Here is a 44,236-nt window from a genome sequence, read left to right as displayed (position 1 = left end):
GGTCGGGGTTTTCCCACCCACCTGGTGTTGCCGGAGGGGGCAGGGGGAGAGGCATCCTCTCTCCTCGCGGCGAAGGAAAAAACGGGCGACCCCAACCCCCCCACCCCCCCCCCCCCCCCCGCCGCTGTTGTCACAGGTACCCGATAGCCTGCACAAACAGGTGATCGAAGGGGAGGGGCGTCGTGCGCGTACTGGGCGTGGACCCGGGGCTGACCCGGTGCGGTGTCGGCGTGGTCGAGGGCGTGGCAGGCCGTCCCCTGCGGATGCTCGGAGTCGGAGTCGTGCGTACGCCGGCGGACGCCGAGCTGGGGGACCGGCTGGTCGCCGTCGAGCGCGGCATAGAGGCGTGGCTCGACGAGCACCGGCCCGAATGCGTCGCCGTGGAGCGGGTGTTCAGCCAGCACAACGTCCGTACGGTCATGGGCACCGCCCAGGCCAGCGCGGTCGCGATGCTCTGCGCCGCGCGGCGCGGGCTGCCCGTCGCGCTGCACACCCCCAGTGAGGTCAAAGCGGCCGTCACCGGTAATGGCCGGGCCGAGAAGGACCAGGTCGGAGCCATGGTGACCCGGCTCCTGCGGCTCGACGCCCCGCCTAAACCGGCCGACGCCGCCGACGCCCTCGCGCTCGCCATCTGCCACATCTGGCGCGCCCCCGCGGTGAACCGCCTCCAGCAGGCGCACGCCGCGGCCCGCGCGCCCCGCATCCCCGTACGGAAGGTCACGCGATGATCGCGTTCGTCAGCGGCCCGGTCGCCGCACTCGCTCCCAGTACGGCGGTCATCGAGGTCGGCGGCATCGGCATGGCCGTGCAGTGCGCGCCGAACACGCTGTCCGCACTCCGCGTCGGCCAGGACGCGAAGCTCGCGACCTCGCTGGTCGTACGGGAGGACTCGCTGACCCTCTACGGCTTCGCCGACGACGACGAGCGGCAGGTCTTCGAGCTGCTCCAGACCGCCAGCGGCGTCGGCCCGCGGCTCGCCCAGGCCATGCTCGCCGTGCACTCGCCCGACGCGCTGCGCCTGGCGGTCTCCACGGGGGACGAGAAGGCGCTCACCGCCGTGCCCGGCATCGGCAAGAAGGGCGCCCAGAAGCTGCTCCTCGAACTCAAGGGCCGCCTCGGGGAGCCGCTGGGCGCCGGCGGCCACGTCGGCGCCCAGCGCGTCGCGTCCGGGCCCGCGCCCTGGGGCGAGCAGCTCCAGGCCGCGCTCATCGGCCTCGGTTACGCGTCGCGCGAGGCCGAGGAGGCGGTCGCGGCGGTCGCCCCGCAGGCCGAGGCGGCGCTCGCCGGCGGCAGCCAGCCGCCTGTGCCGCAGCTGCTGCGCGCCGCGCTCCAGACCCTCAACCGCGCCCGCTGACTCCGATTCGAGAGATCCGTACATGAACTGGGACGAGACCGGACCCGACACCGACCAGCGGCTGGTCGGCTCCGGCCCCGACGGCGAGGACCAGGCCGTCGAGGCCGCGCTGCGCCCCAAGGACCTCGACGAGTTCGTGGGCCAGGAGAAGGTCCGCGAGCAGCTCGACCTGGTCCTGCGGGCGGCCCGCGCGCGCGGCGCCACCGCCGACCACGTGCTGCTGTCCGGCGCCCCCGGCCTGGGCAAGACGACGCTGTCGATGATCATCGCGGCCGAGATGAACGCCCCGATCCGCATCACCTCGGGCCCCGCCATCCAGCACGCCGGGGACCTCGCCGCGATCCTCTCCTCCCTCCAGGAGGGCGAGGTCCTCTTCCTCGACGAGATTCACCGCATGTCGCGTCCGGCCGAAGAGATGCTCTACATGGCCATGGAGGACTTCCGCGTCGACGTGATCGTCGGCAAGGGCCCCGGAGCCACCGCCATCCCGCTGGAGCTTCCCCCCTTCACACTGGTCGGCGCCACCACCCGGGCCGGTCTGCTGCCGCCCCCGCTGCGCGACCGCTTCGGCTTCACCGGGCACATGGAGTTCTACGAGCCGGCCGAGCTGGAACGGGTCGTCCACCGCTCCGCGCGGCTCCTCGACCTCCAGATCGACACGGACGGCGCAGCCGAGATCGCCGGGCGCTCCCGCGGCACCCCGCGCATCGCCAACCGGCTGCTGCGCCGCGTCCGCGACTACGCCCAGGTCAAGGCCGACGGCGTGATCGACCGCGACATCGCCGCGGCGGCCCTCAAGGTGTACGAGGTCGACGCCCGCGGCCTCGACCGCCTCGACCGGGCCGTGCTCGGCGCGCTCCTCAAGCTGTTCGGCGGCGGCCCGGTGGGCCTGTCCACGCTGGCCGTGGCCGTGGGGGAGGAGCGGGAGACGGTGGAGGAGGTGGCCGAGCCCTTCCTCGTGCGGGAGGGACTGCTGGCCCGTACGCCGAGGGGCCGGGTGGCCACGCCCGCCGCGTGGGCCCACCTCGGGCTCGTACCGCCGCAACAGGGTACCGGAGGAAACGGACAACAGGGTCTCTTCGGGACGTGACGGACCTGACGGCGCGGAGGGTCGCCCTGTCAGGAACCCCGGTGCCATGCTGGGCGTTGTTCCATTGATGCGGACTCGCTTAGACTCCGCCGATGCCGCCCTTCCAGGGCCGGCGTGCCCACCCCCGTAGATCAGGCCGCTCCCCGGCGCGGTCGTGCGAAGGAATTTCCGTCCCGTGAATATCGTGACCCTCCTCCCCTTCATCGTGCTCATCGGGGCCATGTTCCTGATGACCCGGTCCGCCAAGAAGAAGCAGCAGGCGGCTGCCCAGATGCGCGACGAGATGCAGCCCGGCACCGGCGTCCGGACGATCGGGGGCATGTACGCGACCGTCAAGGAAGTTCACAACGACACGATTCTCCTCGAGGTCGCGCCGGGCGTGCACGCCGTCTACGCGAAGAACGCCGTCGGCGCCGTCCTCGAGGACGAGGAGTACAACCGCATCGTCCACGGTGAGGGCGACCTCAAGATCGACGCTCCGGTCGTCCCGGACGACGCCTCTTCGCTGACCGAGTCCACGGACTCCGACGACGTGGCGCGCATCGACCTCGGCAAGAAGGACGACGCCGGCGAGGCGGACAAGGCGGCCGACGTGGCCGCCGACGAGCCGAAGGACAAGAAGACCGACGGCGAGAGCGACGCGAAGTAGTCACGCACGGGGACCGCGGCGCGCCCACCGGCGCGGCCCGGTCCCCGGACCGTGTCGACTTCCGCGGGGCTGGGCCCCACATACTTCGTGGCCGCCTTGGCGCTCACCCGGCGCGGGGGCGGTTGGACAGGGAGAAACGAGAAGGTGGCAGCACCGAAGAAGGGCCGCAGGCCCGCGGGGGCTCCGGGCAGGCCAGGTCGAGCCCTGGCTCTGATCCTGATCGCCATGGTCGCGCTCACCAGCGGCATGTTCGCGACCGGTGAGCTCACACCGCGTCTGGGCATCGACCTGGCCGGCGGCACGAGCATCACGCTCAAGGCCAAGCCCGAGCCGGGCAAGCCGAACTCGATCAACAAGACCAACATGGACACGGCGGTCGGCATCATCGACCGCCGTGTCAATGGTCTTGGTGTGTCCGAGGCCGAGGTTCAGACCCAGGGCAACGACAACATCATTGTCAACATCCCCCGGGGCACGGACTCGAAGACGGCCCGGGAGCAGGTCGGCACGACCGCTCAGCTGTACTTCCGCCCGGTGGTGACGTACACGGCCGGTACCCCGACGCCCGACGCCTCCCCCTCCCCGAAGCCCTCCGCGAGCGGCAAGGACGGCGAGGACGGCAAGACCACGCCGTCCGCGACGCCCTCCGCCTCCGCCACCACGCAGGGCCGCGCCGTGACGGACGGGCTGAAGAAGGCCCCGACGCCGACGCCCACGGACGGCGCGTCGAAGAGCCCCGAGAAGAGCGGCAAGCCGTCGGCCACCCCGTCGCCGGACCCCGCCACCGCGGCGCTGGAGAAGAAGTTCACGGCTCTGGACTGCGAGAAGAAGACCGAGATCGTCCGGGCCAACCTCGGGGTCAAGCCCGAGGACCCGATGATCGCCTGCGGCAAGAACAACGCGGGCGAGTGGGAGAAGTACATCCTGGGTCCGGCCGAGGTCAACGGCAAGGACGTCGACGACGCCAGCGCCACGATCGACACCCAGCGCGGTGGCGGCTGGAAAGTCAACATGGAGTTCACGGACGCGGGCTCCAAGAAGTTCCAGAAGATCACCGGCAAGCTGTCGCAGCAGCAGCCCCCGCAGAACCAGTTCGCCATCGTGCTCGACGGCGAGGTCGTCTCGGCCCCCTCGGTCAACACGACCCTGAGCGCCAACGCGGAGATCTCCGGCAGCTTCACCCAGGAGTCGGCCCAGAATCTCGCCAACATCCTGTCGTACGGCGCGCTGCCCCTCACCTTCAGCGAGGAGACCGTCACCACCGTGACGGCCGCGCTCGGCGGCGAGCAGCTCAAGGCCGGCCTGATCGCCGGTGCGATCGGTCTCGCGCTGGTCGTCGTCTACCTGCTGGCGTACTACCGCGGTCTGGCGTTCGTCGCGATCGTGAGCCTCATCGTCTCCGCGATCCTGACGTACACGATCATGACGCTGCTCGGCCCGGGCATCGGATTCGCCCTGAACCTCCCCGCGGTGTGCGGTGCGATCGTCGCCATCGGCATCACCGCGGACTCGTTCATCGTGTACTTCGAACGCATCCGTGACGAGATCCGCGAGGGCCGTACGCTCAAGCCCGCCGTCGAGCGTGCCTGGCCGCGTGCGCGGCGCACCATCCTGGTCTCCGACTTCGTGTCGTTCCTCGCCGCCGCGGTGCTGTTCATCGTGACCGTCGGCAAGGTCCAGGGCTTCGCGTTCACGCTCGGCCTCACCACCCTGCTCGACGTGGTCGTGGTGTTCCTCTTCACCAAGCCCCTGATGACGCTGCTGGCGCGCACCAAGTTCTTCGGCCAGGGCCACCCGTGGTCCGGCCTGGACCCGAAGCGGCTCGGCGTGCAGCCTCCCCTGCGCCGTACCCGTCGCGTCTCCGCCCCCATCGACCCGAAGGAGGCCTGAGATGTCCCGACTCGGAAATCTCGGCGCCCGCCTCTACAACGGTGAGGTCGGCTACGACTTCGTCGGCAAGCGGATGATCTGGTACGGCCTCTCCATCCTGATCACCATCACGGCCATCGTGGGCCTGGCGGTGCGCGGGCTGGTCATGGGTATCGAGTTCGAGGGCGGCGCCGTCTTCACCACGGCGAAGACCGGCGTCTCCGTCGCCCAGGTCCAGGAGGACGCCGAGAAGGCGTCCGGCCACGACGCGATCGTGCAGGAGCTCGGCAACGGCGGCATGCGGATCCAGATCAGCGGTCTGGACACCTCCACCGCCAACCCGGTCAAGGACGAGCTCGCCAAGGACCTCGGCGTCGCGCCGGACGACATCACCTCCGAGCTGGTCGGTCCCAGCTGGGGCGAGCAGATCGCCAACAAGGCGTGGACCGGTCTTGCGATCTTCATGGTCCTGGTGGTCGTCTACCTCGCCATCGCCTTCGAGTGGCGCATGGCGCTGGCGGCCCTCATCGCCCTGATCCACGACCTCACCATCACCGTCGGTGTGTACGCGCTGGTCGGATTCGAGGTCACCCCGGGCACCGTGATCGGTCTGCTGACGATCCTCGGGTACTCCCTCTACGACACCGTCGTCGTCTTCGACGGTCTCAAGGAGGGGTCGAAGGACATCACCAAGCAGACGCGCTGGACGTACAGCGAGATCGCCAACCGCAGCCTCAACGGCACCCTGGTGCGTTCCATCAACACCACCGTCGTCGCGCTGCTGCCGGTGGCGGGCCTGCTGTTCATCGGCGGCGGTGTGCTGGGCGCGGGCATGCTCAACGACATCTCGCTCTCGCTCTTCGTCGGCCTCGCGGCCGGTGCGTACTCCTCGATCTTCATCGCCACTCCGCTCGTCGCCGACCTGAAGGAACGCGACCCGCAGATGAAGGCCCTGAAGAAGCGCGTCCTGGCCAAGCGGGCAGCCGCGACGGCCAAGGGCGAGTGGCCGGAGTCCGACGCCGCCGGCGAGCCGCAGGACGACGCCGCGCCGGCCGGCGCGGTCGTCGGCCAGCCCCGTGACCGCAGCGGCGGCCGGGGCCGGCCCTCGGGCAAGCGGCGATGACCACGACCACGCAGGACCTCCTGCTCAGCCGTATCCGGGACGTCGCGGACTACCCGAAGCCCGGAGTGATGTTCAAGGACATCACCCCGCTGCTCGCGGACCCGGCGGCGTTCACGGCGCTGACCGACGCCCTCGCCGAGCTGTGCGTCCGCTGCGGCGCCACGAAGATCGTCGGCCTGGAGGCCCGCGGCTTCATCCTGGCCGCGCCGGTCGCCGTCCGCGCCGGACTCGGCTTCATCCCCGTGCGCAAGGCGGGAAAGCTCCCCGGAGCGACGCTCAGCCAGGCGTACGAGCTGGAGTACGGCACCGCCGAGATCGAGATCCACGCCGAGGACCTGGTGGACGGTGACCGCGTCATCGTCATCGACGACGTCCTCGCCACCGGCGGCACCGCCGAGGCGTCGCTGGAGCTCATCCGGCGGGCCGGAGCCCAGGTCGCCGGAGTCGCCGTCCTGATGGAGCTCGGATTCCTGGGCGGCCGCGCCCGCCTGGAACCGGCCCTGCGGGGGGCTCCGCTGGAGGCCCTGATCACGGTCTGACCCGTACGGCCGCAGGCGAAAGGCGGGTCCCGGAGGAATTCCGGGACCCGCCTTTCACGTTGGTCCAGGTATCAGGCCGGGGGCGAACCGGAGGCCAGGCATCGTTACCATGGGCTTTCCGGGCCTGACCGGGGGACCCGGACCCGCACGAGGAGCGCTCTTGCCAGACGAGGCCCAGCCACTCTCCCCCAGCTCCCGTCCGGGGGACCCCGCAGCCGCGCAGCCCGACCAGCAGGCGGCCGAGGCCGCGGCGGGCCCGGCCACGCCTCCGGCGAGCCCGCCGGCCGCGCCCGAGAAGGGCGGCCCCCCGGCGAGCGGCGGCCCCCCGGCCAAGAGCGCGAGCGGCGGCTCCGCCGCCAAGAACCCCGAGCCCACGGGCAAGCCGAAGACCGCCCCCGAGCGCGCAGGCGGCGCCGCGGGTCCGCCGCCCGTTTCCGCCGCCAAACCCGCCCAGGGCTCCGCCCCCCGCTCCTCCGGTGGCTCCTCCAACCGCGTTCGGGCCAGGCTCGCCCGGCTGGGCGTCCAGCGTTCGAGCCCGTACAACCCGGTCCTCGAACCGCTGCTGCGGGCTGTCCGGAGCAACGACCCCAAGATCGAGACGTCCACGCTGCGCCAGATCGAGCGCGCCTACCAGGTCGCCGAGCGCTGGCACCGGGGCCAGAAGCGCAAGAGCGGCGACCCGTACATCACGCACCCCCTGGCCGTGACGACGATCCTCGCCGAGCTCGGCATGGACCCGGCCACCCTGATGGCGGGGCTGCTGCACGACACCGTCGAGGACACCGAGTACGGCCTGGACACCCTGCGCCGCGACTTCGGCGACCAGGTCGCCCTGCTCGTCGACGGCGTCACCAAGCTCGACAAGGTCAAGTTCGGCGAGGCCGCGCAGGCCGAGACCGTCCGCAAGATGGTCGTCGCCATGGCCAAGGACCCGCGCGTCCTGGTCATCAAGCTCGCCGACCGCCTGCACAACATGCGCACCATGCGCTATCTCAAGCGGGAGAAGCAGGAGAAGAAGGCCCGCGAGACCCTTGAGATCTACGCGCCCCTGGCCCACCGCCTGGGCATGAACACCATCAAGTGGGAGCTGGAGGACCTCGCCTTCGCGATCCTCTACCCCAAGATGTACGACGAGATCGTGCGGCTGGTCGCCGAGCGCGCCCCCAAGCGCGACGAGTACCTCGCCATAGTGACCGACGAGGTCCAGGCCGACCTGCGCGCCGCCCGCATCAAGGCGACCGTCACCGGCCGCCCGAAGCACTACTACAGCGTCTACCAGAAGATGATCGTCCGCGGCCGTGACTTCGCGGAGATCTACGACCTGGTGGGGATTCGTGTACTTGTCGACACGGTCCGCGACTGCTACGCCGCCCTCGGCACCGTCCACGCGCGATGGAACCCGGTGCCCGGCCGGTTCAAGGACTACATCGCGATGCCGAAGTTCAACATGTACCAGTCGCTGCACACGACGGTCATCGGGCCCAGCGGCAAGCCCGTCGAACTCCAGATCCGCACGTTCGACATGCACCGCCGCGCCGAGTACGGCATCGCCGCGCACTGGAAGTACAAGCAGGAGGCCGTCGCCGGCGCCTCCAAGGTCCGCACCGACGTACCCAAGAACACCGGGCGCGGCCAGGACACCGTCAACGACATGGCGTGGCTGCGCCAGCTCCTGGACTGGCAGAAGGAGACCGAGGACCCCAGCGAGTTCCTGGAGTCCCTGCGCTTCGACCTCTCCCGCAACGAGGTCTTCGTCTTCACTCCCAAGGGCGACGTCATAGCGCTGCCGGCCGGCGCCACACCCGTCGACTTCGCGTACGCCGTCCACACCGAGGTCGGCCACCGGACCATAGGGGCGCGGGTCAACGGGCGGCTCGTACCGCTCGAATCGACCCTCGACAACGGCGACCTGGTGGAGGTCTTCACCTCCAAGGCGGCCGGCGCGGGCCCGTCCCGCGACTGGCTCGGCTTCGTCAAGTCACCGCGCGCACGGAACAAGATCCGCGCCTGGTTCTCCAAGGAGCGCCGCGACGAGGCCATAGAGCAGGGCAAGGACGCCATCGCGCGGGCCATGCGCAAGCAGAACCTGCCAATCCAGCGCATCCTCACCGGCGACTCGCTCGTCACGCTCGCGCACGAGATGCGCTACAGCGACATCTCCTCGCTGTACGCGGCGATCGGCGAGGGCCACGTCACCGCGCAGTCCATCGTCCAGAAGCTCGTGCAGGCGCTCGGCGGCGAGGAGGCGGCCACCGAGGACATCGCGGAGAGCGCGCCGCCCTCACGCGGCCGCGGCAAGCGCCGTTCGAACGCGGACCCCGGCGTCGTGGTCAAGGGCGTCGACGACGTGTGGGTCAAGCTGGCCCGCTGCTGCACGCCCGTACCCGGCGACCCGATCATCGGCTTCGTCACGCGCGGCAGCGGCGTCTCGGTGCACCGCGCCGACTGCGTCAACGTCGACTCGCTGTCGCAGGAACCGGAGCGCATCCTCGACGTCGAGTGGGCCCCCACCCAGTCGTCCGTCTTCCTGGTCGCCATCCAGGTGGAGGCGCTGGACCGGTCCCGGCTGCTCTCGGACGTCACCCGCGTCCTGTCCGACCAGCACGTCAACATCCTGTCCGCGGCGGTCCAGACCTCCCGCGACCGGGTGGCCACCTCGCGCTTCACCTTCGAGATGGGCGACCCCAAGCACCTGGGACACGTCCTGAAGGCGGTACGCGGCGTGGAGGGCGTCTACGACGTCTACCGCGTCACCTCGGCCCGCCGGCCGTAGCGCGTCACGCGAAAGGCCCCGGTACGGATCTCCGTACCGGGGCCTTTCGCGTGGCTGCGTCAGCCGCCGAACTCCTGGAGGCCCTTGAGGGCCTGGTCCAGCAGCGCCTGCCGGCCTTCGAGCTCGCGGGCGAGCTTGTCGGCCCGGGCGTTGTTGCCCGCCGAGCGCGCCTGGTCGATCTGGCCGCGCAGCTTGTCGACGGCGTCCTGGAGCTGGCCCGTCAGACCCGCGGCGCGGGCGCGCGCCTCAGGGTTCGTACGGCGCCACTCGTTCTCCTCGGTCTCCTGGAGAGCCTTCTCCACGGCGTGCATCCGCCCCTCGACCTTCGGACGGGCGTCGCGCGGCACGTGGCCGATGGCCTCCCAGCGCTCGTTGATGGAGCGGAACGCGGCCCTGGCCGCCTTCAGGTCCTTCACCGGCACCAGCTTCTCGGCCTCGGTCGCGAGCTCCTCCTTGAGCTTGAGGTTCTCCGCCTGCTCGGCGTCGCGCTCGGCGAAGACCGCGCCGCGCGCCGCGAAGAAGACGTCCTGGGCGCCGCGGAAACGGTTCCACAGGTCGTCCTCGGCCTCGCGCTGGGCGCGGCCCGCGGCCTTCCACTCGCTCATCAGGTCGCGGTACCGCGCGGCCGTCGCGGCCCAGTCGGTGGAGCCCGAAAGGCTCTCCGCCTCCGCGACCAGCCTCTCCTTGGCCTTACGGGCCTCCTCGCGCTGGGCGTCCAGCGAGGCGAAGTGGGCCTTGCGCCGCTTGGAGAACGCCGAGCGGGCGTGCGAGAAGCGGTGCCACAGCTCGTCGTCGGACTTCCGGTCCAGCCTCGGCAGGCCCTTCCAGATGTCGACGAGCGCCCGAAGCCGCTCGCCGGCGGCCCGCCACTGCTCGCTCTGCGCCAGCTCCTCGGCCTCGACGACCAGCGCCTCCTTGGCGTGCTTCGCCTCGTCGGTCTGCTTCGCCTTCTCGGCCTTGCGCTCCTCGCGGCGCGCCTCGACCGTCGCCACCAGTGCGTCGAGGCGCTTGCTCAGCGCGTCGAGGTCACCGACCGCGTGGTGCTCGTCGATCTGCTGACGCAGGTGTCCGATCGCGGCCTGCGCGTCCTTGGCGGACAGGTCGGTGGTCTTCACCCGCCGCTCGAGGAGGCCGATCTCGACAACCAGGCCCTCGTACTTGCGCTCGAAGTAGGCCAGGGCCTCCTCGGGAGAGCCCGCCTGCCAGGAACCGACGACCTTCTCGCCGTCGGCCGTACGCACGTACACGGTGCCGGTCTCGTCGACACGGCCCCACGGGTCGCTGCTCACAGCGCCTCCTCCACATGATGCCTGCGAGGGGCTGTTCACCCCCGGGCATCCTCCACAGTTTCTTTCGCGGGGCTGCATGCGCCCTGCACACCGCCAACATAGGCGAACCGCAGGGCGGCTGTCCGCATCCCGCACTTCCGGATTTACTTGGTGACGGTCGCCTTGTCGATGACGACGGTGGCGTTGGGCGCGCCGTCGCCCTGACCGCTCGCCTCACCCGCGTCAGCGATCTTCTTGAGCACGTCCTGACCGCCCTTGATGGTTCCGAACGGTGTGTAGCTGGGAGGCAACTTGCTGTCCTGGTACACCAGGAAGAACTGGCTTCCACCGGTCCCCGGACCCGCGTTCGCCATGGCGACCGTGCCCGCCGGGTAGACGCCGCCCTTGAGCTTCGGGTCCTTCAGGTTCTCGTCCGGCAGCTTGTAGCCGGGCGTGCCGGAGCCCTGACCGGTCGGGTCGCCGCACTGGAGGACGTAGATGCCGCTCGTCGTCAGCCGGTGGCACTTCGTGTGGTCGAAGTACCCCTTGGAGGCGAGGAAGTTGAAGGAGTTCACCGTGCGCGGCGCCTTCGCCGGGTCCAGGGCCAGCGTGATGTCGCCGCAGGTGGTGTCGAGCTTCATCGTGTACGAAGCCGACTTGTCGACGGTGAGCGCCGGCTCCTTCTTGTACGACAGCTTCTTGACCGACCCCGGCGCGGGCTTGGCGCACGGGTCGGGCGCCTTCGAGGGCGTGGAGCTGGGCGTGGCGTCGGCGACGGTGTCGTCCTTGTCGCCGCCCAGCACGCCCGTCGCGTACGCCGTCGCCCCCGCCGCGACCACCACGGCGAGCGCCGAGGCGATCACCGCGTTGCGGCGGCGCGCCTTGCGCCGGGCCTCGGCGCGGCGCTGCTGCTGGCGTTCGAACTTCTCCCGGGCGAGCTGGCGCCGCCGCTGATCGCTGCTGACCACCGGTGTTCTCCTCGTACGTCTCGTCTGTCACTGCTGTCGCACTGCTGTCCGGCCGAGCCGAGCTTGCCCGTACCGTATATGGGTTCGCTGTGTGATGAGCGGCGCCGGTAGGCTCTGATCTGCTGCAATCGACAGCGGCATCTCCCGCCGGACGACATATTGAGGACGATCGTGCTTATTGCCGGGTTCCCCGCCGGGGCCTGGGGGACCAACTGTTACCTGGTCGCCCCCGCCGCCGGTGAGGAGTGCGTGATCATCGACCCGGGCCACCAGGCCGCCGCGGGCGTCGAGGAAGCACTCGCGAAGCATCGGCTGAAGCCCGTCGCCGTCGTTCTCACCCACGGCCACATCGACCACGTCGCCTCGGTCGTCCCGGTGTGCGGAGCGCACGACGTACCCGCGTGGATCCACCCCGCCGACCGGTACATGATGAGCGACCCCGAGAAGGCGCTCGGCCGCTCGATCGGCATGCCGCTGATGGGCGAGCTGACCGTGGGCGAGCCCGACGACGTCAAGGAGCTGGCGGACGGCGCCGAGCTGAAGCTGGCGGGCCTCGACTTCACCGTCTCGCACGCGCCGGGCCATACGAAGGGGTCGGTGACCTTCAGGATGCCCGAGCAGGCCGACATCCCGCCGGTCTTCTTCTCGGGCGACCTGCTGTTCGCCGGCTCCGTCGGACGCACCGACCTGCCGGGCGGCGACCAGGCCGAGATGCTCGAGTCGCTGGCCCGCGTGTGCCTGCCGCTCGACGACTCGACCGTGGTGCTGTCCGGCCACGGCCCCCAGACGACCATCGGCCGCGAGCGCGCCACCAACCCGTATCTCAACGGTCTGGCCGCCGCTCCCCGACGAGGAATGTGACGAGACTTCCTGTGAGCACCTTCAAGGCCCCCAAGGGCACGTACGACCTCATCCCGCCGGACTCCGCCACGTTCCTGGCCGTGCGCGAGGCCATCTCCGCGCCGCTGCGGAACTCCGGCTACGGCTACATCGAGACGCCCGGCTTCGAGGACGTCGCCCTCTTCTCGCGCGGCGTCGGTGAGTCCACCGACATCGTCTCCAAGGAGATGTACGCCTTCGAGACCAAGGGCGGCGACAAGCTGGCCCTGCGCCCCGAAGGCACCGCCTCCGTGCTGCGCGCGGCCCTCGAGGCCAACCTGCACAAGAGCGGCAACCTGCCGGTCAAGCTCTGGTACTCCGGTTCGTACTACCGCTACGAGCGCCCGCAGAAGGGCCGCTACCGCCACTTCTCGCAGGTCGGCGCCGAGGCGATCGGCGCCGAGGACCCGGCGCTCGACGCCGAGCTGATCATCCTCGCCGACCAGGCGTACCGCTCGCTGGGCCTGTCGCAGTTCCGCATCCTGCTGAACTCGCTGGGCGACAAGGAGTGCCGGCCCGTCTACCGGGAGGCCCTCCAGGGCTTCCTGCGCGACCTGGAACTGGACGAGGACACCCGCCGCCGCGTCGAGATCAACCCCCTGCGGGTGCTCGACGACAAGCGCGCCGAGGTGCAGAAGCAGCTCGTGGGCGCGCCCATGCTGCGCGACTACCTGTGCGACGCCTGCAAGGCGTACCACGAGCAGGTCCGCGAGCTGCTGAACGCGGCGGGCGTCGCCTACGAGGACGACGAGAAGCTGGTGCGCGGCCTCGACTACTACACCCGCACCACCTTCGAGTTCGTCCACGACGGCCTCGGCTCGCAGTCCGCGGTGGGCGGCGGCGGCCGCTACGACGGCCTGTCCGAGATGATCGGCGGCCCCGCGCTGCCCTCCGTCGGCTGGGCGCTCGGCGTGGACCGCACGGTGCTCGCGCTGGAGGCGGAGGGCGTCGAGCTCGACCTGCCCGCTACCACCAGCGTGTACGCGGTGCCGCTGGGCGAGGAGGCGCGCCGCGTCCTGTTCGCCGCGGTCACCGAACTGCGCCGGGCGGGAGTCGCGGCCGACTTCGCGTACGGCGGCAAGGGCCTCAAGGGCGCCATGAAGAACGCCAACCGCTCGGGCGCCCGCTACACGATCGTCGCCGGCGAGCGCGACCTGGCCGACGGCCAGGTGCAACTGAAGGACATGGAGACCGGGGAGCAGGTCCCGGTCGCCCTGGACGCGATCACCGGCGAACTCCGGAGCCGCCTGGCCTGAGCGCCGTCACGTGAGGAGGGGCCCGGCCGTCACCGCGACGGCCGGGCCCACGCGTGTGCGCGTCCGCTCGTACACGCGCTCGTACGGTCAACTCCGCGGCGGCGGATTAGTCCTGCCGGGCCGGCCGTGTTCCGGACAGACCCGCACGGGGCCTCCCGGCTCCGGCCGGGGCGTGAACCGTGGAGTTCGCGCCGGTCACAGCCCTGCCAGGGGGCGCGCGGCGGTGCGCCGGTCCGTATCTCCTTATGTCCAGCGAACGGTGGACCGGTGCCGTGGTGCGGCAGAATGAGCCTGTCCGGCAGCCCACTCAGCGACGGAACGGCGACATGACGACTGCAGCGGTAGACGACCGCCCCACCAACGGCACGCAGGAAGGCCCGAAGGGCACGACCGGCAGCGGCCGTCCCTTCGCCCTGATGCTGGTGATCACGGGTCTGGCCGGACTGCTGGCCTCCTGGGTCATCACGATCGACAAGATCAAGCTGCTCGAGGACCCGGGCTTCCAGCCGGGGTGCAGCCTCAACCCCGTGGTCGCGTGCGGCAACATCATGAAGAGCGAGCAGGCCGAGGCGTTCGGGTTCCCCAACCCGATGCTCGGCCTCGTCACCTACGCCATGGTCGTCTGCATCGGAGTCGGCCTGCTGGCCGGCGCGCGCTACCGCCGCTGGTTCTGGCTCGGCCTGAACGCGGGCACCCTCTTCGGCGTCGGCTTCTGCACCTGGCTCCAGTACCAGTCGCTGTACAACATCGGCTCGCTGTGCCTCTGGTGCTGCCTCGCGTGGGTCGCCACCATCGTGATGTTCTGCTACGTCACCACGCACAACGTCAAGCACCGCATTCTCCCCGCCCCGAGCGGCCTGCGCAGCGCGCTGACGGAGTTCCACTGGGTGCCGCCGTTCCTGTGGATCGGGATCATCGGCATGCTGATCCTGACCCGCTGGTGGACGTTCTGGACGAGCTGAGCCGACGGCGTTGTCAGTGGGCTGACATAGGCTTCATGCGTGGAGCCAGACCTGTTCACCGCAGCCGCCGAAGAGCGTCAGCTCAAGGACCCGTCCAGCAGCCCCCTCGCCGTACGGATGCGGCCGCGCACCCTCGACGAGGTCGTCGGCCAGCAGCATCTGCTGAAGCCGGGCGCCCCGCTGCGCCGGCTGGTCGGCGAGGGCAGCGGCGGTCCCGCCGGGCCCTCCTCGGTGATCCTCTGGGGCCCGCCCGGCACCGGCAAGACCACGCTGGCGTACGTCGTGAGCCAGGCCACCCAGAAGCGCTTCGTCGAGCTTTCCGCGATCACTGCGGGCGTCAAGGAAGTACGCGCGGTGATCGACGGCGCCCGCCGCGCCTCCGGGGGCTTCGGCAAGGAGACCGTCCTCTTCCTCGACGAGATCCACCGCTTCAGCAAGGCCCAGCAGGACTCACTGCTGCCCGCCGTGGAGAACCGCTGGGTCACGCTCATCGCCGCGACCACCGAGAACCCGTACTTCTCCGTCATCTCGCCCCTGCTCTCCCGCTCCCTGCTGCTCACGCTGGAGCCGCTGACCGACGACGACCTGCGCTCCCTGGTGCACCGGGCCCTCACCGAGGAACGCGGCCTCGGGGGAGCGGTCACGCTGGCCGACGACGCCGAGGCGCATCTGCTGCGGATCGCGGGCGGCGACGCCCGGCGCGTGCTCACCGCCCTGGAGGCGGCGGCGGGGGCGGCCATCGCCAAGGGCGAGGAGGAGATCACCCTCGAAACGGTCGAGGAGACGGTCGACCGCGCGGCGGTGAAGTACGACCGTGACGGCGACCAGCACTACGACGTGGCGAGCGCCCTCATCAAGTCCATCCGCGGTTCGGACGTGGACGCCGCACTGCACTACCTGGCGCGCATGATCGAGGCGGGGGAGGACCCCCGGTTCATCGCCCGCCGGCTCATGATCTCGGCCAGCGAGGACATCGGCCTCGCCGACCCGACCGCGCTGCCGACGGCGGTCGCCGCAGCCCAGGCCGTCGCCATGATCGGCTTCCCGGAAGCCGCCCTGACCCTCAGCCACGCCACGATCGCGCTGGCGCTGGCACCCAAGTCCAACGCCGCGACGAACGCGATCTTCGCCGCGCAGGCCGACGTACGCAAGGGCATGGCCGGTCCGGTCCCCGCGCACCTGCGCGACGGGCACTACAAGGGCGCGGCCAAGCTCGGCCATGCCCAGGGCTATGTCTATCCGCACGACGTGCCGGGCGCGATCGCCGCTCAGCAGTACGCGCCCGACGCCGTGCAGGGCCGTCATTACTACGAGCCCACGCGCTACGGAGCGGAAGCCCGTTACGCCGACGTCGTCGAGAAGGTGCGGGGCCGGCTGCGCGGTGACGGTCAGGCCGACGCCCGCTCCTGAGCCGTCGGCGGGTCAGGTCGGTGCGCGGCGGCCTCGAAGAGCTGGTGCATGGCCCGGCGCAGCCCCACGACGTCGCGCACCGGCTCGCGGAAGTCGAACCGCGCGTCGAAGACCCGGCCCGGCGCGCCACCGCTGAAGCGCACCCGCAGGCCGAACCGGTCCAGCGCCAGCGGCACGGCGACGGCCCCGGCGGCCTTGTCGCCCACCAGGCCGCACAGCCGGCTCACCTGGTCGGCGTGGGCTGCGTGCAGATGCTGGAGCAGCTCCGCCTCGTGCTCGACGAGCGGATCGGCGGCCGCCGCGGCGAACGCCTCGGGCTCGACCATGCCGGTGCCCCACAGATCGTCGACGCGCGCCTCGCCGACCTCCAGCCGCAGGAGCATGCGCCCGGGCTCCGCGACTCCGCGGACGCAGGTCAGCCAGCCCGAGACCCAGGCGCGGCCCCGGATACGGTTGGGCACGGACACCGGGGCGACGTCCGTGATCTCCAGCACCACCCGGAGCTCGTCGTCCTGGGCGTGCGTGGCGGCCCGTACGACCGGGGAATCCGCCGGGAAGACCAGCAGCACCTCGCCGTCGGGCCCCACGCTCCGCTCCTCGGGGACGAGCTGCTCGGGACGGGCCGACAGGGGACGCGGGAGAAGCACTACCGCGGAGCAGGTACTCTGTACGAGAGTTCGTGTGCGCTCGGCTGCTGACGGCATCCGCGCGATTTCAAGTCCGCTGGGACGCGGCTGACCACGATCTGATCGGACCTCCGTCGCGTCGACACTCGAGATGTCGGCCTTCTTTGTGTTGTCCGTGACGTGACTGGTGTTCCCCGGACGAGACATGCGATCTCCTTGAGTAAGGTGAGCCTAACCTAACCTACAACGGAGGTCTGGAGAACGTGCCTAACCAGTCGCGTCCCAAGGTCAAGAAGTCCCGTGCGCTCGGTATCGCGCTGACGCCGAAGGCTGTCAAGTACTTCGAGGCCCGCCCGTACCCGCCGGGCGAGCACGGCCGTGGGCGCAAGCAGAACTCGGACTACAAGGTCCGTCTGCTCGAGAAGCAGCGTCTGCGCGCGCAGTACGACATCAGCGAGAAGCAGATGGCCCGCGCCTACGACCGCGCCAAGAAGGCCGAAGGCAAGACCGGCGAGGCCCTGGTCATCGAGCTCGAGCGCCGCCTCGACGCCCTGATCCTGCGTTCGGGCATCGCCCGCACGATCTACCAGGCCCGTCAGATGGTCGTCCACGGCCACATCGAGGTCAACGGTGGCAAGGTCGACAAGCCGTCGTTCCGCGTCCGTCCCGACGACGTCGTGATGGTCCGCGAGCGCAGCCGCGAGAAGCACCCCTTCCAGGTTGCCCGCGAGGGTGGCTACGACACCGACGGTGAGACGCCGCGCTACCTCCAGGTGAACCTGAAGGCCCTGGCCTTCCGCCTGGACCGCGACCCGAACCGCAAGGAAATCCCGGTCATCTGCGACGAGCAGCTCGTCGTCGAGTACTACGCCCGCTGATCCAGCGGCCGTAGCCGGGCACGTGCCTCAGCCCGCCGTCTCCTCGTTCCGCACGGAACGAGGGGCGGCGGGCTCGCGCGTGTGCGGGGCGTTGTTCCGCGCCGCGCTCGCCGCGCGCGGCCGGGGCGGCGCGGGCGCGGGACGAGGGGGCCCCTCGATCGCCCTGGCCACCGCCGCGTCCAGGCGGAGCGAGGCCCCTTCGCACCGGAACGTCTCGTACCGGCCGTCACCGAGGCGCTCGCGCGCCTTCCGCTCGCACAACGCGTGCGGCGCGTTGTAGTACGCCGAACCGAACAGCGGCAGCCCCACGGACGGCCAGATCCGCTCGGCCGCCCCCTGGAGCACCGCCGCCTCCGCCGGATCGCCGGCGTCGAGGACGACCAGCGCCAGCAGTTCGAGGGCGAGCACCACGCCCAGCAGGTCGTTGAAGGCGTGGTCGATCGCCAGGCACTCCAGCAGCAGTTCGCGTGCCCGGTCCAGCCGTCCGTCGGTGTGCGCCGCGTACGCCAGGACGTACAGCGCGTACGCGAGGGCCCAGCGCTCCCCGTGGTCCTCGCAGACCTCGGTGACCGCCTCGCAGATCGCGACGGCCTGGGCGAGGTCGCCGCGGAAGGCCACCGCCATCGCCAGCTCGATCCGCGCCATCAGCACATTGCTGTTGAGCTCGCCCGTCTCCTCGTAGCGCACCAGGGCCTCGCGCAGCAGCTCCTCGGCACGCGCCATGTCGTCGGACACCAGCGCCAGGCAGCCCGAGCGGTGCACCGCGTAGGCCGCCGCCGACGCGTCGGCGCTCCGCTCCGCGCCCTCGCGGCACTCCTGGAGGGCGGCGAGCGCCCCGATGGCGTCGCCCTGGAGGACGGCCACGTAGCCGAGCACCCACAGTGCCTTGAGCCGGTGCGCCTCGTGCCCGCCCTGAAGCTCCAGCGCGTGGTCCAGCCAGTGCCGCCCCTCCGAGAGCCGGCCGCAGCCGACCCAGTAGAACCACAGTGTGCCCGCCAGGTACTGGCCCAGGTGCACGTCCCCCGGGTCTTCCAGCGAGAACTCCATCGCCCGGCGGAGATTGGGCAGTTCACTGTCGACGCGCGCCGCCACCTCGGCCTGCCGGGGGCTGAACCAGTCCAGCTCGCACCAGGTCGCCAGCCCCAGGTACCAGTCGCGGTGCCTGCGGCGCACGCGGGGCGCGTCACCCATGGCCGCCAGCCACTCGGCGCCGTACTCCCGGACGGTGTCGAGCATCCGGTAGCGGACGCCGGCCGCCGTGTCCTCGCGGATCACGACGGACTGCGCGATCAGGTCCGTGACCACGTCGAGTACGCCGAGCACCCGGTCGTCCAGGAGTTCCGGGCCGCCGCACACGTACTCGGCGGCCTCCAGGTCGAACTGCCCGGCGAACACGGAGAGCCGGGCCCACAGCAGCCGCTGCTCGGGCGTGCACAGCTCGTGACTCCAGCCGATCGCGGTACGCAGCGTCTGGTGGCGGGGCAGGGCTCCCCTGGCGGAGCCGGTCAGCAGGCGGAAGCGGTCGTCGAGCCGGTCCAGCACCTGCTCGACCGAGAGGGCCCTCAGGCGGCCCGCCGCCAGTTCCAGGGCGAGGGGGATTCCGTCCAGGCGGCGGCACAGCTCGTGCACGACGGCGCTGTTGGCGTCCGTCAGCCGGAATCCGGGCCGGCCGGCGGCGGCCCGGTCGGTGAAGAGCCGTACCGCTTCCGGGGCCGGCATCGGAGCCAGGGGGAAGCTCTGTTCGCCGTCGACGCACAGCGGCAGCCGTCCCGTCGCCAGCACGGTCAGTCCGGGAGCCCGGCGCAGCAGCTCCCTGACCAGCTCTGCGACGGCGTCGACGAGGTGCTCGAAGCCGTCGAGGACGAGCAGCAGCCGCCGCCCCGCGAGATGCTCCGCCAGCACCGCGCGCGGCGCCTTCCCGGAGTGGTCCGTCAGGCCCAGCGTCTCGGCGAGCGCGTGCTCCAGCAGGCCGGGGTCCGTGAGCGCGGACAGCTCCGCGAGGCGGACTCCGTCGGCGTACCGTTCCTGCGCGCCGTACGCGGCGCGCAGGGCGAACCGGGTCTTGCCGACGCCGCCGACGCCGGTCACGGTGACCAGCCGGGCCTCTTCCAGCAGGCGCTCCACTTCCGCGAGTTCCGCGGCGCGCCCGACGAAACGGTTCAACTCCGCCGGCAGGCCGCCGTGAACGGGGGAGAGGGGCGGGGGAGGGGTAGAGCGTCGCATGGAACACGGAGCGTACCGATCCGTACGCACTGCGTACAATCGGGCCGGTCGGCTCCCGCTCCCCGCGCCCTAATGCGGTACGGACCCGGAGCCCCGGCGCGATAGGCTCGCAAGACGACTTTTCTCAATGTCAGGGAGCGGTGCAACGTGTCCGGTGGAGAGGTGGCCGGCATCCTGGTGGCCGTCTTCTGGGCGATCCTGGTCTCCTTCCTCGCCGTGGTTCTGGTGAGGCTGGCCCAGACGCTCAGGGCGACGACCAAGCTTGTCGCGGACGTGACCGAACAGGCCGTCCCGCTGCTGGCGGACGCCTCCGCCACCGTACGGTCCGCGCAGACCCAGCTCGACCGGGTCGACGCCATCGCGACCGACGTCCAGGAAGTCACCTCGAACGCGTCCGCGCTCTCCACGACCGTCGCGTCCACCTTCGGCGGCCCGCTCGTCAAGGTCGCCGCCTTCGGGTACGGCGTCCGCCGGGCGATCGGCCGCGGCAAGGACGCTCCGGCGGAGCAGCCGTCGCGTCGCACTGTGATCGTCGGCCGGACCGTGCCGTCCGCCCGGCGCAGGAAGCGGAAGGGCTGAAGCCGCAATGTTCCGCCGTACGTTCTGGTTCACCGCCGGCGCCGCCGCCGGCGTGTGGGCCACCACCAAGGTCAACCGCAAACTCAAGCAGCTGACGCCCGAGAGCCTCGCGGCCCAGGCCGCCGACAAGGCGGTCGAAGCGGGCCACCGGCTCAAGGAGTTCGCACTCGACGTCAAGGCGGGCATGGCGCAGCGCGAAGCCGAACTCGGCGAAGCGCTCGGTCTCGAGGCGCCGAACGACCCCCTCGTCATCGAGCACCGACGCGTCGCCGCTCTCGACCACACCAAGCATTCGTACAACCGGAATGAGGACCACTGATGGAGTCGGCTGAAATCCGCCGCCGCTGGCTGCGCTTCTTCGAGGAGCGCGGACACAACGTCGTGCCTTCGGCGTCGCTCATCGCGGACGACCCGACCCTGTTGCTGGTCCCCGCGGGCATGGTGCCCTTCAAGCCGTACTTCCTCGGCGAGGTCAAGCCGCCCGCCCCGCGCGTCACCAGCGTGCAGAAGTGCGTGCGTACGCCGGACATCGAAGAGGTCGGCAAGACCACCCGCCACGGCACGTTCTTCCAGATGTGCGGCAACTTCTCGTTCGGCGACTACTTCAAGGAAGGCGCCATCCAGTACGCCTGGGAGCTGCTCACCAGCTCCGTGGCGGACGGCGGCTACGGCCTCGACCCCGAGCGGCTGTGGATCACGGTCTACCTCGACGACGACGAGGCCGAGCAGATCTGGCGCGACAAGATCGGCGTACCGGCCGAGCGCATCCAGCGTCTGGGCAAGAAGGACAACTTCTGGTCCATGGGCGTGCCCGGACCGTGCGGCCCGTGCTCGGAGATCAACTATGACCGTGGCCCCGAGTTCGGCGTCGAGGGCGGCCCGGCCGTCAACGACGAGCGGTACGTGGAGATCTGGAACCTGGTCTTCATGCAGTACGAGCGGGGCGCCGGCGACGGCAAGGAGGACTTCCCGATCCTCGGCGACCTGCCGTCGAAGAACATCGACACGGGCCTCGGCCTGGAGCGCCTGGCGATGATCCTCCAGGACGTGCGGAACCTGTACGAGATCGACACGTCGAAGGTCGTCATCGACAAGGCCACGGAGCTGACGGGCGTCCAGTACGGCGCCGACCACGCCTCGGACGTCTCGCTGCGCGTCGTCACCGACCACATGCGCACGTCGGTGATGCTCATCGGTGACGGCGTCACCCCCGGCAACGAGGGCCGCGGCTACGTGCTGCGCCGCATCATGCGCCGCGCCATCCGCAACATGCGTCTCCTGGGCGCCACGGGCCCCGTCGTCGCCGAGCTCGTCGAGACCGTGATCAATTCGATGGGCGCGCAGTACCCGGAGCTGCTCACCGAGCGCAAGCGCATCGAGACCGTCGCCCTCGCCGAGGAGGCCGCGTTCACCAAGGCCCTCAAGGGCGGCACGAACATCCTCGACACCGCCGTGACGGAGACCAAGGCCGCTGGCGGCACGGTCCTCTCCGGCGACAAGGCGTTCCTGCTCCACGACACCTGGGGCTTCCCGATCGACCTCACCCTGGAGATGGCCGCCGAACAGGGCCTGTCCGTGGACGAGGACGGCTTCCGCCGCCTGATGCAGAAGCAGAAGGACATGGCCAAGGCCGACGCCAAGGCCAAGAAGACAGGTCACGCCGACGTCTCCGCCTACCGCGAGGTCGCCGACACCTCCGGCGCCACCGAGTTCACCGGCTACACCCGCACCGAGGGCGAGTCGACCATCGTCGGCCTGCTCGTCGACGGGCTGCCGTCGCCGGCCGCCACCGAGGGCGACGAGGTCGAGGTCGTCCTCGACCGCACGCCGTTCTACGCCGAGGGCGGCGGCCAGCAGGCCGACACCGGCCGCATCAAGCTGGACTCCGGCGCCGTCATCCAGGTCCGCGACGTACAGCAGCCGGTCCCAGGCGTCTCCGTGCACAAGGGGTCGGTCCAGGTCGGTGAGGTGACCGTGGGCGCCTCCGCCTACGCCGCCATCGACCTGGGGCGCCGCCGCGCCATCGCCCGCGCCCACAGCGCCACGCACCTGACCCACCAGGCACTGCGTGACGCGCTCGGCCCGACGGCCGCCCAGGCCGGTTCGGAGAACGCCCCGGGCCGCTTCCGCTTCGACTTCGGCTCGCCGAACGCCGTGCCGGGCACGGTCATGACCGACGTCGAGCAGAAGATCAACGACGTGCTGGCCCGCGAACTCGACGTCCAGGCCGAGGTCATGTCGATCGACGAGGCCAAGAAGCAGGGCGCCATCGCGGAGTTCGGCGAGAAGTACGGCGAGCGGGTGCGCGTCGTGACCATCGGCGACTTCTCCAAGGAGCTGTGCGGCGGTACGCACGTCCACAACACCGCCCAGCTCGGCCTGGTGAAGCTGCTCGGCGAGTCGTCGATCGGCTCGGGCGTGCGGCGCATCGAGGCCCTGGTCGGCGTGGACGCGTACAACTTCCTCGCCCGTGAGCACACGGTCGTCGCCCAGCTCCAGGAGCTGGTCAAGGGCCGTCCGGAGGAGCTGCCGGAGAAGATCTCCGGGATGCTCGCCAAGCTCAAGGACGCCGAGAAGGAGATCGAGAAGTTCCGCGCGGAGAAGGTCCTCCAGGCCGCCGCCGGTCTCGCCTCGGGCGCCAAGGACGTGCGCGGCGTCGCGGTCGTCACCGGCCAGGTGCCGGACGGCACGTCGGCCGACGACCTGCGCAAGCTGGTCCTGGACGTACGCGGCCGGATCCCGGGTGACCGTCCGACGGTCGTCGCACTGTTCACCACCGCCAACGGCCGCCCGCTGACCGTCATCGCCACCAACGAGGCCGCCCGCGAGCGCGGTCTCAAGGCCGGCGACCTGGTCCGCACGGCGGCCAAGACCCTCGGTGGCGGCGGTGGCGGGAAGCCGGACGTCGCCCAGGGCGGCGGCCAGAACCCGGAGGCCATCGGTGACGCCGTGGCCGCCGTCGAGCGCGCGGTCGGCGAGAGCGCCTGATGAGACGCGGCCGCCGCCTCGCGATCGACGTCGGGGACGCCCGGATCGGGGTCGCCTCGTGCGACCCCGACGGGGTGCTGGCCACGCCGGTGGAGACCGTGCCGGGACGCGACGTCCCGGCCGCCCACCGGCGGCTGAGGCAGCTCGTCGAGGAGTACGAACCGATCGAGGTCGTGGTCGGCCTCCCTCGCTCCCTCAGCGGGGGCGAGGGGCCGGCGGCGGTAAAGGTCCGGGCGTTCGCCCAGGAGCTCGCTCGCGGCGTCGCACCCGTTCCGGTGCGACTGGTCGACGAGAGGATGACCACAGTGACGGCCAGTCAGGGACTGCGCGCTTCGGGCGTGAAGTCCAAGAAGGGCCGGTCTGTCATCGACCAGGCCGCGGCGATCGTCATCCTCCAGAACGCTCTGGAGGCCGAACGGGTATCGGGCAGTCCCCCGGGCGAGGGCGTCGAAGTGGTTGTCTGATCGCGATACGGTAACGTTCCGCGCGATGCGGCGGTGTTCGAACAGCTGCCGCACAAAGAAGAGGCGGACCGGATGCCGTGCCCCCACGCGCGAAGCAGCCACCGCCTCGCGGCACACTATGGGGTTTCATGACTGAGTATGGCCGGGGCGCAGGCCACGAACCGTGGCATCCCGAGGACCCGTTGTACGGGGACCAGGGATGGCAGGGGCAGCAGGCCGCACATGGCCAGCAGGGCCCGTACGGCGGTCAGCAGCAGGAGCCGCAGCAGCAACAGCCGTACTACGACGGCGGGCAGCACCAGCAGCAGCACGCCGGCTACCCGGACCAGCACCAGCAGCATCAGCAGCACTACAACGCTCAGCAGCAGTACGGCGACACCGGCGGCTGGGACAACGGCCAGCAACACCAGGACCAGCATCACCCGCATCAGGAACCGGTGCCGTACGGCATGAACCCGGCAGCCGACCCCTACGCGGGCCAGCAGCCCGCCTACGGCGCCGGTGAGGCGGACTACTACGCCGCCCCGGACGCGTACCCCCCGCCGCAGCCCCCGAACCAGCGCCGCACCCCCGAGGCGGAGCCGGCGGCCGAGTGGGACGCGGAGCAGGAGGCCCCCGAGGAGCACCCGTTCTTCACGGGCGGCGACGACGGCGACGAGCCCGACGAGCCGCGTGAGTCCCGGCGCGGCAGGGGCGGCGGCGACCGCCGGGGCGGAAAGCCCAAGAAGAAGAAGAGCCGCAACGGCACGGCCTGCCTGTTCGTCGCGGTGGTCCTGGTCGGCGGCATGGGCGGCATCGCCTACTTCGGGTACCAGTTCTACCAGGACCAGTTCGGGGCGCCCGAGGACTTCGCGGGCAGCGGTACGGGCTCCGTGGAGGTGGAGATCCCCAAGGGTGCGGGGCTCGGCGAGATCGGCAGCATCCTCGCCCGGAAGGGAGTGGTCAAGAGCTCGGGAGCCTTCGTGTCGGCGGCGACGGCGAACCCGAAGAGCCAGGGGATCCAGCCCGGCGTCTACCCGATGAAGAAGGAGATGTCGGGCAAGGCCGCCGTCGAGCTCATGATCAACCCGTCGAACGTGAATGCGCTGATCGTGGCCGAGGGCCAGCGGAACCGGTCGATCTACGAGCAGATCGACAAGAAGCTGAAGCTCGAGCGCGGCACCACGCAGGACGTGGCCGAGAAGGAGTTCAAGAATCTCGGGCTGCCCGAGTGGGCCGGCGACGACCCGGACATCAAGGACCCGCTGGAGGGCTTCCTCTACCCGTCGCGTTACGACATCGGCGGAAAGTCGACGCCGAAGTCGGTCCTCAAGGAAATGGTCGCCCGGGCCAACACCGAGTACGCCAAGCAGGACGTGGAGGGTTCCGCCCGCAAGCTGGGTCTCCAGTCGCCGATGGAACTGATCACGGTGGCGAGCCTCGTCCAGGTCGAGGGCAAGTACAAGCACGACTTCGACAAGGTGTCCCGGGTCGTCTACAACCGCCTCAAGCCCAACAACCTGGAGACGGTGGGGCGCCTGGAGTTCGACTCCACGATCAACTACATCAAGGCCGAGAGCAAGCTCGAGGTCGGAGCCGTCGACGACCTGCGGAAGATCCAGGACCCGTACAACACGTACAGCATCAAGGGCCTGCCGCCGGGTGCCATCAGCAACCCGGGTGCCGACGCCCTGCACTCGGCGATCAACCCGAAGCCCGGCCCCTGGTACTACTTCGTATCGGTCACGGCGGACAAGACCCTCTTCGCGGTGACCAACGCGGAGCACGAGAAGAACCGCCGCGAGTACGAGGCAGAGCTGGAGAAGTCCGGACAGTGAGCACCACCCGACGCGCGGCCGTACTGGGCTCGCCCATCGCCCACTCGCTCTCCCCGGTGCTCCACCGGGCCGCGTACGAGGAACTCGGCCTCACCCACTGGTCGTACGACCGCTTCGAGGTGGACGAGGCCGGGCTGCCCCGCTTCTTCGCGGAGCTCGACCCCTCCTGGGCCGGCCTGTCGCTGACCATGCCGCTCAAGCGGGCCGTCATCCCGCTGCTCGACGAGATCAGCGACACGGCGGCCTCCGTCGAGGCCGTCAACACCGTCGTCTTCACCGAGGACGGCCGGCGCCTCGGCGACAACACCGACATCCCCGGCATGATCGCCGCCCTGCACGAACGCGGCATCGAGAAGGTCGACTCCGCCGCCGTCCTTGGCGCAGGGGCGACCGCGTCGTCCGCCCTCGCCGCGCTCTCCCGTCTGTGCACGGGCCCGGTCACCGCGTACGTCCGCAGCTCCGCCCGCGCCGACGAGATGCGGCAGTGGGGCGCGCGGCTCGGAGTCGACGTACGCGTCGCGGACTGGGCGGAGGCGGGCCGGGCGTTCGACGCGCCGCTCGTCGTCGCCACCACCCCGGCCGGCACGACCGACGCGCTGGCCGAGGCCGTGCCGGAGCGCCCCGGCACGCTCTTCGACGTGCTGTACGAGCCGTGGCCCACCGCACTGGCCGCCGCCTGGTCCGCGCGCGGTGGCGCGGTCGTCGGCGGTCTGGACCTGCTCGTGCACCAGGCCGTGCTCCAGGTGCGGCAGCACACGGGCCGCCCCACCGCGCCGCTCTCCGTGATGCGGGCCGCCGGGGAGAAGGCGCTCGCCGCACCGTAGGGACACACGGCGGGCCGCCGGGCCGGGCCCATCGCCACGAGGGTTCGGCCCTGCTTCCGTACGCCCCCGTCGGCGGGCTCACGCGGGCCCCGCGGACCCGTGCCGCCTCCTCCGGGCGTCCCGCGGAGTGAGAAGCGCGTCCGCCTGATGGACCGACGGCCAGGTCGGCCCCCCGGTCGTGGGAGGATCAGGGGTGGCGGGCCAGGGCCGCGCACCCGGTCGCGCCGTCGCAGTTCCAGGCGCGAGCATGAGGAGCACCGTTGAGCAGGTTGCGCTGGCTGACCGCGGGGGAATCCCACGGCCCCGCACTCGTCGCGACGCTGGAGGGCCTTCCCTCCGGTGTCCCCGTCACCACGGAGATGGTGGCGGACGCGCTCGCCCGGCGGCGGCTCGGCTATGGGCGCGGCGCGCGGATGAAGTTCGAGAGGGATGAGGTCACGTTCCTCGGCGGCGTGCGGCACGGCCTGACCATGGGCGGCCCCGTCGCGATCATGGTGGGCAACACCGAGTGGCCCAAGTGGGAGCAGGTCATGTCGGCCGACCCCGTGGACACCGAGGAGCTGGCGAAGCTGGCGCGCAACGCGCCGCTGACCCGCCCGCGTCCCGGCCACGCCGATCTCGCCGGCATGCAGAAGTACGCGCTGGACGAGGCCCGGCCGGTCCTGGAGCGCGCGAGCGCCCGCGAGACCGCCGCCCGCGTCGCGCTGGGCACCGTCGCGCGGTCGTACCTGAAGGAGACCACCGGCGTCGAGATCGTGTCGCACGTCGTGGAGCTGGCCTCGGCCAAGGCGCCGTACGGCGTCCTGCCCGTGCCCGCCGACGAGGCGCGGCTCGACGAGGACCCGGTGCGCTGCCTGGACGCCGACGCGTCGAAGGCGATGGTCGCGGAGATCGACCAGGCCCACAAGGACGGCGACACGCTCGGCGGCGTCGTGGAGGTGCTGGCCTACGGCGTGCCCGTCGGGCTCGGCTCCTTCGTGCACTGGGACCGCCGGCTCGACGCACGGCTCGCCGCCGCCCTGATGGGCATCCAGGCGATCAAGGGCGTCGAGGTCGGCGACGGCTTCGACCTGGCCCGCGTGCCCGGCTCCAAGGCGCACGACGAGATCGTGCCCACCGCCGAGGGCGTACGCCGCACCTCCGGGCGCGCCGGCGGCACCGAGGGCGGCATGTCCACCGGCGAGCTGCTGCGCGTACGGGCCGCGATGAAGCCCATCGCCACCGTGCCGCGCGCGCTCGCCACCATCGACACCGCCACCGGCGAGGTCGCGGCCGCGCACCACCAGCGCTCCGACGTGTGCGCCGTCCCGGCGGCCGGCATCGTGGCCGAGGCCATGGTCGCGCTGGTCCTCGCGGACGCCGTCGCGGAGAAGTTCGGCGGCGACAGCGTCGGCGAGACCCGGCGCAACGTCCGCGGCTACCTCGACAACCTGGTCGTCCGGTGAGCGAGGCAGGCGGCCCCCTGGTCGTACTGGTCGGGCCCATGGGGGTCGGCAAGTCCACCGTCGGCCTGCTGCTCGCCGAGCGCCTGGACGTCGCGTACCGCGACACGGACGCCGACATCGTCGAGGCCGAGGGCCGGCCGATCTCCGAGATCTTCGTCGACGAGGGCGAGGCCCACTTCCGCGCGCTGGAGAGGGAGGCCGTACGGGCCGCCCTCGCCGAGCACCGGGGCGTCCTCGCACTCGGCGGCGGCGCGGTCCTCGACGACGGCACGCGGGCGGCCCTGGCCGGACTGCCCGTCGTCTACCTCTCCATGAACGTCACCGAGGCGATCAGGCGGGTGGGGCTGAACACGGCACGCCCGCTGCTGGCCGTCAATCCGCGCCAGCAGTGGAAGCAGCTGATGGAATCGCGCCGTCATCTGTACGCCGAGGTGGCCCACGCGGTGGTCGAGACGGACGACCGCACCCCCGAAGAGGTCGCCCAGGCGGTCCTCGACGCACTCGAATTGAAGGAAGCATGACGGAGCAGGCAGTCACCCGTATCCACGTCGGCGGCAGTGAGGGCGCGGAGCCGTACGAGGTGCTGGTCGGCCGGCAGCTGCTGGGTGAGCTGCCCGGGCTGATCGGCACCCGGGCCCAGCGCGTCGCCGTCCTGCACCCGGAGGCGCTCGCCGGCACCGGCGAGGCGATCCGCGAGGACCTGGCGGCCCAGGGCTACGAGGCCATCGCGATCCAGCTGCCCAACGCCGAGGAGTCCAAGACCGTCGAGGTGGCGGCGTACTGCTGGAAGGCGCTCGGGCAGACCAACTTCACGCGGACGGACGTCATCGTCGGCGTGGGCGGGGGAGCCACCACCGACGTGGCCGGCTTCGTGGCCGCGACCTGGCTGCGCGGGGTGCGCTGGATCGCCGTGCCGACGACCGTGCTCGGCATGGTCGACGCGGCCGTCGGCGGCAAGACGGGCATCAACACCGCCGAGGGCAAGAACCTCGTCGGCGCCTTCCACCCGCCCGCCGGTGTGCTCTGCGACCTGGCGGCGCTGGACTCGCTGCCGGTCAACGACTACATCAGCGGCCTCGCCGAGATCATCAAGGCGGGCTTCATCGCCGACCCGGTGATCCTCGACCTGATCGAGGAGGACCCGACGGCGGCCCGTACGCCCGAGGGCCCCCGCACGGCCGAGCTGATCGAGCGCGCCATCCGGGTCAAGGCCGACGTGGTGTCGAGCGACCTGAAGGAATCGGGCCTGCGCGAGATCCTCAACTACGGCCATACGCTCGCGCACGCCATCGAGAAGAACGAGCGCTACAACTGGCGTCACGGCGCCGCCGTCTCCATCGGCATGGTCTTCGCCGCCGAACTGGGCCGTCTCGCGGGCCGGCTCGACGACGAGACCGCCGACCGGCACCGCACGGTGCTGGAGTCGGTCGGGCTGCCCCTCGCCTACCGGGGCGACCAGTGGCCCAAGCTGCTGGAGACCATGAAGGTCGACAAGAAGTCGCGCGGCAACCTGCTGCGCTTCATCGTCCTGGACGGGCTCGCCAAGCCGACCGTCCTCGAAGGCCCCGACCCGGCGGTGCTGCTCGCCGCCTACGGCGAGGTGTCCAAGTGACCGCCGCCCGGCGCGTGTTCGTCCTGAACGGACCCAACCTGGGCAGGCTCGGCTCGCGCGAGCCCGACGTGTACGGCGCGACGTCGTACGCCGGGCTCGTCGCGGAGTGCGGACGGCTCGGCAAGGAGCTCGGCTTCGACGTCGAGGTGCGCGAGACCAACGACGAGGGCGAGCTGATCCGCTGGCTCCACGAGGCCGCCGACGGGGCGATTCCGGTCGTCCTCAACCCGGGAGCCTTCACGCACTACTCGTACGGAATGCGGGACGCGGCGGCCCAGCGCACCGCGCCGCTCATCGAGGTGCACATCTCGAACCCGTACACCCGTGAGGAATTCCGCCACACCTCGGTGGTCGCCGCGGTGGCCAGCGGTACGGTCGCCGGCTTCGGCATCGGCTCCTACCGGCTCGCCCTGCGCGCCCTCGCCGAGGAACTCGGCGGCTGACGGGGCACTCTGGACCCGCCCCCGCCGTTCACAGTAGAACGGCGGGGGCAGGTACCTTTCGGTAGGCCCGGGCCGTCCTGGCCCGCCAAGAGTCGCCTGTACGAGACGGAGTCGCACCGGATGCAGCACGCAGTGGGGGCTCCGCTGCCACCGCCCCAGAGGCCCGCCGCCGGGTGGGCACACGGCGCCCCGCACCCCGCCGGGCCCCATGCCGGGCCGCCTGCCGGGCCCGCCGGACCTCCCGCGCCCCACGGGCCCCCGCACCCGCCCCAGGCCCCGCAGGCCCCCGCTCCCGGCTGGAACGGGGCCGCCCAGCACGGTCCGCACGCTCCGATGCCGCCCTCACGGGAGAGCACCGGGCACATCCAGCTGCCGCCCGGCGGCCCGGTGCCCGTCCCGGCCCCGCCGCCGGCCGCCGCGCCCACCGACACCGGCGGCACGACGCTCGCGGTGCTGCTCATCGGCCCGGCGGGCGCGGGCAAGACGACCGTCGCCAAGCACTGGGCGCGGCACCGCCGGGTGCCGACCGCGCACATCAGCCTGGACGACGTACGCGAATGGGTGTGCTCGGGGTTCGCCGACCCGCAGTCCGGCTGGAACGACCAGTCCGAGGCCCAGTACCGCCTGGCCCGCCGCACGTGCGGCTTCGCCGCCCGCAACTTCCTCGCCAACGGCATCTCGTGCATCGTCGACGACGCGGTCTTCCCGGACCGTCCCGTCGTCGGGCTCGGTGGGTGGAAGCGCCACGTGGGGCCCGGGCTGCTGCCCGTGGTCATCCTCCCCGGCCTGGAGATCGTGCTGGAGCGCAACGCGCAGCGAAGCGGCAACCGGCGCCTCTCGGACGAGGAAGTCGCCCGTATCCACGGCCGGATGGCCGGGTGGTACGGGTCGGGGCTGCCGATCATCGACAACTCGCAGTACGACGTGCCGACCACGGCCCGCGTCCTGGACGAGGTGCTGGCCCGCTCCATAGCCAGCCCGCCCGCCTGGTAGCGACCCCGGACCGCTCGGCGGCGGCTGAGAACGCGCCGGACCGCGTGGCGGCTGAGAACGCGCCGCCGCGCGGCCGACGGGAGGCGCACCCCTGCTCCGTACCGGGGGGCCGCGCCGCCCGGTCGGACGCGCTGAACCGGCCGGACGGCGGCCGCGCTCGTACGCTCGAGACATGTCAGAGCTGTATGCGGTCCGCCGTGGACGGCTGCGCGACCGGTGCGCGGCTGCCGGCAGCGCCGCCGCACTGGTCTCCCGTCCCGCCAACGTCCGCTACCTCGCCGGCGGGGCGCCACCCGGCGCCGTACTGCTGCTCGGTCCGGACGAGGACGCGCTCATCTGCCCCGGTGCGTCGGTGACCGACGCAGCGCAGGGCCGCCCCGACGAACAGCTGCGGGTCACGGTGCTGCCCGCGCCCGGCGGCGACACCGTCGTCGCGGCGGCGCGCACGGCCTCGGCGGCCGGCGCCGAGTCGCTCGCCGTCGAGGAGAACCATCTGACCGTGGCCCGGCACCGGGCTCTGGGCTCCGTCGCGCCCCGGCTGCGCCTGGGCGACCTCTCCGGCGCCGTCGAGCAGCTGCGGATCGTCAAGGACGAGGAAGAGATCGCCTGCCTGCGGATCGCGGCGGAGATCACCGACCAGGCCCTCGGAGAGCTGCTCGAATCGATCCTGGTCGGTCGCACGGAGCGGCACCTGGCGCTGGAGCTGGAGCGCCGCCTGGTCGACCACGGCGCCGACGGGACCGCCTTCCCCACCTCCGTCGCCACCGGACCGAACGCGGGCCTCGGGCGGCACCGACCGTCGGACCGGCGGGTCGAGGAGGGTGATTTCCTCTCCGTCTGCCTGGGCGCGAACTACCGCGGCTACCGCTGCGAGATCGGCCGTACCTTCGTTATCGGCACGACGCCCGCCGACTGGCAGATCGAGCTGTACGACATCGTATTCGCCGCTCAGCGGGCGGGCCGGGAGGCGCTCGTGCCGGGCACGGAGTACCGGGAAGTCGACCGGGCGGCACGCCACGTACTCGCCGCCGCGGGCCATGGCGAGGTCCTGGCGCCGCGGACCGGACACGGTGTCGGGCTCGAAATCGAGGAGGACCCGCAGTTGGCACCTGCGGCCATGGGTAAACTGGACGCTTGTGTGCCGGTCACCGTCGAACCGGGGGTCCACCTCCCGGGCCGGGGCGGTGTCCGGATCGATGACACGCTCGTCGTGCGCCCCGATGCGGACGGCGGACCCGAGCTACTCACCATCACGACCAAGGAGCTGCTCGCGCTGTAGTTCAGCGCCACACTGCGACCTCCAGGTCACAGCAGCCCCACCAGCCTTCAGTCCAGGAGATTCCGCAACCGTGGCTTCCACGAACGACCTCAAGAACGGCATGGTGCTCAAGCTCGACGGGGGCCAGCTCTGGTCCGTCGTCGAGTTCCAGCACGTCAAGCCCGGCAAGGGCCCTGCCTTCGTGCGCACCAAGCTCAAGAACGTGCTCTCCGGCAAGGTCGTCGACAAGACCTTCAACGCCGGCGTGAAGGTCGAGACGGCCACCATCGACCGACGCGACATGCAGTTCTCGTACATGGACGGCGAGTACTTCGTCTTCATGGACATGGACACCTACGACCAGCTCATGGTCGACCGCAAGTCCGTCGGCGACGCCGCCAACTTCCTGATCGAGGGCTTCACCGCCTCCGTCGCCCAGCACGAGGGCGAGGTGCTGTACGTCGAGCTGCCCGCCGCGGTCGAGCTGACCGTCAAGCACACCGACCCGGGCGTCCAGGGCGACCGCTCCACCGGCGGCACCAAGCCGGCCACGCTGGAGACGGACCACGAGATCCAGGTCCCGCTCTTCATCACCACCGGTGAGAAGATCAAGGTCGACACCCGCACGAGCGATTACCTCGGCCGGGTGAACAGCTAACCGTGGCTGCCCGGAACACGGCGCGCAAGCGCGCCTTCCAGATCCTTTTCGAGGCCGACCAGCGCGGCGAGTCCGTGCAGACGGTCCTCGCGGACTGGATGCGGCACGCCAGGACCGACACCCGTCAGCCGCCGGTCAGCGAGTTCACGATGCAGCTCGTCGAGGGGTACGCGCAGTACGCGGACCGCATCGAGGAGCTCATGGCCACGTACGCGGTCGACTGGGAGATCGACAGGATGCCGGTCGTCGACCGGAACATCCTGCGGCTCGGCACGTACGAGCTGGTGTGGATGGACGAGACGCCCGACGCGGTGGTGATCGACGAGGCGGTGCAGCTCGCCAAGGAGTTCTCCACCGACGACTCACCGTCCTTCGTGAACGGCCTCCTCGGCCGTTTCAAGGACCTGAAGCCGAACCTGCGGCGCGAATAGTCCCCGCCCGGCTCCAAGGACGGCTGAAAGGGCCCGCGGTACGCCTCACGGCGCACCCCGGGCCCTTTCCCCTTGGGGGACCGGTGGAAAGAGGCGGTCTCCGGCGGGAGAACACGCGAAAACGCCGGGTCCTGCGAAGGCTCAAAAGCCTCCGCAGGACCCGGCGTTACGTTTCTGCTGGTGGTGCTCCGACCTAGATGTCGTCGTGGGCGACCGCGCGGCGCGCGTCCGCGTCCAGCACACCCCAGCTGATCAGCTGCTCGGTGAGGACCGAGGGCGACTGGTCGTAGATGACGGCGAGGGTGCGCAGGTCGTCCTGGCGGATCGACAGGACCTTGCCGTTGTAGTCGCCGCGCTGCGACTGGATCGTCGCGGCGTAGCGCTGGAGCGGGCCCGCCTTCTCGGCCGGCACGTGGGCCAGGCGCTCCAGGTCCAGGCGGAGCTTCGGCGGCGGCTCGGCGGCGCCGCCGGGCGTCGTGCCCGGCAGGAGCTCCTGCACCGGTACGCCGTAGAAGTCCGCGAGCTCGGCGAGGCGCTGCACGGTCACGGCGCGGTCGCCGCGCTCGTACGAGCCGACCACGACGGCCTTCCAGCGGCCCTGGGACTTCTCCTCGACACCGTGGAGGGAAAGGCCCTGCTGGGTGCGGATGGCGCGGAGCTTGGCCCCGAGCTGTTTTGCGTATTCGCTGGACATATGGCTCCCCGGACGCAGACTGGTAACTCACTGTGAGGTTACGCAGCGTTACTTGGGTGCGTCAAGCCGAATGGGGCCAGACCGCCTACTCGTGGGGTCTCGCAAGGGTTGCCGAATAGGCCTGGTACGGTGGTGACGCAATTCCGACGTCCTTTAAGGTCCGTCCCGTGAGGCGGAGAAGGAGGTCCGTTTCCAATGGACACGGTTGAATCCGATGCTCCGCGGCCCGTACTCGAGGGCCCTGACATCGAGCGGGTACTGACCCGCATCGCCCACGAGATCGTCGAGCGCGCCAAGGGCGCGGACGACGTGGTGCTCCTCGGCATCCCCACCCGCGGCGTGTTCCTGGCCCGCCGGCTGGCCGCCAGGCTCGAACAGATCACCGGCCGGAAGATGCCGGTCGGCTCCCTCGACATCACCATGTACCGCGACGACCTGCGCATGCGCCCCGCGCGGGCCCTCGCCCGCACCGAGATCCCCGGTGACGGCATCGAGGACCGGCTCGTCGTCCTCGTCGACGACGTACTGTTCTCCGGCCGTACGATCCGCGCCGCGCTCGACGCGCTCGGCGACATCGGCCGCCCGCGCGCCGTGCAGCTCGCGGTCCTCGTCGACCGCGGCCACCGCGAGCTGCCGATCCGGGCCGACTACGTCGGCAAGAACCTCCCCACGTCGCTGCGGGAGACGGTCAAGGTCCAGCTCTCCGAGGAGGACGGCCGCGACGCCGTGCTGCTCGGCCTCCAGCAGACCGCTCCGGCCGGCGAGCAGTAGCGCCTTCCCGTACGGACCCGGACCAGCGGGCCCGTGCGTCGGCCTGCCCTCCTGCCCGCCTCCACACACGCGCCCCTCACGAACCACGGAGCACCAGATGAAGCGTCACCTCATCTCGGCCGCCGACCTCACCCGCGACGACGCCGTGCTGATCCTCGACACCGCCGAGGAGATGGCCCGCGTCGCGGACCGGCCGATCAAGAAGCTGCCGACCCTGCGCGGCCGTACGGTCGTCAATCTCTTCTTCGAGGACTCGACCCGCACCCGCATCTCCTTCGAGGCCGCCGCCAAGCGCCTCTCCGCCGACGTCATCAACTTCTCCGCCAAGGGCTCGTCGGTCTCCAAGGGCGAGTCGCTCAAGGACACCGCGCTCACTCTTGAGGCGATGGGCGCCGACGCCGTCGTCATCCGGCACCACGCCTCCGGCGCGCCCTACCGCCTGGCGACCTCCGGCTGGATCGACGGCGCGGTCGTCAACGCGGGCGACGGCACGCACGAGCACCCCACGCAGGCGCTGCTCGACGCCTTCACGATGCGCCGCAGGCTCGTCGGCGCGGACGCGGGGATCGGGCGCGACCTCGACGGCCGCCGGATCACGATCGTGGGCGACGTACTGCACAGCCGCGTGGCGCGCTCCAACGTCCACCTGCTGCACACCCTCGGCGCCGAGGTCACCCTCGTCGCCCCGCCGACGCTGGTCCCGATCGGTGTCGAGCACTGGCCGTGCCAGGTCGCGTACAACCTCGACGAGGTGCTGCCGAAGTCCGACGCGGTGATGATGCTGCGTGTGCAGCGAGAGCGGATGAACGCCGCCTTCTTCCCGACCGAGCGCGAGTACTCGCGCCGCTACGGCCTGGACGGCGACCGGATGGCCCGGATGCCCGAGCACGCCATCGTCATGCACCCCGGCCCGATGAACCGGGGCATGGAGATCACCGCGCAGGTCGCGGACTCCGACCGCTGCACGGCTGTCGAGCAGGTCGCCAACGGCGTCTCGACCCGGATGGCCGTCCTGTACCTGCTTCTGGGCGGCAACGAATCCGCCATCAGCCCCACCCCCGCACGCACCGAGGAGAGCAAGTAAGCATGAGTGAGACGACGAAGATTCTGCTCCGCGGTGCGAAGGTACTGGGCGGCGAGCCGCAGGACGTCCTGATCGACGGCGAGACGATCGAGGCAGTCGGCACCGGCCTGAGCGCCGAGGGCGCGACCGTCGTCGAGGCCGAGGGCAAGATCCTGCTGCCCGGCCTCGTCGACCTGCACACCCACCTGCGCGAGCCCGGCCGCGAGGACTCCGAGACCGTCCTGACCGGTACGAAGGCGGCCGCGGTCGGCGGCTTCACCGCCGTCCACGCCATGGCCAACACCTTCCCGGTCGCCGACACCGCCGGCGTCGTCGAGCAGGTCTGGCGCCTCGGCAGGGAGTCCGGCTACTGCGACGTGCAGCCTGTCGGCGCCGTCACCGTCGGCCTGGAGGGCAAGAAGCTCGCCGAGCTCGGCGCCATGCACGACTCCGCCGCCGGGGTGAAGGTCTTCTCGGACGACGGCAAGTGCGTCGACGACGCCGTGATCATGCGCCGCGCGCTGGAGTACGTGAAGGCCTTCGACGGCGTCGTCGCCCAGCACGCCCAGGAGCCCCGCCTCACCGAGGGCGCACAGATGAACGAGGGCGTCGTCTCCTCGGAGCTGGGTCTCGGCGGCTGGCCGGCCGTCGCCGAGGAGTCGATCATCGCCCGCGACGTCCTCCTCGCCGCCCACGTCGGCTCGCGCGTGCACATCTGCCACCTCTCCACGGCCGGCTCGGTGGAGATCGTCCGCTGGGCCAAGTCCAAGGGCTGGAACGTCACCGCCGAGGTCACCCCGCACCACCTCCTGCTCACGGACGAGCTGGTCCGGACGTACAACCCCGTCTACAAGGTGAACCCGCCGCTGCGTACCGAGGCCGACGTCATGGCCCTGCGCGAGGCCCTCGCCGACGGCACGATCGACTGCGTGGCCACCGACCACGCCCCGCACCCGCACGAGGACAAGGACTGCGAGTGGGCCGCGGCGGCCATGGGCATGGTCGGTCTGGAGACCGCCCTGTCCGTCGTCCAGCAGACGATGGTCGACACCGGCCTGCTCGACTGGGCGGGCGTCGCGGACCGCATGTCGTTCCGCCCGGCCGCCATCGGACGGCTGGAGGGCCACGGCCGTCCCGTCTCGGCAGGCGAGCCCGCCAACCTCACCCTGGTCGATCCGGATTACCGTGGAGCCGTGGACCCCTCGAGCTTCGCCTCCCGCAGCCGCAACACCCCCTACGAGGGCCGTGAGCTGCCGGGACGCGTCACCCACACCTGGCTGCGGGGCCGCGCAACGGTCGTCGACGGGAATCTGGCGTGACACCTTTCATCCATCTGGCCGCCGGCACCGCGGAGCGGAAGTCGGCCGAAGTGACCGACTGGGCCGCCCGCATCGGCTGGGTCGTCGGACTGCTGCTGTTCATCGCGCTCCTGTACTGGCTGATGCGCCAGGGCTGGAAGTGGCGCGCCACGCTCCAGTCCGACCTGCCGGAACTCCCTACCGCGCCCGAGGCGCCCGGTGCGGCGAAGCTGAGCATGAGCGGCCGTTACCACGGCTCGACGACCGCCGGGCAGTGGCTCGACCGGATCGTGGCCCACGGTCTGGGGACGCGCAGCCGCGCCGAGCTGACGCTCACCGACGCGGGACTCGACGTCGTACGCCCCGGGGCGAGCGACTTCTTCGTCCCCGCCGGGCAGCTGCGCGAGGCCAGGCTCGACAAGGGCATCGCGGGCAAGGTCCTCGCCGAGGGCGGCCTGCTGGTCGTCACCTGGCAGCACGGCGACAAGCTCATCGACTCCGGTTTCCGCTCCGACCGCGCGGCCGAGCACACGGCCTGGGTCGAGGCCGTCAACTCCATGACAAGCAGTTCAAGCATTTCTACGGAAGGCACCGCACGATGACGATCTCCACCCGGGGAGCCGCAGCCAAGGCTCCCGCCGTACTCGTCCTGGAGGACGGCCGCAGCTTCCGCGGCCGTGCCTACGGGGCCGTGGGGGAGACCTTCGGCGAGGCGGTGTTCAACACCGGCATGACCGGATACCAGGAAACCCTCACCGACCCGTCGTACCACCGCCAGGTCGTCGTGATGACGGCCCCGCACGTCGGCAACACCGGTGTGAACGACGAGGACGACGAGTCGGCGAAGATCTGGGTCGCCGGTTACGTCGTACGCGACCCCGCGCGCGTCCCGTCCAACTGGCGCTCCAGCCGCTCGCTCGACGAGCAGCTCGTCGGCCAGGGCATCGTGGGCATCAGCGGCATCGACACCCGCGCCCTCACCCGCCACCTGCGCGAGCGCGGCGCGATGCGCGTCGGCATCTTCTCCGGCGAGGCGCTGGCCGACGAGGAGACGCTGCTCGCCCGTGTGCGGAAGGCCCCGCAGATGGCGGGCGCCTCGCTCGCCGCCGAGGTCGCCACCAAGGAGCCGTACGTCGTCCCCGCGATCGGCGAGAAGAAGTTCACCGTCGCCGCGATCGACCTCGGCATCAAGGGCATGACGCCGCACCGCATGGCCGAGCGCGGCATCGAGGTGCACGTCCTGCCGGCCACCGCCACGCCCGAGGAGGTGTACGCCGTCGCGCCCGACGGCGTATTCCTCTCCAACGGCCCCGGCGACCCGTCCACCGTCGACCTCACCGCCGTCAAGGCCGTCCTGGACCGCAAGACGCCGCTGTTCGGCATCTGCTTCGGCAACCAGATCCTGGGCCGCGCGCTCGGCTTCGGCACGTACAAGCTGAAGTACGGGCACCGCGGCATCAACCAGCCGGTGCAGGACCGTACGACCGGCAAGGTCGAGGTCACCGCGCACAACCACGGCTTCGCCGTCGACGCGCCGCTGGACCGGGTCTCCGAGACCCCGTACGGGCGCGCCCAGGTGTCCCACGTCTGCCTGAACGACGACGTGGTCGAGGGCCTCCAGCTGCTCGACCAGCCCGCGTTCAGCGTCCAGTACCACCCCGAGGCAGCAGCGGGTCCGCACGACGCCGCGTACCTGTTCGACCGCTTCGTACAGCTCATGGAGGGCCAGCGTGCCTAAGCGCACCGATATCCAGTCCGTCCTGGTCATCGGCTCCGGTCCGATCGTCATCGGCCAGGCCGCGGAGTTCGACTACTCCGGCACGCAGGCCTGCCGCGTCCTCAAGGCCGAGGGCCTGCGCGTCATCCTGGTCAACTCCAACCCGGCGACGATCATGACCGACCCGGAGATCGCCGACGCCACGTACGTCGAGCCGATCACCCCGGAGTTCGTCGAGAAGATCATCGCCAAGGAGCGCCCCGACGCGCTGCTGCCGACCCTCGGCGGCCAGACCGCGCTCAACACCGCGATCTCCATGCACGAGCAGGGTGTGCTGGAGAAGTACGGCGTCGAGCTCATCGGCGCCAACGTCGAGGCCATCCACAAGGGCGAGGACCGCGACCTCTTCAAGGGCGTCGTCGAGGCCGTCAAGGGGAAGATCGGGTACGGCGAGTCCGCCCGCTCGGTCATCTGCCACTCCATGGACGACGTCATCGCCGGCGTCGAGACGCTCGGCGGCTACCCCGTCGTCGTCCGCCCGTCCTTCACCATGGGCGGCGCCGGATCGGGCTTCGCGCACAACGAGGACGAACTGCGCCGCATCGCCGGGCAGGGCCTCACGCTCTCGCCGACCACCGAGGTGCTCCTCGAGGAGTCCATCCTCGGCTGGAAGGAGTACGAGCTGGAGCTGATGCGCGACAAGAACGACAACGTCGTGGTCGTCTGCTCCATCGAGAACTTCGACCCGATGGGCGTGCACACCGGCGACTCGATCACCGTGGCCCCCGCGATGACGCTCACCGACCGCGAGTACCAGCGGCTGCGCGACGTCGGCATCGCGATCATCCGCGAGGTCGGCGTCGACACCGGCGGCTGCAACATCCAGTTCGCCGTCAACCCCGACGACGGCCGGATCATCGTCATCGAGATGAACCCCCGCGTCTCCCGCTCCTCGGCGCTCGCCTCCAAGGCGACGGGCTTCCCGATCGCGAAGATCGCCGCCCGTCTCGCCGTCGGCTACACGCTTGACGAGATCCCGAACGACATCACCGAGAAGACCCCGGCCTCCTTCGAGCCCACGCTCGACTACGTCGTCGTCAAGGTGCCCCGCTTCGCGTTCGAGAAGTTCCCGCTCGCCGACGCGACCCTCACCACCACCATGAAGTCCGTGGGCGAGGCCATGGCGATCGGCCGCAACTTCACCGAGGCGCTCCAGAAGGCCCTGCGCTCGCTGGAGAAGAAGGGCAGCCAGTTCGCCTTCACCGGCGAGCCGGGCGACAAGGCCGACCTCCTGGAGATCGCGAAGGTCCCCACCGACGGCCGCATCAACACCGTCATGCAGGCCATCCGGGCCGGCGCCACCCCCGAGGAGATCTTCGACGCGACGAAGATCGACCCGTGGTTCGTGGACCAGATGTTCCTGATCAAGGAGCACGCGGACGACCTCGCCGCCGCCGACAAGCTCGACCCCGAGCTGCTCGCGGAAGCAAAGCGCCACGGGTTCTCCGACGCCCAGATCGCCGACATCCGCGGCCTGCGCGAGGACGTCGTACGCGAGGTCCGGCACGCGCTCGGGGTCCGCCCGGTCTACAAGACGGTCGACACCTGCGCCGCCGAGTTCGCCGCGAAGACGCCGTACTTCTACTCCTCGTACGACGAGGAGTCCGAGGTCGCGCCGCGCGAGAAGCCCGCCGTGATCATCCTGGGCTCGGGCCCGAACCGCATCGGCCAGGGCATCGAGTTCGACTACTCCTGCGTCCACGCCTCCTTCGCGCTCAGCGACGCCGGCTACGAGACCGTGATGGTCAACTGCAACCCCGAGACCGTCTCCACCGACTACGACACCTCCGACCGCCTGTACTTCGAGCCGCTGACGCTCGAGGACGTGCTGGAGATCGTCCACGCGGAGTCCCTCGCGGGCCCGATCGCGGGCGTCGTCGTGCAGCTCGGCGGCCAGACCCCGCTGGGCCTCGCCCAGGCGCTCAAGGACAACGGCGTCCCGGTCGTCGGCACCCCGCCGGAGGCCATCCACGCCGCCGAGGACCGCGGCGCGTTCGGCCGCGTGCTCGCCGAGGCCGGCCTGCCCGCGCCCAAGCACGGCACCGCGACGACGTTCGACGAGGCCAAGGCCATCGCCGACGAGATCGGCTACCCGGTCCTCGTGCGTCCGTCGTACGTGCTCGGCGGCCGCGGCATGGAGATCGTGTACGACGAGACGCGCCTGTCCTCGTACATCGCCGAATCCACCGAGATCAGCCCCACCCGGCCGGTCCTGGTCGACCGCTTCCTCGACGACGCGATCGAGATCGACGTCGACGCGCTCTACGACGGCACCGAGCTCTACCTCGGCGGCGTCATGGAGCACATCGAGGAGGCCGGCATCCACTCCGGCGACTCCGCCTGCGCGCTGCCCCCGATCACCCTCGGCGGCTTCGACATCAAGCGGCTGCGGGTCTCGACCGAGGCCATCGCCAAGGGCGTCGGCGTACGCGGACTGATCAACATCCAGTTCGCCATGGCGGGCGACATCCTGTACGTCCTGGAAGCCAACCCGCGCGCCTCGCGCACCGTCCCCTTCACCTCGAAGGCGACCGCGGTGCCGCTCGCGAAGGCCGCCGCCCGCATCTCGCTGGGCGCGACCGTCGCCGAACTGCGCGCGGAGGGCATGCTGCCGAAGACCGGCGACGGCGGCACGCTGCCGCTGGACGCGCCGATCTCCGTCAAGGAGGCCGTGATGCCGTGGAGCCGCTTCCGCGACATCCAGGGCCGCGGCGTGGACACCGTGCTCGGCCCGGAGATGCGCTCGACCGGCGAGGTCATGGGCATCGACTCGGTCTTCGGCACGGCGTACGCCAAATCGCAGGCCGGCGCGTACGGACCGCTGCCGACGAAGGGCCGCGCGTTCATCTCGGTCGCCAACCGGGACAAGCGCTCGATGATCTTCCCGGCGCGCGAGCTCGTCGCCCACGGCTTCGAGCTGCTCGCGACCTCCGGCACGGCCGAGGTGCTCCGGCGCAACGGCATCAACGCCACCGTCGTGCGCAAGCAGAGCGAGGGCGAGGGCCCGAACGGTGAGAAGACCGTCGTCGGGCTCATCCACGACGGCCAGATCGACCTCATCGTCAACACGCCCTACGGCACGGGCGGCCGCCTCGACGGCTACGAGATCCGTACGGCTGCCGTGTCGCGCGGCGTCCCCTGCCTCACGACGGTCCAGGCCCTCGCGGCCGCCGTCCAGGGCATCGACGCGCTCAAGCACGGCGACGTGGGCGTGCGCTCCCTCCAGGAACACGCGGAACACCTGACCGCGGCCCGCGAGGTCTAGCGGCACACGAGGGGGACACCGGCTGCGGTGTCCCCCTCGTCATGAGACCCGAGCCTTCATGAGCCCTGAGCCCTGAGTCCGGGCCGCCCTCGCCGGCCTCCTGAGGAAAGCACCCCATGTACAAACTCTTCTTCGACATCGTCTTCAAGCGCATGGACCCCGAGCGGGCCCACTACACGGCCTTCCGCTGGATCCGCCTCGCCGCCCGCGTCCCGGTCCTGCGCACCTTCGTCGCCGCCCTCCTCGCGCCGCGGTACACCGCGCTGCGCACCGAGGCGCTCGGTCTGCGCATGCACGGCCCGTTCGGCCTCGCCGCCGGCTTCGACAAGAACGCGGTGGCCATCGACGGCATGTCGATGCTCGGCTTCGACCACGTCGAGATCGGCACGGTCACCGCCCAGCCGCAGCCGGGCAACCCCAAGAAGCGCCTCTTCCGCCTTGTGAAGGACCGCGCGCTCATCAACCGCATGGGGTTCAACAACGAGGGCTCCGAAGCCGTCGCCGCCCGCCTGGCGGCCCGCAACCCGGTGTTCAAGACGGTCGTCGGCGTCAACATCGGCAAGACCAAGGTCGTTCCGGAGGAGGAGGCCGTCGCCGACTACGTCGCCTCCACCGAGCGCCTCGCCGCGCACGCCGACTACCTGGTCGTGAACGTCTCGTCCCCGAACACCCCGGGACTGCGCAACCTCCAGGCCACGGAGTCGCTGCGCCCGCTGCTGACCGCCGTCCGCGAGGCGGCCGACCGCACGGTCACCGGCCGCCGGGTGCCGCTGCTGGTGAAGATCGCGCCCGACCTGGCCGACGAGGACGTCGACGCCGTCGCCGACCTGGCGCTGGAACTCGGCCTGGACGGCATCATCGCCACCAACACCACCATCGCGCGCGAGGGCCTGGGCCTGAAGTCCGACCCGGCCCTGGTCAAGGAGACCGGCGGACTGTCCGGAGCGCCCGTCAAGGCGCGCTCCCTGGAGGTCCTGCGCCGGCTGTACGCCCGCGTGGGCGGCCGCCTCACCCTCATCGGGGTCGGAGGCATCGAGAACGCCGACGACGCGTGGCAGCGCATCCTGGCGGGCGCCACGCTCGTGCAGGGCTACAGCGCCTTCATCTACGAGGGCCCCTGCTGGGCCCGAGCGATCCACCGGGGCCTCGCGGAGCGCCTCGCCGCCAGCCCGTACGCCACCCTCGCCGACGCGGTCGGCGCCGAGACCCGGGAGAGCGCCAAGTGAGCGCAGCGACCGCAGCGACCCCCGAGCCCTTCGGCGCCCGTCTGCGCCGCGCCATGGACACCCGCGGTCCGCTCTGCGTCGGCATCGACCCGCACGCCTCGCTGCTCGACGCCTGGGGCCTGAACGACGACGTCGCGGGCCTGGAGACCTTCACCCGCACCGTCGTCGAGGCGCTGGCCGACCGGGTCGCCGTGCTGAAGCCCCAGTCGGCCTTCTTCGAGCGCTTCGGCTCGCGCGGCATCGCCGTACTGGAGAAGGCGGTCGAGGAGGCCAGGGCGGCCGGCGCGCTGGTGCTCATGGACGCCAAGCGCGGCGACATCGGCTCCACGATGGGCGCGTACGCCGAGACCTTCCTCCACCGGGACTCGCCGCTCTTCTCGGACGCCGTCACCGTGTCGCCGTACCTCGGCTTCGGCTCGCTGCGGCCGGCGCTGGACGCGGCCGTGATCAACGGCTGCGGCGTGTTCGTCCTCGGACTGACGTCCAACCCGGAGGGCGCCGAGGTGCAGCGCGCCACCGCCGCCGACGGCCGTTCGCTCGCACAGCTCATGCTCGACCACATGGCGGCCGAGAACGAGGGCGCCGAGCCGCTCGGATCGGTCGGCGCGGTGGTCGGCGCGACGCTCGGCGACGCAGGAGTCGACCTCGCCATCAACGGTCCGCTGCTCGCTCCGGGCATCGGCGCGCAGGGCGCGACGCCCGCCGATCTGCCGGGTGTCTTCGGGGCCGCCGTCGGCAACGTCGTCCCGAGCGTGAGCCGCGG

Annotated in this window: 40 protein-coding genes (1 of these 40 only partly in view); 35 read left to right on the top strand and 5 right to left on the bottom strand. The window is 71.1% G+C overall.

The genetic code is table 11. From position 1 onward, the window contains the following. The first annotated feature begins 182 nt into the window (after nucleotides 1-182). The 8 genes from ruvC to AC07FK_RS25460 all read left to right on the top strand — a co-directional run bounded on the left by ruvC (nucleotide 183) and on the right by AC07FK_RS25460 (nucleotide 9,397). On the top strand, nucleotides 183-728 hold the full coding sequence (gene ruvC / locus AC07FK_RS25495) for a crossover junction endodeoxyribonuclease RuvC (RefSeq protein WP_479107263.1): 546 nt from the start codon (nucleotides 183-185) through the stop codon (nucleotides 726-728). Beyond that, nucleotides 725-1,354, top strand: coding sequence for a Holliday junction branch migration protein RuvA (gene ruvA / locus AC07FK_RS25490; RefSeq protein ID WP_479107262.1), 630 nt, complete (start codon nucleotides 725-727; stop codon nucleotides 1,352-1,354). The genes ruvC and ruvA overlap by 4 nt, the downstream gene beginning before the upstream one ends. A gap of 22 nt (nucleotides 1,355-1,376) precedes the next feature. Then, the gene (gene ruvB / locus AC07FK_RS25485) at nucleotides 1,377-2,444 is read left to right on the top strand and encodes a Holliday junction branch migration DNA helicase RuvB (protein WP_479107261.1); all 1,068 of its coding nucleotides are present in this window, start codon (nucleotides 1,377-1,379) and stop codon (nucleotides 2,442-2,444) included. A gap of 175 nt (nucleotides 2,445-2,619) precedes the next feature. Further along, nucleotides 2,620-3,093 carry a preprotein translocase subunit YajC gene (gene yajC / locus AC07FK_RS25480; RefSeq protein WP_479107260.1) on the top strand — a complete coding sequence of 158 codons (474 nt, stop codon included), beginning with the start codon at nucleotides 2,620-2,622 and terminating at the stop codon, nucleotides 3,091-3,093. 144 nt (nucleotides 3,094-3,237) lie between these two features. Beyond that, entirely contained in the window at nucleotides 3,238-4,983 is a 1,746-nt protein-coding gene (gene secD / locus AC07FK_RS25475; protein WP_479107259.1) for a protein translocase subunit SecD, read from the top strand. 1 nt (nucleotide 4,984) lies between these two features. Further along, nucleotides 4,985-6,085, top strand: a complete 1,101-nt coding sequence (gene secF / locus AC07FK_RS25470; RefSeq protein ID WP_479107258.1) for a protein translocase subunit SecF — start codon at nucleotides 4,985-4,987, stop codon at nucleotides 6,083-6,085. Beyond that, nucleotides 6,082-6,624: an adenine phosphoribosyltransferase gene (locus AC07FK_RS25465; protein ID WP_479107257.1), complete on the top strand. Its 543-nt coding sequence runs from the start codon at nucleotides 6,082-6,084 to the stop codon at nucleotides 6,622-6,624. The genes secF and AC07FK_RS25465 overlap by 4 nt, the downstream gene beginning before the upstream one ends. Nucleotides 6,625-6,784: 160 nt before the next feature. Continuing rightward, nucleotides 6,785-9,397, top strand: coding sequence for a RelA/SpoT family protein (locus AC07FK_RS25460; protein ID WP_479107256.1), 2,613 nt, complete (start codon nucleotides 6,785-6,787; stop codon nucleotides 9,395-9,397). A gap of 59 nt (nucleotides 9,398-9,456) precedes the next feature. On the opposite strand, the gene AC07FK_RS25455 is transcribed toward AC07FK_RS25460, so the two are convergent. Continuing rightward, entirely contained in the window at nucleotides 9,457-10,686 is a 1,230-nt protein-coding gene (locus AC07FK_RS25455) for a DUF349 domain-containing protein (RefSeq protein ID WP_479107255.1), read from the bottom strand. A gap of 143 nt (nucleotides 10,687-10,829) precedes the next feature. Further along, entirely contained in the window at nucleotides 10,830-11,633 is an 804-nt protein-coding gene (locus AC07FK_RS25450) for a peptidylprolyl isomerase (protein ID WP_479107254.1), read from the bottom strand. Nucleotides 11,634-11,804: 171 nt separating this feature from the next. Between AC07FK_RS25450 and AC07FK_RS25445 the strand changes: the two genes are divergently transcribed. From AC07FK_RS25445 to AC07FK_RS25430, 4 genes are all read left to right on the top strand, one after another. Then, entirely contained in the window at nucleotides 11,805-12,494 is a 690-nt protein-coding gene (locus AC07FK_RS25445) for an MBL fold metallo-hydrolase (protein WP_479107253.1), read from the top strand. 11 nt (nucleotides 12,495-12,505) lie between these two features. Next, complete coding sequence (hisS, locus tag AC07FK_RS25440; RefSeq protein WP_479107252.1) at nucleotides 12,506-13,768, top strand: histidine--tRNA ligase; 1,263 nt, start codon at nucleotides 12,506-12,508, stop codon at nucleotides 13,766-13,768. A 326-nt stretch (nucleotides 13,769-14,094) separates the two neighbouring features. Next, nucleotides 14,095-14,730, top strand: a complete 636-nt coding sequence (locus AC07FK_RS25435; protein ID WP_479107251.1) for a vitamin K epoxide reductase family protein — start codon at nucleotides 14,095-14,097, stop codon at nucleotides 14,728-14,730. Nucleotides 14,731-14,769: 39 nt separating this feature from the next. Beyond that, entirely contained in the window at nucleotides 14,770-16,140 is a 1,371-nt protein-coding gene (locus AC07FK_RS25430) for a replication-associated recombination protein A (RefSeq protein WP_479107250.1), read from the top strand. On the opposite strand, the gene AC07FK_RS25425 is transcribed toward AC07FK_RS25430, so the two are convergent. Next, nucleotides 16,119-16,844 carry a DUF2470 domain-containing protein gene (locus AC07FK_RS25425; protein WP_479107249.1) on the bottom strand — a complete coding sequence of 242 codons (726 nt, stop codon included), beginning with the start codon at nucleotides 16,842-16,844 and terminating at the stop codon, nucleotides 16,119-16,121. The two genes, AC07FK_RS25430 and AC07FK_RS25425, sit on opposite strands and share 22 nt — an antisense overlap. Before the next feature lie 185 nt (nucleotides 16,845-17,029). Between AC07FK_RS25425 and rpsD the strand changes: the two genes are divergently transcribed. Then, nucleotides 17,030-17,644, top strand: a complete 615-nt coding sequence (gene rpsD / locus AC07FK_RS25420; RefSeq protein WP_028814090.1) for a 30S ribosomal protein S4 — start codon at nucleotides 17,030-17,032, stop codon at nucleotides 17,642-17,644. 27 nt (nucleotides 17,645-17,671) lie between these two features. Here the strand turns inward: rpsD and AC07FK_RS25415 are convergent, their stop codons facing one another. After that, nucleotides 17,672-19,867, bottom strand: coding sequence for an ATP-binding protein (locus AC07FK_RS25415; RefSeq protein WP_479107248.1), 2,196 nt, complete (start codon nucleotides 19,865-19,867; stop codon nucleotides 17,672-17,674). A gap of 147 nt (nucleotides 19,868-20,014) precedes the next feature. Here AC07FK_RS25415 and AC07FK_RS25410 point away from each other — a divergent pair, with 147 nt between their 5' ends. The 14 genes from AC07FK_RS25410 (at nucleotide 20,015) to nusB (ending at nucleotide 33,379) form a co-directional block, all read left to right on the top strand. Next, nucleotides 20,015-20,446 (top strand): DUF948 domain-containing protein, encoded by a 432-nt coding sequence (locus tag AC07FK_RS25410; protein ID WP_479107247.1) that lies wholly within the window; start codon nucleotides 20,015-20,017, stop codon nucleotides 20,444-20,446. Nucleotides 20,447-20,453: 7 nt separating this feature from the next. After that, on the top strand, nucleotides 20,454-20,765 hold the full coding sequence (locus AC07FK_RS25405) for a DUF6167 family protein (protein WP_479107246.1): 312 nt from the start codon (nucleotides 20,454-20,456) through the stop codon (nucleotides 20,763-20,765). Next, nucleotides 20,765-23,434, top strand: a complete 2,670-nt coding sequence (gene alaS / locus AC07FK_RS25400) for an alanine--tRNA ligase (protein ID WP_479107245.1) — start codon at nucleotides 20,765-20,767, stop codon at nucleotides 23,432-23,434. Before AC07FK_RS25405 ends, alaS begins: the two co-directional genes overlap by 1 nt. Then, nucleotides 23,434-23,898, top strand: a complete 465-nt coding sequence (gene ruvX / locus AC07FK_RS25395) for a Holliday junction resolvase RuvX (protein ID WP_479021749.1) — start codon at nucleotides 23,434-23,436, stop codon at nucleotides 23,896-23,898. The genes alaS and ruvX overlap by 1 nt, the downstream gene beginning before the upstream one ends. A gap of 128 nt (nucleotides 23,899-24,026) precedes the next feature. Beyond that, entirely contained in the window at nucleotides 24,027-25,715 is a 1,689-nt protein-coding gene (gene mltG / locus AC07FK_RS25390; protein WP_479107244.1) for an endolytic transglycosylase MltG, read from the top strand. Beyond that, the gene (locus AC07FK_RS25385; RefSeq protein ID WP_479107243.1) at nucleotides 25,712-26,539 is read left to right on the top strand and encodes a shikimate dehydrogenase; all 828 of its coding nucleotides are present in this window, start codon (nucleotides 25,712-25,714) and stop codon (nucleotides 26,537-26,539) included. The genes mltG and AC07FK_RS25385 overlap by 4 nt, the downstream gene beginning before the upstream one ends. A gap of 260 nt (nucleotides 26,540-26,799) precedes the next feature. Continuing rightward, a complete protein-coding gene (gene aroC, locus AC07FK_RS25380) occupies nucleotides 26,800-27,984 on the top strand; it encodes a chorismate synthase (protein ID WP_479107242.1) in 1,185 nt (394 codons plus the stop codon). 38 nt (nucleotides 27,985-28,022) lie between these two features. Beyond that, the gene (locus AC07FK_RS25375) at nucleotides 28,023-28,505 is read left to right on the top strand and encodes a shikimate kinase (protein ID WP_479107303.1); all 483 of its coding nucleotides are present in this window, start codon (nucleotides 28,023-28,025) and stop codon (nucleotides 28,503-28,505) included. Beyond that, on the top strand, nucleotides 28,502-29,596 hold the full coding sequence (gene aroB / locus AC07FK_RS25370) for a 3-dehydroquinate synthase (RefSeq protein ID WP_479107241.1): 1,095 nt from the start codon (nucleotides 28,502-28,504) through the stop codon (nucleotides 29,594-29,596). The genes AC07FK_RS25375 and aroB overlap by 4 nt, the downstream gene beginning before the upstream one ends. Further along, nucleotides 29,593-30,039, top strand: a complete 447-nt coding sequence (locus AC07FK_RS25365; protein ID WP_479107240.1) for a type II 3-dehydroquinate dehydratase — start codon at nucleotides 29,593-29,595, stop codon at nucleotides 30,037-30,039. Before aroB ends, AC07FK_RS25365 begins: the two co-directional genes overlap by 4 nt. A gap of 120 nt (nucleotides 30,040-30,159) precedes the next feature. Continuing rightward, nucleotides 30,160-31,032: a Pro-rich N-terminal domain-containing protein gene (locus AC07FK_RS25360; RefSeq protein ID WP_479107239.1), complete on the top strand. Its 873-nt coding sequence runs from the start codon at nucleotides 30,160-30,162 to the stop codon at nucleotides 31,030-31,032. A 172-nt stretch (nucleotides 31,033-31,204) separates the two neighbouring features. Further along, nucleotides 31,205-32,311, top strand: coding sequence for an aminopeptidase P family protein (locus AC07FK_RS25355; protein ID WP_479107238.1), 1,107 nt, complete (start codon nucleotides 31,205-31,207; stop codon nucleotides 32,309-32,311). Nucleotides 32,312-32,381: 70 nt separating this feature from the next. Then, on the top strand, nucleotides 32,382-32,948 hold the full coding sequence (gene efp, locus AC07FK_RS25350) for an elongation factor P (RefSeq protein ID WP_138894955.1): 567 nt from the start codon (nucleotides 32,382-32,384) through the stop codon (nucleotides 32,946-32,948). A gap of 2 nt (nucleotides 32,949-32,950) precedes the next feature. After that, complete coding sequence (nusB, locus tag AC07FK_RS25345; protein ID WP_453407602.1) at nucleotides 32,951-33,379, top strand: transcription antitermination factor NusB; 429 nt, start codon at nucleotides 32,951-32,953, stop codon at nucleotides 33,377-33,379. Nucleotides 33,380-33,572: 193 nt separating this feature from the next. On the opposite strand, the gene bldD is transcribed toward nusB, so the two are convergent. Beyond that, nucleotides 33,573-34,073 carry a transcriptional regulator BldD gene (bldD, locus tag AC07FK_RS25340; protein ID WP_447030540.1) on the bottom strand — a complete coding sequence of 167 codons (501 nt, stop codon included), beginning with the start codon at nucleotides 34,071-34,073 and terminating at the stop codon, nucleotides 33,573-33,575. A 195-nt stretch (nucleotides 34,074-34,268) separates the two neighbouring features. Between bldD and pyrR the strand changes: the two genes are divergently transcribed. From pyrR to pyrF, 8 genes are all read left to right on the top strand, one after another. Beyond that, complete coding sequence (pyrR, locus tag AC07FK_RS25335) at nucleotides 34,269-34,844, top strand: bifunctional pyr operon transcriptional regulator/uracil phosphoribosyltransferase PyrR (RefSeq protein WP_386718671.1); 576 nt, start codon at nucleotides 34,269-34,271, stop codon at nucleotides 34,842-34,844. A 97-nt stretch (nucleotides 34,845-34,941) separates the two neighbouring features. Beyond that, the gene (locus tag AC07FK_RS25330) at nucleotides 34,942-35,928 is read left to right on the top strand and encodes an aspartate carbamoyltransferase catalytic subunit (protein WP_479107237.1); all 987 of its coding nucleotides are present in this window, start codon (nucleotides 34,942-34,944) and stop codon (nucleotides 35,926-35,928) included. Between the two features lie 2 nt (nucleotides 35,929-35,930). Then, nucleotides 35,931-37,226, top strand: a complete 1,296-nt coding sequence (locus AC07FK_RS25325; RefSeq protein WP_479107236.1) for a dihydroorotase — start codon at nucleotides 35,931-35,933, stop codon at nucleotides 37,224-37,226. Continuing rightward, nucleotides 37,223-37,807, top strand: a complete 585-nt coding sequence (locus AC07FK_RS25320; RefSeq protein WP_479107235.1) for a PH-like domain-containing protein — start codon at nucleotides 37,223-37,225, stop codon at nucleotides 37,805-37,807. The genes AC07FK_RS25325 and AC07FK_RS25320 overlap by 4 nt, the downstream gene beginning before the upstream one ends. After that, nucleotides 37,804-38,943: a glutamine-hydrolyzing carbamoyl-phosphate synthase small subunit gene (carA, locus tag AC07FK_RS25315; protein WP_479107234.1), complete on the top strand. Its 1,140-nt coding sequence runs from the start codon at nucleotides 37,804-37,806 to the stop codon at nucleotides 38,941-38,943. Before AC07FK_RS25320 ends, carA begins: the two co-directional genes overlap by 4 nt. Beyond that, nucleotides 38,936-42,247: a carbamoyl-phosphate synthase large subunit gene (carB, locus tag AC07FK_RS25310; protein ID WP_479107233.1), complete on the top strand. Its 3,312-nt coding sequence runs from the start codon at nucleotides 38,936-38,938 to the stop codon at nucleotides 42,245-42,247. Before carA ends, carB begins: the two co-directional genes overlap by 8 nt. A 116-nt stretch (nucleotides 42,248-42,363) precedes the next feature. Next, entirely contained in the window at nucleotides 42,364-43,473 is a 1,110-nt protein-coding gene (locus AC07FK_RS25305) for a quinone-dependent dihydroorotate dehydrogenase (protein WP_479107232.1), read from the top strand. Then, on the top strand, nucleotides 43,470-44,236 hold the 5' portion of the coding sequence (gene pyrF, locus AC07FK_RS25300) for an orotidine-5'-phosphate decarboxylase (RefSeq protein WP_479107231.1). 91 nt of this gene lie beyond the right edge of the window; the window shows 767 of its 858 coding nt (coding positions 1-767); it begins with the start codon at nucleotides 43,470-43,472; its stop codon lies off the right edge, out of view. Before AC07FK_RS25305 ends, pyrF begins: the two co-directional genes overlap by 4 nt.

This window comes from Streptomyces sp. NPDC046122 (assembly GCF_056429965.1).
This window is presented reverse-complemented; position numbering and strand designations above follow the sequence as displayed.

Coding starts and splice junctions, on each gene's coding strand:
- ruvA (WP_479107262.1), top strand. CDS start 725: ATGATCGCGTTCGTCAGCGGCCCGGTCGCCGCACTCGCTCCCAGTACG.
- ruvB (WP_479107261.1), top strand. CDS start 1,377: ATGAACTGGGACGAGACCGGACCCGACACCGACCAGCGGCTGGTCGGC.
- secF (WP_479107258.1), top strand. CDS start 4,985: ATGTCCCGACTCGGAAATCTCGGCGCCCGCCTCTACAACGGTGAGGTC.
- AC07FK_RS25465 (WP_479107257.1), top strand. CDS start 6,082: ATGACCACGACCACGCAGGACCTCCTGCTCAGCCGTATCCGGGACGTC.
- AC07FK_RS25435 (WP_479107251.1), top strand. CDS start 14,095: ATGACGACTGCAGCGGTAGACGACCGCCCCACCAACGGCACGCAGGAA.
- AC07FK_RS25425 (WP_479107249.1), bottom strand. CDS start 16,844: ATGCCGTCAGCAGCCGAGCGCACACGAACTCTCGTACAGAGTACCTGC.
- AC07FK_RS25415 (WP_479107248.1), bottom strand. CDS start 19,867: ATGCGACGCTCTACCCCTCCCCCGCCCCTCTCCCCCGTTCACGGCGGC.
- AC07FK_RS25405 (WP_479107246.1), top strand. CDS start 20,454: ATGTTCCGCCGTACGTTCTGGTTCACCGCCGGCGCCGCCGCCGGCGTG.
- alaS (WP_479107245.1), top strand. CDS start 20,765: ATGGAGTCGGCTGAAATCCGCCGCCGCTGGCTGCGCTTCTTCGAGGAG.
- ruvX (WP_479021749.1), top strand. CDS start 23,434: ATGAGACGCGGCCGCCGCCTCGCGATCGACGTCGGGGACGCCCGGATC.
- mltG (WP_479107244.1), top strand. CDS start 24,027: ATGACTGAGTATGGCCGGGGCGCAGGCCACGAACCGTGGCATCCCGAG.
- AC07FK_RS25375 (WP_479107303.1), top strand. CDS start 28,023: ATGGGGGTCGGCAAGTCCACCGTCGGCCTGCTGCTCGCCGAGCGCCTG.
- aroB (WP_479107241.1), top strand. CDS start 28,502: ATGACGGAGCAGGCAGTCACCCGTATCCACGTCGGCGGCAGTGAGGGC.
- AC07FK_RS25360 (WP_479107239.1), top strand. CDS start 30,160: ATGCAGCACGCAGTGGGGGCTCCGCTGCCACCGCCCCAGAGGCCCGCC.
- AC07FK_RS25355 (WP_479107238.1), top strand. CDS start 31,205: ATGTCAGAGCTGTATGCGGTCCGCCGTGGACGGCTGCGCGACCGGTGC.
- bldD (WP_447030540.1), bottom strand. CDS start 34,073: ATGTCCAGCGAATACGCAAAACAGCTCGGGGCCAAGCTCCGCGCCATC.
- pyrR (WP_386718671.1), top strand. CDS start 34,269: ATGGACACGGTTGAATCCGATGCTCCGCGGCCCGTACTCGAGGGCCCT.
- AC07FK_RS25330 (WP_479107237.1), top strand. CDS start 34,942: ATGAAGCGTCACCTCATCTCGGCCGCCGACCTCACCCGCGACGACGCC.
- AC07FK_RS25325 (WP_479107236.1), top strand. CDS start 35,931: ATGAGTGAGACGACGAAGATTCTGCTCCGCGGTGCGAAGGTACTGGGC.
- carA (WP_479107234.1), top strand. CDS start 37,804: ATGACGATCTCCACCCGGGGAGCCGCAGCCAAGGCTCCCGCCGTACTC.
- AC07FK_RS25305 (WP_479107232.1), top strand. CDS start 42,364: ATGTACAAACTCTTCTTCGACATCGTCTTCAAGCGCATGGACCCCGAG.